Here is a 54638-nt window from a genome sequence, read left to right as displayed (position 1 = left end):
TGCCCAGATCGTCGCCACCAACCTCCTGTTGATGGCGTTCGACCATCGCAACTTCGTGGTCGGCACGGCCTATTCGAAGACCGAGGCGGTTCAGGGCGCGCTCCTCTCGATCGCGCTGCTCGGCGAGCGGCTCAACCTGCTCAGCTGGATCGGCATCGCGCTCGGCGTCGCCGGGGTGATGATCCTCTCGGCCGACAACAAGCGGATGAGCCCCGGTGAGCTCTTCCGCGCGCTCGGCCAGCCCGGCGCGCGCTACGGCATCGCCTCGGGTTTCTTCTTCGCGCTCACCGCCATCGCGATCCGCAGCGCCACGGTTCAGGTCGAGACCGGCGACCCGATCCGCGCCGCGCTGATCGTCCTCGCGGTCACCGTCGCGCTCCAGACGGTGATGCAGGGCGGGCTGCTCGTCCTGCGCGAGCGCGATCAGGTCGCCGCCGTGTTCCGCACCTGGCGCGTTTCGGGCCAGGTCGGATTGCTCTCCGCGCTGGGTTCGGCCTGCTGGTTCACCGGCTTCGCCACCGCGCCGGTCGCCCTCGTCCGCGTCGTCGGCCAGATCGAGGTCGCCTTCACCATGGCGTTCGGTCACTTCTACCTGGGCGAGCGGGTATCGCGCGGCGAGATCGCGGGCCTCCTCCTCGTGACTGCGGGCGTCGTCGCCGCGCTCGCCGGCAATCTCTGACCTTGAGTTAGGCCCCGGCAATCCGCATTTAGGATCGCGATGTCATTCGTCCGCCCGGTCCTGCGCTGGACCTCGATCCTCCTGCTCTGGACCGTTGTCGCCGCCTGTCTCGCGGTGACGATCGTCCCGCGCTACCTCGACCGCATCTACCATCATGGCCCGCAGAGCGGCCATTATGACGGCGAGCATTTCTTCAACCCCGATGGCGAGGACACGGTGCGCGTGCCCGGCAACCGCCGTGGCGGCCGCGCGGGATTCCTGTGGCGTCAGGCGACCGGCGCCGATGGCCGCCCCGCCTGGCCCGATCGCATCGCAGTGAACAAGGACGCCCCGCCCGCGCGTGTCGTTGGCGGTGCGATGCGCGCCACATGGGTCGGCCACGCCACCGTCCTGGTGCAGGCGAACGGCCTCAACATCCTGACCGATCCGATGTGGAGCGAGGTCGCCGGTCCCTTCGGTCTCGCCGGCCCGCGCCGCACCGCGCCGCCGGGGATCGACTTCGACAAGCTCCCGAAGATCGACCTCATCGTCGTCAGCCATAATCACTACGACCATCTCGACCTGCCCACGCTCGAGAAGCTGGCGGCGCGCGACAAGCCGCTGATCGTCACCAGCCTCGGCAATGACACCATCCTGCGCTCGGCGGGGATCGCGGCGCGCGGGCTCGACTGGGGCGAGCGCGTGACGCTGCGTCCCGGCGTCGACGTGATCGTCAACCGCAACCACCACTGGGGCAGCCGCTGGTTCACCGACCGCAACCGCGCGCTCTGGTCCAGCTTCGTGGTGACGCTGCCCGACGGCAATCTGTTCTTCGCGGGGGACACCGGCGCGGGCGATTACAAATGGGCCGATCAGGCCGCGTCCTACGGCCCGATCCGGCTCGCGATCATGCCGATCGGCGCCTTCCGCTTCCAGGAGGGTGAGATGCGTACCGGCAGCCATATCGGCCCGGGTGAAGCAATCAAATTATGGAACCGCATGGGCCGTCCGGTGACGCTCCCGATCCACTGGGGCACCTTCCGCCTGTCCTGGGAAGGTTACTGGACCCCGCCGCGCATGTTGCGCGCGATTCAGGCCTGCGCGAGCGAGAGCTCGGGCCGCTTCGCCCCGCAATCGATCGGTCGCCCCTGGGACATTCCCGCCCTCGCCGCCGCACCGCCACCGGTTGACGACAAGCGCGTCGACGCCTGCATGAAGGACCCCGCCGTCACCGCATTGCGCTGACGACAACCGGCCGCCCCAGAACCAAAGCAACCGTCATCCCCGCGCAGGCGGGGATCCATTCTGGCTGACCTGTCGGATTGAACCTCGCCGACAGCCGCAATGGATTCCCGCCTTCGCGGGAATGACGATGAAAGTTATCGGACTTCGACCCTCAATTCACGAAGCTGGTCGTGGTCACACGGCTCAGCACCGCGACCTTGCCGGCCGGAAGCGTGAAGTCACCCTCGTCCTTGATCGAGGCTTTCAGGATGTAGCGCCCCTTCTCCAGCAACGTCGGCAGCGCGACCTCGCCCTTGTCGTCCGTCTTGAGCGCCAGCTGCCAGCGACCCGGCGACACCAGCGACACGTCCTCCTTCGCCACCGGCTTGCCGTCGCGGGTCAGCACGAAGCGATTGCCGTTCGCGCTCACCGGCGCCAGCTCCAGCGGCATCACCACCTTCGCCTCGCTGCGGCCCGAACGCGCGTAATAGATCACGCCGGCCTTCTTGCCGTCCTCGTCCCACGGCTTGAACACGTCGTCATCCCAAGCGCGCACGTCGCCCGCGGGCAGAGCGACCTCGATATAGCCCGGCCCGCGCGTCTGGGTGCCGGTGGCGCCGATCAGCTTGGGTGCTTTCAGCGACGGAAAGGCCGGATCGCCCCCCGCCGGAAGCGGCAGTTCGGGCTCGCCCAGCCAGATCTGCGCCGCGCCGTTGGCACCGCGCTCGATCCACACCTCATGCGCCTGCGCGAGGCTCGCGGTTCCAAGCGCCAGCGCGGCGATCAGCAGCTTCTTCATCGTATAGTCTCCCGGTTCTATTTGCGGCCCGCGGGCGCGGGGATCAGGTTGAGCGCGAGGAACACGAGGCCAGCGCCCAGCATCAGCAGGGCGACCCACAGGATCGGCCCGAACACCCATCCCTGCGCGCCGATCGCAAAGGGGAAGGCGGCGGCGACGGCAGCCCAGGCGCCGCCGCGCATCCGCAGCACCGTCACCGCATCGAGGCGATTGCCCAGCCGCTTGCGGTGATGCTCGTCGGTCGAAAGCCCGAACAGCGCGAAGGCAAGCGTGGCGAGGATGAAGGCGAGCGCGGTCATTCTGCGGGCTCCATCTGCGCGTCGGCCGGCACCGCTGCCGGTGCGGCAACCGTCTTGCGGCGAACCCGCGGTGCCGCCGGCTTGTGCCGCGCCACCCGCCGCGCAAGCGCGAGGAAGGTTGCGCCGAACACCAGCAGCGCGATGTCGATCCCGGCCAGCATCATGTCGCCGCTGGACAGGCTGGCGATCAGCCCGCGCTGCGTCCCGAAGAGGTTATAGACGGGCAGCGCCGCCAGCAGTGCGCCGGTCAGCCCCAGCAGCGCGACCCAGTTATGCTGCGGCTTGCGCACGATCGACAGGATCAACGCCGCGCCCCAGGCGAGGAACAGGCAATGCACCTCCCACGCCGCGCGCCCGGCCATGTCGACCGGCAGCAGCCGGTTGGCCCAGAACATCACCGCGACCCCCAGCGGAAAGCCGCCGATCGCCGCGACATTGAGCCGTTCGACCAGTTTGAAGCCGAAATGCGGCCGCGTCGGATCGGGCAGCTTCTCGCGCCGCTTCACGGTCCACAACACCATCCCGCTAGCCACCATCACCGATCCGGCGACGCCGCACAGGAAATAGAGGAAACGCAGCCAGTCGCTCGAATAACGGCCGGCATGCAGCCCGATCATGCTGCCCGCGGTCACCACCGCCGCGCCGGTCTCGGGCGAGCGGCGCAGCGCCTTCCCGGTCACGCCGTCATAGGTGATCTGCGGCGTGCGCGACGACAGCATCGACGACCCCGAACGGATCACGGTCACCCGCGCCGCGGCGTCGCCCGGCTCGACCACCTCGACATAGCCCGCCTTGCCGCCCAACCGCGCCTCCGCATCGCGGACGATCGCCGTCAGTTCGACCAACGGCGCCGGCCGCCCGGTACGCTCGACGGCGGGCCCCTCGGGATAGAGCGCCTCGAAGAATGCCCCCTCCTTGGGGAAGGTCACCGCCGTCGCCCAGGGCAACAGCATCACCGCCAGCGTGACGAGGCCGGTATAGGTGATCATCAGATGGAAGGGCAGCGCCAGCACCGCGGTGGCATTGTGCCCGTCGAGCCATGAGCGCTGGCCCTTGGCCCGCCGCAGCGTGAAGAAGTCGCGGAAGATCTTCTTGTGCGTGACGATGCCCGACAGGATCGCCACCAGCATGAACAGCGCGGCGATGCTGACCAGCCAGCGCGCGTAGATCACCGGCATGTAATAGAGGTCGAAATGGAAGCGGTAGAAAAACTCGCCGCCGCGCGTCTCGCGCGCCGTGACGGGTTGGCCGTCTGCCCCGATCGTCGCCTGATTGTCGCTACGGCGGCGGCGACGCGTCTCGCCTTCCTTGGGCTGCGGCACCCAGAAGGCGGTCGCGCCATGCGCCGTCGCGCCGGGCATGGTAATGAACCAGCTCTTGGCGTCGGGCGCCTTGTCGCTCAGGAAGCGCTGCGCCCCGGCAAGCACCTTCTCCGGCTGCTCCACACGGGCGAGCTCGGGCCGCATCCAGCGGTTCAGCCCTTCGCGATAATAGGCGATCGTCCCCGCGGCGAAGACCGCGAACAGCACCCAGCCGAGCAGCAGCCCCGACCAGGTGTGCAGGAACGCCTGCGACTGCCGAAAGCCCTTGTCGCCCAAATCACTCATGCCACGCCTCCCCCGCGCGTCATTATCCAGGTGAGCGCCGCGGCCACGCCGCCCGCCACCGCCAGGACCCACAGGGCCTTCCAGCCACTCTTGGCCGCGAACGACCACATCGCCGCCACCGCGCAGATCGCGAACGCGACCAGCATTCCCACCGTCGTCGCCTGTTCCGGGCGCATCGGCAGGATCACCGACAGCGCGATCGCCCACAACGTCGCCACCGCATAGCCGACCGGCAAGGCGGCGAGGATGCGCAGGATCATGTCCCCCCGCTTCCGCCACGGCGAAGCCGCCGCCGCATTGCCGCGCCCGCTCACGGGTAGCTTACCCGCAGCGTCGCGAACACGGTGCGCGGGCTGCCATAATAGTTCCCACGGCCGGTGGACGAGATGCGCGCATAGTAAGTGCGATCCAGCAGGTTGTTGACGTTGACCGACAGCGAAATCCGGTCGTTGACCTTATACCCCGCGCGCAGATCGACCACGGCATAGCTGCCTTGGCGCACGATCGTCGACAGCGTCGTCACCGTGCCGGCCGCGTTGCGTACCGCCGGATTACCGCCATAGGTCTCGCTGAACCAGGTCACCCCGCCACCGATGCTCGCGCCCTCCAGCAGGCCGCCTTGCGCCTCATAATTGGTGAACAGCTTGACCATGTGCTCGGGGATGATCGGCACCAGCGGCAGCCCCTCGAACGAGGCGTTCTGGTCCTCGAGATATTTGGTCTTGGTGTAGCTGTAGCCGCCATTGACGCGCCAGCCGGGCAGCACCTCGCCCGCAGCCTCGACCTCGACGCCACGCGCGCGGACCTTGCCGATCTGGAGCACTACCGTCTGGTCGTCGGGATCGTTGAACAGCCGCCCGCTCTGCTCAATCTGATATCCGGCAAGCGAGAGCAGCAGCTTGTCCCCGGCGAGCGACAGCTTTGTCCCCGCTTCGAACTGCTTGCCCATCATCGGGCTGACCGCCTGCCCGTCCGGCCGGCGGCGGCCCGCCGGCGCGGTCTGCGGGGTGAAGCTGTCGGCATAACTCACATAGAAATTGAGGTTGTCGGTCGCGTCCCACACGATCCCGGCATAGGGGGTGAAGCGCCCCTCGACGCTCGATCCTGTGACCGTTCCCAGCGTTGGCAGCAGCACCAGATTATTGGTATCCCACCACGTCAGGCGCCCGCCGCCGACCAGCGTCAGTCCTTCGAGCGGGGAAAGGCGCATCTGGCCGTAGATGCCGTACTGCTCGGTCTTGGTGTTGGTCGCGCCATAGGTCTGCCGCAGGCAGTTCGTCGTCGGAACGGTGACGCCCGCACAATTGGCGTTCGATCCTTGCAGCGGATAGAGCGGCGACGGACCATAGGGATTGAGCGGCGGCTCGAGCGGCGAGCGTGGGTTGAATACGTCGATCTTCGCGTAGTTCGACAGGCGGGTGTAATAGCTGTCATAGTCCAGCGCCTGATAATCGGCGCCGACGATCAGTGTCTGGTCGCGCCCGAACAGCGGGAAGGTGCCGACCGCGTTGAAGTCGAATGCCTTGGTCGTCGCGAAATTGTCCCCGCGATAGGCGATGTGGTTGGTCACCCCGTTATTGGGCGCCCCCGTCAGCGGTGGATTGGCGGCGGTCGTCACCGCCTGGTTGCCGATGTACGAGTAGATGTCGATGCGCTCGACATCGGTGTAGAGGCCGCTCGCGCGCAGCGTCCAGCGGTCGCTGATCTTGTGCGACAGCTCGGCCCAGGCGGTCCAGGTCTCCGACCTGAAGCGGTTCCAGTCGGCGCCGAGGTAGGTCGAGCGATCGACGGTCATCAGCCGCCCCTCGCTCCCGTCCTTGCCGCCCAGATAGCCGGGCAGACCCGACTGGATCGCGGGCTTGAACCGGTCGTAGCTGCCGCCGAAGGTCAGGGTGGTGTTGGCGCCGATCTCGACCTTGGCGGTCGCGAACCCGGCGACGCGGTTGCGGTGCCCGACGTCGAAGAACTGGTCCTGGTCCTGCACCATCGCGCCCACGCGTACCGCCACGCCATTGGCGAGCGGCGCCGTCAGGTCGAACTCGCCGCGGACATTCTGGTAGCTGCCATAACCGATCGACGCCTTGGCCTTGAACGCGTCCATCGGGCGCTTGCGCACCAGGTTGATGCTGCCCGCCGGATTGCCCGACCCGCTGAACAGCCCGGCCGGGCCGCGTAGCACCTCGAGCCGGTCGTAGAAGAACAGGTCGGGGACCACCGACGGATAGCCGAACGCCATTGTCGCGACGCCGTCGATCAGATAATTGTTGATCGCGAAGCCGCGCGACATGAACGACGGGTCTTCGCTGCCCACGCCTGTCACGGTGATGCCCGCCGTCGCGGTGACCGCATCCTCCAGCGTGAACAGGTTCTGCGCCTCGATCTGGCCGGCATCGATCACGGTGATGGTGTTGGGAACGTCCTTGAGCGGGGTGACGGTCTTGCCGACTTCCTGGCCAACGCTCTTGCCCAGGATCACGACCTCGTCGTTGCTCGCGGCGGGATCGCCTTCGGCGGTGCCGACGGTGTCATTCGCGCGCGCCGCTGCGGGAATCCACAGACCGGCCGCCGCCGCACTCACCAGCAGCACTCCGAACTTACGCATGTTTCACAACCCCTTCGATGATTCGGGGGCGCGATAGCGTCTGCCTTGTTGCGAGTCACTAGCATTAGCGATATTTTTATTGAGAATGACACGCATTGCATAGCCAATCTCCCGCTGTTGCGATAGCCGCAACGACGTCGATATCGGGACGCGACCGACCTTAAGCCCCTCCCCCGAAAGGGAGCGGCCCGGTCAGCCACCCGCCCGTGTCAGTAAGTGATCCGCACCTTCGCGGCGGCGTCCGCCGCCAGCGCGCGCGCGGCATCGGTGTCGCCCGCCAGCGCCAGCGCCACGCCCATCCGGCGATAGGGCCGCGTCGTCGGCTTGCCGAAGATACGCAGGTCGACCTCGCCGCCCGGCACCGCCAGCGCCTCGGGAACGCCCTCATAGCCCGGCGCTTCGCCGTCGCGATCGGCCAGGATCACCGCCGACGCCGACGGGCCGTACAGCCGCACCTCGGGCACCGGCAACCCCAGCACCGCGCGCGCGTGCAGGTCGAATTCGCTCAAATTCTGCGAGATCAGCGTCACCATGCCGGTGTCGTGCGGCCGCGGCGACAGCTCGGAGAAGATCACCTCCTCGCCCTTCACGAAGAACTCGACCCCGAAGATGCCGTATCCGCCAAGGTCGTCGACCACCTTGCGCGCCATGTCCTGCGCGTCGGCGATCGCCTGGGCCGACATCGCCGCAGGCTGCCAGCTTTCCTGATAGTCGCCGCGCTCCTGCCGGTGCCCGATCGGCGGGCAGAAGCTCACGCCCTCGCGCGAGCGCACCGTCAGCAGCGTGATCTCGTAATCGAAGTCGACGAATTCCTCGACGATCACCCGCGCCCGGTCGCCGCGCATATTGGCGACGGCATAATCCCATGCCGCCTCCAGCGCTCCGGCCTCGCGCACCGTGCTCTGCCCCTTGCCGGACGAGGACATGACCGGCTTGATCACGCACGGAAGCCCGGTGTGCTCCGCGCCGGCCAGCACCTCTTCCAGGCTCTCGGCATAGCGGTAGCGCGAGGTGCGCAACCCCAGTTCGACCGCCGCGACCTCGCGGATGCCGTCGCGGTTCATCGTCATCTGCGCCGCGCGGGCGGACGGCACCACCGTCACCCCCTCGGCCTCGACTGCGGCAAGCACCTCGGTGCGGATCGCCTCGACCTCTGGCACGACATAGTCGGGCGCGTGCCTGGCGATCGCCGCGCGCAGCGCCTCGCCGTCGAGCATCGAGAACACCTCATACCCGTCCGCGACCTGCATCGCCGGGGCGTTCGCGTAGGAATCGCACGCGATCACCTGCGCGCCCAGCCGCTTGGCGGAGATCACGAACTCACGCCCCAGCTCGCCCGATCCGAGCAACAGGATCTTCGCGGTGAATGCCATGGTCGTCGGTTCCTTCTCGCCAGCGGTCAGATCACGCCACTGGCCCGAACCGGCTGCCTTGTCACCCCTTCGCGTTCGCCTTCACCGCCGCCCGCACCAGCGCCTTCAGCGCCTCGGCATCGACCGCATCGTCCTCGCGGAAATCGATCGCGCGCCGCGTGCCGCCGTCGAGGCTGGCGTTGAACAGCCCCTTGGTGTCATCCAGCTGCGCGCCCTTGGCAAAGGTCAGCTTGACCTTGTCCTTGTACGTCTCGCCGGTGATGAGGATGCCGCCTTTCGACCAGGTCGGCACGCCCGAGGGGTTGGACGGCTTGCGCCACTTCACCTCTTCGATGATGTCCGCATCCGCCGCCTTCACCAGCGCGCGCAACCTGGCCAGCATCGGTCCGCGCCACCCGCCCATCGCTTCGATCTTCGCGTCGATCTCCTCCGACGCGCTCACTTCGTCCGCCATTCCACTCTCCTAGGGTTTCCAGCCCGGCAGCGCCGCCGCTTGCCGGACCCAGTCCATGATCTGCGCCTCGTCCCACGCATCCGTCTCATGGATGTGGAAGTAGCGCGTATCCTTGTCCTTCGATTCCACCGGCGGCTTCGGCTCCAGGCCCGCGCCCTTGAAGAACGCCACCTTGATGTACTTGTTGAAGCAGTGGACACCGAGGAAGAAGGTCCCATCCCCGGCACCATAGAGCGGCGAGTTCCACTTCATCGCCTTGGCTAGACCCGGCACCGCCGCCTCGATCAACCGATCGAGCCGCTCGCCCGCCGCGCGCTTCCAGCCGGGCATCGCGGCGATATAGGCCTGTACCGGCGCATCGCCGTCGCCCTTGGCGATCTGCGGATTGCCGCCCGAAAGGAGCTTCGGCTCGGTCATGCCGCGTTTCGCCGGAAATAGGGGCGGAAGAACATATACAGCCCCGTCACCAGCAGAAAGGCGAGTGGCGGCAGCGGCAGATAATAGACCCACTCGACCGGCTGATGCCCCAGCCCCAGCATCGCGAAGATCGCCACGACGATCAGTGCGAACAGCAGCGACACCCAGCGATGAACCACGCGGATCGGCTTGCTCAACCTCATTGCACCCATCTCCCTATTGTCTCAGTCCAGCCCCGCCAGCACCGTCTCCAGCCGGTCGAGGAAGCGCGGCCAACCGGCTCTCGCGCCATGATAGGCCAGCTTCTGCTCGGGCAGGAAACCTGTCTGCACCATCGTCAGCCGCGTGCCCCCGGCGATCGGCGTCAGCGTCCAGGTCACCACGCTGTCCAGCCCCAGCGCAGCCCAACGATAGGCCAGGGTTCGCCCGGCCTCGATCTCCAGCACCTCGCAATCGATCTCGCCCCATTCGGCCTTCAGTCCGAAGCGACGCCCCACCTGCGGCACGAAATCATTGGCCATCAGCCATTCGGTGATCAGATGCGGCTGGGTCAGCGCGCGCCAGATGCGCTCGGCCGGATGCGCGATCTCGCGCTCGACCGTCACCGTCCGCGTCTCAGCCATTTCATTCATTGGTCCATCCTGTTCAGCAAATCCTCCAGCCCGTCGATGCGGCGTTCCCAGAACCCCTTCATCTCGCGCGCCCACGCGTCGAGCGGGTCGAGCGCGCGCAGCTCGGCGCGGTAATGCGTCTGCCGCCCCGCCTGCCGGTCGCGCACCAGTCCCGCGCGCTTGAGCACGCCCAGATGCTTCGACACCGCCGGCTGCGACACCCCCGCGCCCGCGGTCAGCGTCCCCACCGTCTGCTCGCCCTCGCGGCACAGCCGCTCGAACAACCCGCGCCGCGTGGGGTCGGCGAGCGTGCGGAACAGCAGGTCGGGGGTCAGGGCGGTCACGAATTCATAACTCACTGGCTATCGATCAGCTCCGATAACCAGCGGGTTATGGGTAAGTCAAGCCGTGCACTATTGACACTATTGTCAATATCATCCTTGATCGCGCCATCAAACGGGGGTGCCGATGTCGATTTTCCTTCCCTTGCTCGCCGGCGGCGCGGGGCTCATCGCGGGCACTGCCGCCATCGCCGCCGCCTATTCGCGGCGCATCGCTCGCCAGGTCGATCGCAACATCCCGCCCGACGGCGGCTTCCACACGATCCGCGGGCGGCGCATCCATGTCCGCGATATCGGCCAGGGTCCGGCGATCGTCATGATCCACGGCCTCGCCGGCCAGATGCGCAACTTCGCCGCCGTGGTTGAGCGGCTTCAGGCCAGCCACCGCATCGTCCTGATCGATCGCCCCGGCAGCGGCCACAGCCCGGGGCGCGGCGACGACAGCCTCACCGATCAGGCCGCGATCGTCGCCGACCTGATCGACCAGCTCGGCCTCGATCGCCCGCTGATCGTCGGCCATTCGCTTGGCGGCGCGGTGTCGATGGCACTCGCGCTCAATCACCCCGGCAAGATCGCCGGCCTCGCCCTGATCGCCCCGCTGACCCAGGTCCAGGAAGAGGTCCCCGCCGCCTTTCGCGGGCTGGTGATCGAAAAGCCGGCGGTGCGCGCGATCATCGCCAACACGCTCGCCATCCCGATGATGCGCCTCAACTCGGCCAAGTCCCGCATAACCCTGTTCGCGCCCGAGCCGGTGCACCCCGCCTTCGACATCGACTATGGCGGCGCGATGCTCGCCCGGCCGCGCGCCTTCTACGCCTCCTCGTCGGAGCTGGTCGCGGTCAACGACGCGCTCGCTCCGCTCGTCACCCGCTATGACGAGATCGGCTTGCCCGTCCGCATCCTGTTCGGCGAGGGCGACCGCGTCCTCCCCGCCTCCGTCCACGGCACCCGTACCGCGGGCGAGATCCGCGGCGCGCAATGCACGATCGTCGCGGATGCCGGCCATATGCTCCCCGTCACCGATCCCGCCCGCGTCGCCGCCTTCATCGCGGAGGCACGCGCCGCCGTCTGATCGCGCGCAACGGCTTCCGCGGCGCAAGGGATGGAGCTATGGCATTTTCATGCTCCACGACCTGCCTCTCGGAAGAGCGCTGCGCCGCTTTCGCCGGTTGAACGGCATCAAGCAGGGGCATGTCGCCGAACTTCTCGCCGTCTCCCAGGCTGCGGTCTCGCGCTGGGAAAGCGGGGTGAATGAACCAGAGGCGCATCAGCGCGAACGCATTCTCGACATGATCGCCGCCAACGCCAGCAACGATGCCGACGCCGCGCTGAAGCGCTTGATCGAGACATCGACGCTGCCGGTTCACCTGGTGTGTGACGCGACCCATAACCTGCTCGCCGCCTCGCCGGAGCGGGCCAAGTCCTGGGGCGGCAGGACCGACATGTTCATCGGCCAGTCGCTATGGCGCTTCGCCAGTCCCGAAATCGCCGACGCGCAGGCGGGTCTCCAGGATCGCGGCTGGTTCGAACGCCCCTTCCAGCGGTTGCAGTTCGACACCGGGCATAATGACAGCGACGTCGTCGCGGTGCTGCCCGGCACCTTGCTGTGGGAGACCGTCCCCCTCGCCGACGGACGGACCGGACGCATCTCCACCACACTCATTTAGCCGCGTATATCTTTTACGTGGCCGCACCGTCCGCACCCGGTTAGCGGCAAGCCATGCATCGCTCTTGGCCTCCCATTCTCGTCCTCTGGTTCCTCGGCATCCTCGCGGCGGCCCAGTTCGCCAAGATGTCGGTCATCGCACCGATCCTGCGCACCGGCTTCGGTCTGTCACTTCCCCAGCTCGGCTGGCTGATCTCGCTGATGGAGGTTGGCGGCGCCGTGTTCGGGCTGGTTTCGGGCCTTGCCCTCGCCCGCTTCGGGATGCGCGGCTTCCTGCTCTGGGGCCTCGCGATCCTCTCCGCCGCCAGCCTGATGCAGGCGTTTGCGGCCACCGCACCACTCCTCTTCGCGGCACGCGCGATCGAAGGCATCGGCTATGTCCTCGTCGTCATCGCCGCCCCCACCGCGATCGCGGCCACCGCGGACAACCAGCTGCGTCCGCGCGCGCTGGCGCTGTGGAGCACCTTCGTCCCGGTCGGCATCGCGGCGGGCGGCGCGATCACCGGACTGGCGGCGGGCACGCTGGGGATGAGCGGCGTGATGCTGCTGTGGGCGGTGATGATCGCCGCCGCGATCCCCCTCGCCCTGCGCCTTCCGCTCGCCGCCATCCCCCCGGCTCGGATCCGTTTCCCCGCCGCCGCCGCCTGGATCTCGACCTTCGGCTTCGGCCTCTACACGGTATTCATCAGCGCCGTGACGATGCTGCTGCCCAGTTTCCTCATCGAACGCTGCGGCGCGACCATGGGACAGGCCGCCATCGTCGCGGGCATCGCCTCCCTCGCGGTCCTGCCGGCCGCGGCCACGGCCATGTGGCTGATGCGCAAGGGCGATATCGGCATGCGCCGCACCCTCGCATTCTCGGCTCTCGCGCTTGTCCCGACCGTGCCGCTCGTCCTGCTGCTCTACGGCGACGCCAGCACCGAATTGCCGCGGATCGGCACGATCGCGGTGCTTGCCGTCGCGGTCAGCGGCCTCGTCCCGCCGCTCGTCTTCGCGCGCCTGCCGCTGCTCGCCGGCGCGTCCAGCCCCGAAGACCCCCGCATCGCCACCGCCAACGGTCTTGTCACCCAGTTCGGCGCCGGCGGCGCGCTGATCGGCCCGCCGCTTGGCGGCATCATCGTCAGTCTGTGGGGCTGGCAGGGCCTGGGCGCGGCATCCGGCGCACTGTTGGCCGCCCTCCTGGCGGCGGTGATCGCGTCCGAATATGCCGGGCGAGGATCGAGGGCCACAGCTGGCGAAGCCGCCATCGGCTAAGGCCGGGCGGGCCGCTTGACCCCACCGACGGGAATCCGACCGTACAGAACGGCGCGTGCAGGAAAGAACATTCCAGGCGCGCACGATCCCACCTGAATTCAAGAGGTTGCTTGCACCTTGTGAGCTGAAGCACTTGCGCTATTCTGTCGAAATGGCGCGCGATCAAAACGGAATGTCGGATCGGGAGCGCCTGGTAGCGGCATTGTCGCGAGTCGCCGCGCAAGACCGCACGGCACTTCGCGAAGTCTATGATCGCACCGCTCCGAAACTTTTCGGCGTGTGCCTCCGTATCTCTCAGGACAGAGAAGCCGCCGAGGATATCTTGCAGGACGTGTATCTCAAGGTCTGGAACCGGGCGGGCCGCTTCGATGCGACGCGGGCCAGCCCGATCACCTGGCTCTGTGCGATCGCGCGCAACGCCGCGATCGACTGGCGCCGGGCGAATGGCGGGCCGGTATTGGTGAGCGAGGACCATGCGGCCGAAATCCCCGATACGCGCGAAACCGCCCCGGAACGGATCGAAGCCGCGCAGGATCGCGCCCGCATCTTCAACTGCCTCGAAGCGCTCGAGGCCAGACAAAGCAGCGCGATCCGCTCGGCCTTTTTCGACGGCTTCACCTACGCGCAGCTCGCCGATCGCATGAAAGTGCCGCTCGGCACGATGAAAGGCTGGATTCGGCGCGGCCTGCTGCAACTGCGCGAGTGCCTTGGCGATGGCTGAACCGCTCTCCCCCGAACAGGATCTGCTCGCGGCCGAGCTGGCGCTTGGCGTTCTGGAGGGCGAAGAGCGGGCGCAGGCAATGCGCCTGTCGCTCGCCGACGCCGCCTTCGCCGCGGCGGTCGATGCGTGGCGCACCCGGCTCGAACCGCTCGGTGAGGACTTTGCGGAGATCACGCCACCCGCATTGTGGCCCGCGATCGAAGCGCGCCTCGGCAATCACGCAACCGGCCCCAACCTGCACCAACTCCGCTTCTGGCGGTTGAGCGCGCTCGGCTCGGGCGCGCTCGCCGCCTCGCTCGCCGCGGTTCTGGTCTTCGCGCCCACGCCACAGCCGGTCACGGTGGTGCGCGAAGTCGTCCGCGCGCCCGATACGATGGCGGTGGCGCAACTCGGCGGCGAAACCGGTGCATCGCTCGCCGCCAATTACGATCCGGGCCAGGGTGCGTTGCGCATCCGCGCCATCGCCATGCCCGCCAGCGAGCTGGCGCCCGAGCTCTGGGTGATCCCGGCCGACGGCGTGCCCCGCTCGCTCGGCCTCGTCAGCGCCAGCGGCACCACGAATGTCGCGGTTCCCGCCCGGCTGCGCGCGCTGATCGTCGACGGCGCGACGCTCGCGATCACGATGGAGCCGGTCGACGGCGCGCCACATACCGCCCCCAGCAGCGCGCCGGTCGCCGCCGGAAAAATCTCGAAAATCTGATCCCTGCCGCATCCGCGACGCGATCCGCTCCGTAGCTTGGCCAGCACCTCCCCCCGGGGTGCCATCCAAGAGGAGCAGATCGATGACGCGCACTCTTTCCAAACTGGCCTTCGGCCTTGCCGGCATGGCGCTGGTCGCGACCGGCGCACTCGCCGCGCAGAAGAACCCGATGGTCGGCGGCGCCGCGATGTACCCGACCAGGAACATCGTCCAGAACGCGGTCAATTCAAAGGATCACACCACGCTCGTCGCCGCGGTCAAGGCCGCCGGGCTGGTCGACACCCTGTCCGGCCCCGGCCCGTTCACCGTCTTCGCGCCGACCAACGCCGCCTTCGCCAAGCTGCCCGCCGGCACCGTCGACACGCTGGTGAAGCCCGAGAACAAGGCGATGCTCACCGGCATCCTCACCTATCATGTCGTCCCCGGCCGCATCACTGCCCAGGATATCGCGGCCAAGGCGATGAAGACTGGCGGCAAGGCGATGTACAAGACCGTCGCCGGCGGCACGCTGACCTTCGCCAGGAAGGGCAAGGGCTGGCAGGTGTGGGACGCCAAGGGCGGCCACGCCAACATCACCATTGCCAATGTCATGCAGTCGAACGGCGTGATCCACGTCATCGACACCGTCCTCATGCCCTGAGCTTCCCGGGGGCGGCCCGCGCATCGCGCGGGCCGCTTCGGAAGGCTCAACACCGACCCGGCCGCACCCAGCCGTCGCCATCGCCGCCGCCCGCTTCGCGCTGCATCCGCTCCCACGCCTCGGCCTGGGCGATCTGCTTCACCCGCGCCTCTGCCCGCACCCGCCGCGCGAGCGCGTCGAGCTGCCTGTTGAGCGCCGTGTCGGTTTCTTCCATCGTCGCCCGGCGGGGTTCGCGTGCCACCGCCGCCTTGGCTTCCGCCGCCGCCGCCACCCGCCGTGCCTTCTGCGCCTCGCCCAGCAGCATGCGGAGCAGCGATTCCGAATAGCGCCGCCGCGTGCCCACCACCTCGCCGCGCACCACCACCGACTCTTCCCAGCCCTCGACCGCGCGCTCCCACGCGACCTGCTCGATCATCGGCAGCGACCGTTCCAGCGCTGCGGCGAAATCGCGCGCAAACACAACCGATTGCGCGCGCAACCGATAGACCGACGTATCCGAAATCCCCACCCGCTCGCACGCATCCTTGACCCGCCCGGTCTCGGACAGCGCGCGCAAAAAGGCCCGCCGCCGCAGCCGCGTCCACCCGTCGAAGCGCCCGCGCGGTTCCCCCGGCTCGGCGCGCTCGGCCTCGCCGCCCCGGGCGCCGATCCGTGCCGCCTCCCGCGCCGCCACCTCCGCATCCCATCGCGCCCGGAATTCGGGCCGGCGCTGGCGCCGCCGATAGGCGGTCCCCAACGGTCGCCCGATCGCCTCCGCCGCCCCGCGCACCGTCCCCGTGGCGCGCAGCGCCATCAGGAACGCAGTCTCGGTATCCGCCGTCCATCGTGAATAGGGTTTGTGCATGCTCCCCTCGCCCGCCTGCCCGCATCGAGGGGAATCCAATTATACGGAATTCGACGTGTAGGAAAGAACATTTTGAGAACACGCGTCCCCGCAGCGATCAGCGCGATCGTGCTGGACCCAACGCTTCGACGATCCGGCAATCCGCGATGATCCCGCCCTGACAGGAATCGATCACAGCCTTGAGTTCGCGCCGTAGCGCCGTGAGATCGGCAAGCTTGCGGTCGACCTCCAGCAGATGCGCGTGTGCGATCCGGTCGATTCCAGCGCAGTCGTGGCCCTCGTCGTCCGACAGCTTCAGCAGCGCCCGCACCTGGTCCAGCGAGAAGCCGAGATCGCGCGCGCGCCGGATGAAAGACAGCCGCCCAAGCTCCACCTCACCATAGTCGCGATAGTTTCCGCCGGTGCGCGGAGGCTTGGGCAGCAGGCCGATCTTCTCGTAATAGCGGACTGTCTCGACCTTGGTACCGGTCGCCTTGCCCAGATCGCCGATCGTCAACGCCATGACATGAACCTCACTCTCCGCCGAAGCGGAACCGTATCCCGCCATTGATGACACGCCCGTCGCTCGGCGCCCAGGCATCGACGGTCCAGGACCCGACCGGCGCGCGCTGCGGCAGCAGCAGCGGATCCCAGCGCGTCTGGCGCACGTCCAACAGATTCTCGGCGTTGACGAACAGGCTGACCTTCCCAAGCACCAGCTCACCCATCAGCCCCAGTTCGACATAGGGTCGGCTGCGCGTGCGATAGGGGTTGTCGTCGATCGACTGGATGCCGGTGTAATAGGCTTCGAGGCCAACCCGTCCCTTGCCGTGCTTCTCCCACATCGCCACCAGCCCGGCGGTGTTACGCGGGGTCAACGGCACGCGACGACGCCCCGCGGCATCGGGATCGGACTCGGTGGCATCGATATGGACATAGCTGCCGGTCAGCGTGAACGCCTCCCAGCGATAGCGCAGCAGCAGTTCGACGCCGCGCGTCTTGGTCAGCCCGTCGGCATTGGCCAGCGTGACGCGGGTAGCGGTCAGTTCGCGCAGCTGCACGCTGTTGTCGATGTTGGACGCGAACAGGCTGACATTCACCTCGACCGGTCCCTTGGCATAGCCGAAGTCGATCGAAGCGGTGTCGGCGGTCTCGGCCCTCAGCTTGGCATAGGGTACCACACGGGACAGGCCATTTGCCTCGATCTCTTCCACGAAGGGCGTCGGTGCATAGAAGCCGCGACCCACCGAAGCGCGGATCGTCAACGGCCCCGGCCGGTACAACGCCGACAGCCGTGGACTCACGCGCGATCCATACTCGCTGTGTGCATCCCAGCGCGCGCTCGCGGCCAACGTCAGCCGATCCGCTACCTCGCTCTCGCCCTGAAGGAACAGCGCGGGCGCGGTGTAGCTATAGTCGAACGTCGGAAAGGCGCGCGATCGATAGCCGTCGGCCTGGAACGCTGCACCCACGAGCCAGTTCGCGCTTCCCGCCACGCCGCCCAGCGAGACTTCGGCAAATCCCGTCCGGTGCTGATCGCGCTCGATCGCCGCGCCGAACTGGTGGCGGTGCGTCTGGGTGACACCCGACGCGCGCAGATAGAGCGTGCCGACACCCTCAAGCGGCGTCTGTGCGGTCAGCCCCATGTCGAAGCGCTCGCTATGCTGCCCCTGCACGAACAGCGCCCCATCGGGCGCGGTGCGGCCGGGCAGGGTACCACCGTCGCGCTGCTCGGTCATCGCGCCGAAGGTCAGCAGTGCCTTGGCACCCGCCGTGCCCTCCCAGAACAGGCGCGGACGTGCGGTCCAACGTTCATAGCTGGGCATGTCCGCCCAGCCGTCGTCGTTCAGGTCCTGCTGCGACTGGCGGTTATAGCCGGCAGTCAGCGACGCGCTCACGCCACCGCCCAGCGGGGTTGCGCCGTAAGCTGTGACGTCCTGCCCGTCGCGTGTGGTGGCGTTGAACAGCAACTCGCCCTGCGGCTCCGCCCCCGGCCGGCGCGAGACGAGGTTGATCACGCCACCCAGCGCCGAAGGACCATAGAGCGCCGATGCCGCCCCCTTGATCACCTCGACCTGCCCCAGGTCGGTCGGCGGGATCTGCAACAGTCCGATCGACGGCGTCTGCCCGCCATAGAGCGGCAGGCCGTCGGCCAGGATCTGGGTATAACGCCCCTTCAGCCCCTGCATCCGCACGTTCGACGCGCCCAGCGCGGGCGAGGTCACCTGAACGCGCACGCCCGGCGTCTCGCTTACCAGCATCGCGATGTTGCCGGGGGTCATGAGGAGCTTCTCCTCGATCTCCTCGCGATTGATCACATCGACCCGGATCGGCTCGTCCTGCACCCGGCGGCCCGTGCGCGTCGCCTGAACGACGATTTCCTCGCCCTCTTCGCTGGCTTCCTCGCCGTGATGTTCCTGCGCCAATGCCGCGCCTGCTTGGAGCGGGACCATCGCAAGCACCGTCAGCGGCGCGGCACGAAGCGAAAGAGACTGAAGCGGCAAGATCGCCCCCCCGACTGGTTGTTGCCGTGATCGGTCTGAGCCACGGTGTCGGCGCCGCCATAAAGGCTGGAGTAACTACAGGGTCAAGGCGGATGTGCGCGCACCCCTTCTCTTCCTCGTACGCCCTTCGCTTGCTATCGGCATAAGCGAACCTTCAGGAGTCCCACCTTCCCCCACCCCGTCATCCTCTCGCTCAACACCGCCCCGGTCCGCCCGCTCGGCCCGAAGTCCATCCCCAGCGCGATCGCCAAGCAACCGGCCGATCGCCCGCTCCGCCTCACCACGCTCGGCCTGGCCGGTGACGAACAGGGCGATACCCGCGTCCATGGCGGGGTCGACAAGGCGGTGCATCACTATCCCCGCGACCATTATCCCGCCTGGCGCGCCGATCTCGGCGATCATCCGCTGCTCGATAGCCATGGCGCCTTCGGGGAGAATATCTCCACCCTCGGCCTGACCGAAAGCGACGTCGCGATCGGCGATCGCTTCCGCATCGGCAAGGCGCTGGTCGAGGTGTCGCAGGGCCGCCAGCCCTGTTTCCGCCTCAACCTGCGCTTCGAGACCCCCGGCGTCGCGCTGCGCATGCAGGACAGCGGCCGCACCGGCTGGTATTATCGCGTGCTGGAGGAAGGCATCGTCGCCCCCGGCGACAGCGTCGCGCTGACCGACCGGCTCGCCCCCGACTGGACCGTCGAGCGCATCCGCCGCGTCTTCTATGTCGACATGCTCGACCGCGACGCCCTGCGCGCCATCGCTGAGCTCACCTTGCTTCCCGAACGCTGGCGCCAGCTCGCGGAGAAACGGCTGGCATCGGGAACCGTCGAGGATTGGAACCCGCGTCTCAAGGGCGGATAGCGCTTGTGGTTCAGCAAGGCTGAACCAGTTGCGGCACCAGCCCAACGTCGCCTTCCGCGCAACCAATCACCGCTCCCCTTCCCCCCGCCCCCCTGCCCTGCTATCGGCCCTCGCGAATCTTCGCATTCGCTTCTCACCGGCGCGCCCGTGCGGCTCTTCATTGCAGCCGCCTCCCCCACGCCGCTCCGGTGGCACATAGATAGGGAAAGGGACCCGCACCAATGACAGCCATCGGCCAGGACAGCCTCGGAACGCGTGAAACGCTCACCGTCGGCGGCAAGAGCTACAGCTATTACAGCCTCGCAAAGGCCGCCGCGAAGCTCGGCGACGTCAGCCGCCTGCCCTTCTCGATGAAGGTGCTGCTGGAGAACATGCTCCGCTTCGAGGACGGCGTCACCGTGACCCCCGAGGATGCCCAGGCGATCGTCGACTGGCAGCAGAACCCCAACGCGCCCGAGCGTGAGATCCAGTACCGCCCGGCGCGCGTGCTGATGCAGGACTTCACCGGCGTGCCCTGCGTGGTCGATCTGGCGGCGATGCGCGACGCGATCACCAAGCTCGGCGGCGACCCGGCCAAGATCAACCCGCAGGTTCCCGTCCATCTCGTCATCGACCACTCGGTCATGGTCGACGAGTTCGGCACGCCCAAGGCGTTCGAAGAGAATGTCGAGCTCGAGTATCAGCGCAACATGGAGCGCTACGACTTCCTGAAATGGGGATCGAAGTCGCTCGACAATTTCAAGGTCGTTCCCCCGGGCACCGGCATCTGCCACCAGGTCAACCTCGAATATATCGCCGACGCGATCTGGAGCTCGACGGCCGCTGACGGCACCACCATCGCCTATCCCGACACGCTGGTCGGCACCGACAGCCACACCACGATGGTCAACGGCCTTGGCGTGCTCGGCTGGGGCGTGGGCGGCATCGAGGCCGAGGCCGCGATGCTCGGCCAGCCGGTGTCGATGCTCATCCCCGAAGTCGTCGGCTTCAAGCTGACCGGCAAGCTCCAGGAAGGCATCACCGCCACCGATCTGGTGCTCACCGTCACCCAGATGCTGCGCGCGCGCGGCGTGGTCGGCCGCTTCGTCGAGTTCTTCGGCCCCGGCCTCGCGACGATGACGCTCGCCGATCGCGCGACCATCGCCAACATGGCGCCCGAATATGGCGCGACCTGCGGCTTCTTCGGCATCGACGACAAGACGCTCGATTACATGCGCCTCACCGGCCGCGACGACGACACCGTCGCGCTGGTCGAGGCCTATTGCAAGGCGCAGGGCATGTGGCGCCATGACGACATGGCCGACCCCGTGTTCACCGACACGCTCGAGCTCGACATGGCGACCGTCACCGCGTCGCTCGCCGGCCCCAAGCGCCCGCAGGACCGCGTCAGCCTCAACAAGGTCGACGAAGTGTTCAACGGCGACCTGTTCAAGGTCTATGGCAAGGAGAACGGCCACCGCGTCGCGGTCGAGGGCAAGGACCACGACATCGGCGACGGCGATGTGGTGATCGCCGCCATCACCTCGTGCACCAACACCTCCAACCCCTCGGTGCTGATCGCCGCGGGCCTGGTTGCGCGCAAGGCGCGCGCCAAGGGCCTGACGCGCAAGCCGTGGGTCAAGACCTCGCTCGCGCCCGGGTCGCAGGTCGTGACCGACTATCTCAACAAGGCCGGCCTCAGCGAGGATCTCGACGCGATCGGCTTCAACCTGGTCGGCTATGGCTGCACCACTTGCATCGGCAATTCGGGTCCGCTCGCCCAGCCGATCTCGGACGCGATCAACAACAACGACATCGTCGCCGCCTCGGTCCTGTCGGGCAACCGCAACTTCGAGGGCCGTGTGTCGCCCGACGTCCGTGCCAACTTCCTCGCTTCGCCGCCGCTGGTCGTCGCCTATGCGCTCAAGGGCACGGTGACGCAGGACATGATCGAGACCCCGATCGGCGAAGGCACCGACGGGCCGGTTTACCTGAAGGACATCTGGCCCACGAACGATGAAATCGCGTCGGTGATGGCATCCAACATCGACTCGGGCATGTTCAAGTCGCGCTACGGCAACGTCTATCTGGGCGACACCCACTGGCAGAAGATCGCCGTCGAAGGCTCGGACACCTACGCTTGGCCCGCCGCGTCGACCTACATCGCCAACCCGCCCTATTTCGAGGGCATGACGATGACCCCGGCGCCCGTCGCCGACATCATCGAGGCGAAGCCGCTGGCGATCCTCGCGGACTCGATCACCACCGACCACATCTCGCCCGCCGGCTCGATCAAGGCCGACAGCCCCGCTGGCAAGTGGCTGATGGAGCGCCAGGTTTCCAAGGCGGACTTCAACAGCTATGGCGCGCGCCGCGGCAACGACAACGTCATGGTCCGTGGCACCTTCGCCAATATCCGCATCCGTAACGAGATGGTTCCGGGCGTCGAAGGCGGCATGACTTCGTACAATGGCGAAACGATGCCGATCTACGACGCGGCGATGCGTCACAAGGCCGACGGCACCCCGCTCGTCATCGTCGCGGGCAAGGAATATGGCACCGGATCGTCGCGCGACTGGGCGGCCAAGGGCACCAACCTGCTCGGCGTCCGCGCGGTCATCACCGAAAGCTTCGAGCGTATCCACCGCTCGAACCTGGTCGGCATGGGCGTGCTCCCGCTGCAGTTCGCGGAAGGCGTCGATCGCAAGACGCTGAAGCTCGACGGCAGCGAGACCTTCACCATCACCGGCGTGGCGGGCCTGCGTCCGCGTCAGGATGTCGAGGTCACGCTGACCCGCGCCGACGGCTCGAGCGAGACTTTCCTCACCCGCTGCCGCATCGATACCGTCAACGAGCTTGAGTATTTCCTCAACGGCGGCATCCTGCAGTACGTGCTGCGGAACCTGGCCAAGTAAGGTCAGGCCGAATGAACATTGGGCGCAGGTGCGCGATCGCCGGGGGACTGGCCATCGCGTTGCTTGCGCCCCATGTGCACGCGACGGAGAGGAACGGCATGTACGGACTGCTCGGCAAGATGCGTGCGCAACCCGGCAAGCGTGCCGAACTCATCGCGATCCTGCTCGAGGGCACCGACGCGATGCCCGGCTGCAAGGCCTATATCGTCGCCGAGGACGTGAAGGAGTCCGACGCGATCTGGATCACCGAAGTGTGGGACCGCGCCGAGAGCCACAAGGCCTCGCTCCAGCTCCCCGCCGTCCAGGCCGCGATCGCCAAGGGCCGCCCGCTGATCGCCGGCTTCGACAGTCAGGTCGAACTCAACGTCGCCGGCGGCATGGGACTCTAACGCGGATCGTCATTCGGCGCCGAACAAGACACCGTCGTGCCGGCCGACAGCCCGATCAGCGCTGCTTCTTCGTGATGGTCGCGGTGAAGTCAGGATCCTTGTTCGCCACCCAATCCACGAATTTACGAACGTTCGGATTGTCCAGCAGCCCCGTCACGTCCATCCCATGACGCTGCAGTTCGGAATTGGTGAAATTGGCGACCAGCGTCTGCTGGCAGATCGAGTGCATCGGCACGACATCGCGCCCGCCCCGGCTCTTCGGCACGGGATGGTGCCAGACGATGGTCGTGCCGGTCGGGCGCCCACACAGCCAGCAGAGCACGGGCGCGGCTGGCGCCTCGTCTTCCCGAGGCAGATGGTCATAGGGATCATATTTCGAATTTTTGCGGGCCATGGATCGATCCGGCTGTCTGAATTGTCGCCAGCCTATAACGATGTGAACGGATCCATCACATCGGCAATTGTCACCTCGGAAGATTGGAAGAACGATGACGAATCCGTCGAAACCATGGGATGCAGAGCAGGTCCGCAAATGGCTTGAGCGGCGGTTCGAGGTATCGCGGCTGGATCAGGCGGCGGCGGACAGGCGCGGCTATGAGGCTCGGGACGATTACGACAAGGCCGCGGCCGAGGAATGGGCTTGCCGCGCGCTGAAGGGAGCGGAGAATGTGAACGATCAGGCGGCATTCGCCGGGCAGCTGAAGGAGCTCATCGGTCAGGACGACTATCCCGCGACGAGCATCCATGACGATGTCCGGTTCGAGCGGCATGTTCGCACTTATCTTCGCAAGCTGGCCAAGATGACCAAGGCGAATGAGGGGTTCGAAAAGATGCTGCGCCATCAGTGAGATGGATGAAATGCCGTCATCGGCGTGCTAGAGCCGCGGCATGCGTGATCTTGGTGGAACCGTCGAAGTCGACGGATTCAAATATGATTGGGAATTCCTGAGCGAACCCCAGCTGTCCGATGGCGATGGCTGGAAGGGCATGACGGTCTCGCTTCGGCAGCACGACATGCCGCGCGAGGCTGTGCTGGAGTTTCCAACACCCAAGCGGCTTCTCAAGGGATTGCCCAAGGGGCGTTCCCACATCAACGACACGATTGCCGCAAGGGGCGTGCGCGCGGCGTTGCTGGCGGGATGGGATCCGGCGTCGCGCGGCAAGACCATGGTTTTCATGGTCGATGCCAACGGCGACTAAAGGCATTGCGGCTGGACTGCTTTCATCGCGGTATGATCAGCGCGGAACGGCCGGATGTGGGTGGTTGGCAGACATTCGCAGGGAAGCGGATATGCTAGCGATGTCGTCACTCACCGATGGAGGCGATCCATGACAGAGAGCGAGGAGCGCCTACTAGCTGCGCTTGCCTGGATGTGCGCGCAATACATGGGAGGAGACAAAGTAGTTGATCACATGTGGATGAGCGCCGGTGAGATGGCGACTGAGATTCTGGCAGAGCACGGCTTTCTAGAAATGAACGGGCGAGAGGGTGCCTGGACCGCTGCTGGCAGAGCATTTCTTGACAGCCACTGAGCGTCCACAACAGGGTCGTTTTCCGACTGTCTGCTCTTGGCGTGGTCTACGAACTGGCGAACATCTCGAACTGGGTGGAAAGCCATCACAGCCAGAGCTACCGTGACTTCATGCCCTTATCGCTGCTCACCGTTGGAGATCACCTCTCGTTGGAGTTTGAGGTTACCGACCTCGACGCGGTGCGATCATACGTTCAAGAGCGCTATGCAGGCGTGACCAGCAAGATGGCGGGCATTGCTACGATCGTGATCATTGAAGGCGAACCGTTCACATTTCAGAACGAGTGGGACGATCCATGCCTCATTTCGGCGTCAGCAAAAGGCGACGAACTACTACGGACAATCCACGCGCATTTTGCCGATGGCTAGCGGCGGCAATGGGATCGCTTCCCGACAATCCACTCTTTCAGCGCCGATCCGGTATCGGATAGCTTGAAGACCCTAACGCTGCGCGATCGGCGCGATCCGGTCGGCCAATTCGTTGCCCCGCAGCACCACGGTATCGCGCGACCAGTTGCCGACAAACGTCGTCCGCTCCTTGAACGCCGGTGAGAGCCACGCCTTATTGTTCTCGATCAACAGCCCGTTCGAGCTGTGCTTGGCCCCTTCCGGCGCCACCGCGATCATTGTCGAGTAATTGTCCTTGTTCGGCCCCTGCTCGAACGAATTGCCCGCGATCCGCCCGGTCGCACCGTTGGAAATGTCGATCGAGTAATTGGTGTTGCGGCCCTGGCTGTCGTCGAAGCTCGAATCGAGTATCTCGATCCGCGGCGCGCGCACCTTCACATAATGCCCGCCCGTCCCGCGCTCGAACCGCGACTGGACGATACGCAGCGAGCCATAGTCGCCGATGTAGAGCGCGTGTGCACCATTGCCGGTCGGGTCCTTGCCCAACCCAGCAAAGGTCGAGCGCTCGATGATGATCTTTCCTTGCGGGAAGCTCGCACTCAGGATGCCGCATTGGCCGTCGATGAACATCGCGTTGGTGACGTGGAGGTCGCCTGTCTCGAGCCGGATGCCCGCGCCGTTGCCGTCCTCGACCAGGGTGCGCATGAACACGATCCCGTCGACCTTCGCCCCGCGTCCGCGCAGCACCAAAGTCGCCTTGCCCTCACAGATCGCACGGTCGAAGATCGCCTTGCCTGGCACTTCGGAGACGAAGTTGATCTCGCCCGCTTCCTGCACCGCGCAGTCGCTGTAGCGCCCCGGCGCGATGCGGATCGTCCCGCGCCCCTCACCGACAGCCGAGACCGCTTCCTGCAACGAGGCATAGGATCGTCCGCTCTCCTGCACGGTAAACGGCCCGCCCCGATCCTGCGGCAATGCGGGCGCGGTGGTGGCGAGCAGGGCGGCAAGGGCGATGGCGATGCGCATGGAGCGACTCCAGTGGTTTCGCGGCGTTATGCCCGAACAGAGGTGACCGCGCCCCTAATTGCGGCATCGCGTCCTGTCCCGCTTCGGAACGATGCGCGAAGACACGCATTTTCAATCACATGAAGCGCGGCCTGCGATATTGCGACGACAGCCGGCCGGGCATCACGCGGCGCAAGCTGCGGCATGGCTGGAGCTATTGGGACGCCGACGGCAACCGCATTACCGACCGCGACGAGATCGATCGGTTGAACGCCGTCGGCCTGCCCCCGGCTTACACCGATGCCTGGTATTGTCCGCATCCCAACGGCCATCTCCAGGCCACCGGGACCGACGATCGTGGCCGCAAGCAATATCGCTACCACCCCGAATTCCGCGCCGCGCAGGAGGCTGCGAAGTACGACCGCTGCGCCGCCTTCGGTCACCTCCTCCCCAAGCTCCGTGCCCGGATCGAGGCGGATTTGCGCAAGCGCTCGCTATCGAAGGAACGCGCCGTCGCCGCGGTCGTCCGTCTGCTCGACCGCGGCCATGTCCGCGTCGGCAATGAGGGGTACGCCAAGGCCAACAAGAGCTTCGGCGCCACCACGCTGCGCAAGCGCCACGCCAAGCTCGCGGGTGGCGCGCTCAGGCTCCAGTATCGCGCAAAGTCGGGCAAGCTGCGTGCCCTGACCCTCACCGACGCGAGCCTGCGCAACTTCGTCAAATGCTGCCAGGACCTGCCCGGCCAGCATCTGTTCGGCTGGCTCGACGAAACGGGCGAGGCGCGTCCGGTGACCTCGACCGACGTCAATGACTATATCCGCGAGGCGATGGGAGACGATTTCACCGCCAAGCACTTCCGCACCTGGGGGGCGAGCGTGATCGCGTTCGAAGCGCTGGCGGATGCCGACACCCCAATCGGTCTCAACGCAATGCTCGAGCCGGTTACGGAAGCGCTCGGCAACACCCCCGCCATCGCTCGCAAATCCTATGTGCACCCAAAGCTGATCGATCTCGCCAAGGATCGAGACGCGCAGGCGACGTTCCGCGATACGCTGGCCTTGCCTCGCGCCACCCGCAATCTCAGCCGCAGCGAACGCGGACTGATCGCCTTTCTCGAGAGCAATGCTATGGCGGCGAAAGCCGCCTGAAGGACCAGAATGACCAACAATACCACCGCCGCAGCCGAAAAAGCCGCCGGACTCGACTCCAACGCGATCGAGACACAGACCCGCGCTTTCTTCGCCGACGGGGTCGCCTGGCTGCAGAGCCACTGGTTGCAGATCCTGATCGCCGCCGGAATCGCCGCGCTGATCGTCGGCGCGCTCCATCTGCTGCGTCGCTGGGGGATGAAGCTGTGCGAGAAGTCGGACGGCCCCGCCGGCTGGGGCACGATCCTCGGCCGTACCGTCGCCAAGACCGGCCATTTCTTCATCATCATGGTCGCGGCCAAGCTGGTCAGCGGCTACGCGAACCCGCCCGAGATGATCTGGAAGACGATCAACTTCCTCTTCACCCTCGCCGCCGTGTTCCAGGCCGCGATCTGGGCGCGGGAGGTGATTTTGGGGGCGATCGAGAAGCGGACAGAGAGCCAAAACTATCATGGCGAGGCCTTGCTCTCGGCGCTGGGCCTGATCCGGCTGCTCGTCACCTTCGCACTGTTCGCGATCGCGCTGGTGGTGGTGCTCGACAATCTGGGGGTCAACGTCACCGGTCTGGTCGCGGGCCTCGGCGTCGGCGGTATCGCTATCGGTCTGGCGGCGCAGGGTATCTTCGCCGATCTGTTCGCGGCGCTCGCGATCATCTTCGACCGCCCGTTCCGCCGCGGCGACAGCATCGCCTATGACCAGACCAAGGGAACGATCGCCGAAATCGGTCTCAAATCGACCCGCATCCGCGCCTTCACCGGCGAAGAGCGGATCATCGCCAACCGGCGCCTGCTGGACAAGGAAATCCAGAACAACAGCGGGCGCGACCATATCCGCATCAACCTGCCGATCGGCATCGCCTACGAAACCCCGCCCGAAACGCTCGAGCGCATCCCGGCGATGCTCCGCGAGATCGTCGAGGCCGCGGGCGCAAGGACCGCCCGGGCGAGCTACAACGCGTTCGGTGCCAGCTCGGTCGACCTCGTGCTCGAGTTCGACGTCCCCGGCCAGGATTGGGAGAAGGCGCATGCGGCACGCGACCGGGTGATGATCGAAATCCTGCGCAAGTTCACGGCGGAGGATATCGTCATCCCCTACCCCACCCAAACCGCGCTCACCGCCGGCCCAGACGGGAAGTTGATCTATCCCTGGCCCGAAGATGAGCGGCCCGCACGCGACCGCTGATTCGCGGCTTCTATTTTTTCGAATATTCGGTTTGGCACAAATCGTACGGATTTACGTTACGTAAGCTCCTGTTTTCGCGTTTTCAGTAGGCTTCCCCTTGCGGAAGGTGGCGGGTTGCGCCTACATGCCCGGCGAGGACGCCAACAGGAGCCGACATGGCCGATCCGGAGACCGTGACGATCCAGCAGCTCGCCGCCCGCACGGGCGAGGAGCGCGTGTCCGATTGGGTCGAGGTGACCCAGGCGATGATCGACAAGTTCGCCGAGGCGACCGGCGACCACCAGTTCATCCATGTCGACCCCGCCAAGGCCGCGATGACGCCGTTCGGCGGCACCATCGCGCACGGATTCCTGACGCTGTCGCTGATGCCCCTGCTCAATTCGCTCACGCCGCAGCCGCGGATCGAGGGGGTGAAGATGGGCGTCAATTATGGCGGCAACAAAGTCCGCTTCCTGACCCCCGTCCGCTCCGGCAAGCGCGTGCGCGGCCATTTCAAGACATTGGAGCTGGTCGAGAAACGCCCAGGCCAATGGCAACAGACCGTCGAGTTCACCGTCGAGATCGAGGGCGAGAGCAAGCCAGCGATGATCGCCGAATGGATCAGCCAGATTTTCGTCTAACGATCATAACAAAAGGATAGCCACCCCATGCGTTCCGCCGTCATCGTCTCCACCGCCCGCACCCCGATCGGCCGCGCCTATCGCGGCGCGTTCAACGCGCTGCCGGCCCAGACGCTCGCCGCCAAGTCGATCGAGGCCGCCGTCCAGCGCGCCGGGATCGAGGGTGGCGAAGTGCAGGACGTCGTGTTCGGTGCCGCGCTCCAGCAGGGACATCAGGCCGGCAACATCGCCCGCCAGGCGCTGCTCCGTGCGGGCCTGCCGGTCAGCGTGTCCGGCATGTCGGTCGACCGCCAGTGCGCCAGCGGCCTGATGGCGATCGCCACCGCCGCCAAGCAGATCATCGTCGACAATATGGACATCACCATCGGCGGCGGCGTCGAGAGCGTCAGCCTGGTCCAGACCCCGCAGATGCGCATCGCCGCCGATCCCGAGCTGCTGGCGATGCACAATGACGTGTACATGCCGATGCTCCAGACTGCCGAGGTGGTCGCCGCGCGCTACAATATCAGCCGCGAGGTCCAGGACGAATACGGCCTCCAGTCGCAGCAGCGCACCGCCGCCGCCCAGGCCGCGGGCAAGTTCGACGACGAGATCATCGCGGTCACCGCGACGATGAACGTGGTGAACAAGGAGACCAAGGAGGTCACCCAGAAGGAAGTGACCCTCACCAAGGACGAAGGCAACCGCGCCGACACCACGATCGAGGGCCTGCGCGCGCTCCAGCCAGTCGTTCCCAACGGCGTCATCACCGCCGGCAATGCCAGCCAGCTCTCCGACGGCTCGTCCTCGTCGGTGCTGATGGAAGAGAAGGTCGCCGAGAAGCGCGGCCTCACCCCGCTCGGCCGCTATGTCGGCATGGCGGTCGCGGGCACCAAGCCCGACGAGATGGGCATCGGCCCGGTCTTCGCGATCCCGGCTTTGCTCGAGCGCTTCAACCTCAAGATGGACGATATCGGCCTGTGGGAGCTCAATGAAGCGTTCGCGGTGCAGGTCCTGTACTGCCGCGACAAGCTCGGCATCCCCAACGAACTGCTCAACGTCAATGGCGGTTCGATCTCGATCGGCCACCCCTATGGCATGACCGGCGCGCGCTGCACCGGCCATGCGCTGATCGAGGGCAAGCGCCGTGGTGCCAAATACGTCGTCGTGACGATGTGCGTCGGCGGCGGCATGGGCGCGGCGGGGCTGTTCGAAGTCCTCTGAACCGGGGGACTCCGATCCTCGAATTCGTCATTCCCGCGCAGGCGGTAAGCCATTCCGGTTCACCGATCGGATCGAGCCGCGACGTCAGCCTCAATGGATCCCCGCCTTCGCGGGGATGACGGGGTCTTCCTGAAAGAGCCGGCGGAGCGATCCGCCGGCTCTTTTCATTGAAGTCTAGAAACACGCCGTCCGTGGTGATTCCGGAAAACGAGGGGAACCGGCATGGCCGTGGAGTGGGGACTTCTCACCACCACGCCGGTCGGATCAGGGGCGGCACCCCCTCCACCACCGAGTCGCGGTGGCCCCCTCTCTCCTCCGGGGAGGATCCCGAACAGCTAGGGCGCCCGCCCCTTCACGCCCGCCTCGCGCCGCGCGAGGAAATAGGCGCGCCGCACCTGCGGCCGCATCTCGCCGACGATCCACGACCGCGTCATGTCGGAGCAGTAGAGGGGGTCGGCGCGCGAGGCATAGGGCGTCATCTCCGCGCCATGGAGCGCGCAGTAACGCTGCGCCGCCTCGGTCACTCGTTGGCGCAGCACCGCCCGCCCCTCGCGACTGTCGAGCTCAAGGTCGACGAACACCACCCGTGCCTGCATCGCCTCCGCCGCGGCCACAAGGCTGGCGCACGCCAGCAGCAGCGCGGGCAACATGGTTGCGCGCATTTCATTCTCCCGGTCAGAAGTCGACCGACATGCATCTCCCGTGGCGCGAAACGCGCGGGTTCACGGCGATGTCGGCGGGTTGGCGGTTAGTTGACGCGCTTGAAATAGCCCGTCCGCAGCACCGGCTTGCCTTCCTTGGTGAAATAGGCGGTGGTCTCGGTCATCGTCCCGCCATCGGCCGAGACGCTGTAGACCCGCGTCGAGACCGGCTCGGTCCCCTTGGCGAGCTGAAGCACCATCACATTGGGCTCGGGGCGCTTCACCACCGCGATGTCGGCATAGATTTCACCGGTCACCGGGATTGGCGTGCCGTCGAAAATGTACGTGCCGGTCGAACTGCGCTTCGACCCGTCCAGGCCCACGATCTCGACATGGGCATCCCATTTGCCGCCGCCCGCATCCTTGTACGTGACCGTGACGCCCTTGGGCTTGCGATCAGCGGGTATCTCCAACCGCGTGACGTCGAGCGACCAGCTGCCCAGCAGCGGCGAGGGCGCCGCGGTCTGCGCCGAAACCGGAGTCGCCATCGCGGCGCCCGCCAGCAGAAGACTTGTCACAAACGCGTTCATATGCTTTCTCCTAGGTGACTCGACTCGATGATACATTATATCATCACCCAGATCAATGGATCGAAATGCATTTGCGCACGATTCCCTGATCGGCCACTGGATCGGCAGCGTCAGTTCCACGCATCCTTGCCGACGCCGTGCTTGACCCGCGTGGCATCGGCGACGAAGCACGGGCCATGGGTCAATCGCTCGTCCACCGCATCCGCGTCGAATCGCACACCGTCTGGCTCGCCGCGCGCGATCCGCGCACGCCGCTCTTCGCCAAGCTGGTGGGACTGCTGGTCGCCGCCTATGCGCTCTCGCCGATCGACCTGATCCCGGACTTCATTCCCGTGCTCGGCCTGCTCGACGACGCGGTGCTGATTCCGGCGGGCGTGTGGCTGTTCTCGCGGCTCGTGCCGCCCGCGTTGATGGCCGAGCATCGCGCCACCGCCGAAGCCGCCGCCGCGCGCCCAGTCAGCAAATGGGGCGTGATCATCGTCATCGCGATCTGGGCGTTGATCGCCCTGATCGCCTATGAATTCGTGATGCTCGGCTACGACTGAACCCGCGGCCCCGGCCATTGCGGGCGGGGATCGGCACATTCGAGCGTCATGGTCTCGCCCTCGGTCGCCCGGACGGGCAACAGCGACGGGTCGAAACCATCGAGGCAGAAGATGTTCACGCCGAAATGGTCGGGCGCCGCACGCTTGCGGTGGAAGACATAGATGCCGCACCGGCCGCAGAAATAGTGTTTCGCGCGGCGGGTATTCCATTCGTACAGCGTCAGATGCTCGACACCCGCGTCGATCCGCAGATCGGCCTCGGACACCTTCGTCATCACCGCGTTACGCTTGATGCACAGCGAGCAGTCGCAGGTGGTCAGCTCGAGCGGATCGCTCAGCAGGCTGAAACGGACCGCCCCGCAATGGCAGGAACCGGGATGCGCGGTCTCGCTCATCCCCGCCCCCTCATTCGCCGTGCTTGGCGATCCATTCTTCCAGCACCGGTGCGATCTTCGTCCGCCACTTGCTGCCGTTGAAGATGCCGTAATGGCCCACGGCCGGCGCCATGTGATATTTCTTCATCTTCTCGGGCAGGCCGGTGGCGATGGTCAGCGCCGCCTTGGTCTGGCCCAGGCCCGAAATATCGTCGCGCTCGCCCTCGACCGCGAGCAATGCGGTGTCGGTGATCGCACCCGGATCGACGCGGCGGCCGCGATGCATCATCTCGCCCTTGGGCAGCGAATGCGCCTGGAACACCACGTCGATGGTCTGAAGGTAGAATTCGGCGGTCATGTCGCAGACGGCGCGATATTCGTCATAGAAGCGCATCGTCGAATCCGCGCTCTCGCCGTCGCCCTTCACCAGATGTTTGAACATCTCCCAGTGCGAAATCATGTGGCTGCCCAGGTTCATCGTCATGAAGCCGGCAAGCTGAAGGAAGCCCGGATAGACCCGACGCCCGGCGCCCGGATAGGTCGTCGGCACGGTCGCGATAACGTTCTGCGCGAACCATGCATGCGGGCGCTCGGTCGCCAGCGTGTTGACCGCGGTCGGCGCCTCACGCGTGTCGATCGGCCCGCCCATCATCGTCAGCGTGCGCGGGCGGTTGGGGTGCTTGTCAGCGTTCATCAGCGCGACCGCGGCATAGACCGGGACCGAAGGCTGGCAGACCGCAAGGACATGCGGGCGCTGGTCGCCTTGCGCGCCGATCGTCTCCATGAACTCGATCACGTAATCGACATAGTCGTCGAGGTCGAAGCGCCCGTCGGCGAGCGGCACCTGCCGCGCATCGCGCCAATCGGTGATATAGACATCGGCGGTCGGGAGCATCCGCTCGACCGTGCCGCGCAGCAGCGTCGCGAAGTGGCCGCTCATCGGCGCGACGATCAGCAGCTTGGGGCCGCCCTCGACGCCTTCCCGCACGAAACGCTTGAGCTGGCCGAACGGCTTGCGCAGCACGATCTCTTCATGGACGGCGATTCGCTTGCCATCGATCGTGGTGAAATCCAGCCCGAAATCGGGTTTGCCGCGCGGAGCGGCGGCGTGCGCGAACACTTCCAGCGCCGAGGCGAGGATCGGTCCACCCCCGAAATAAGCAAAGGGATTTGCGGGATTGTTCAGCAAACCGGCGCTAAAATTGGCCAGCGCGCTCGCGCCCGCCAGCATGGAGCGCTGCATTTCGTAAGCATCATACAACATCGGTGTTACTGTCCACGCCCCACGCATTCCGTCTGACAACGGTGGCAGGGGGTTATAGCGGCCGGGTGCTGCGGTGCAATGTGCATAACATACCGAACTTTCGATCACTCTATTCGGTTCCCATCGCCGCGGCTTGGCGCTAGTCGCCACCCATGGCCGAGCCTGACCAGAAGCCCGCGACTCCCCCGGCACCCCGCAAGCTGACCAGCCTGCGGATCGTCTGGCACTATGCGACCCGCTACCCGCTCCAGCTCGGCCTCGCGATCGTCGCGCTGGTCCTTGCGGCGGGCGCCACCTTGTGGATCCCGCGCACGTTCAAGGAAGTGGTCGACAAGGGGTTCGGCCCCAACGCCGACCCGTCGCAGATCGGCGCCTATTTCCAGGGGCTGCTGCTGGTCGTCGTCGTGCTCGCCTTCGCGACCGCGATGCGCTTCTACTTCGTCTCCTGGCTGGGCGAGCGCACCGTCGCCGACATGCGCGCGGCGGTTCACCGCAACCTGCTGCGGCTTCCGCCCAAATGGTTCGAGGAGAACCGCCCGTCGGAGATCGCCAGCCGCCTCACCGCCGATACCGCAGTGGTCGAGCAGATCGTCGGCACCACCGTCTCGGTCGCGTTGCGCAACCTGCTGATCGCGATCGGCGGCACCGCCTATCTCTTCGTGCTGGCGCCCAAGATCGCCGCCTATCTGATCATCGGCATTCCGGTGATCGTCCTCCCGATCATGTGGCTCGGCGGCAAGGTGCGCCGCTTCTCGCGCACCAGCCAGGATCGCGTCGCGGATATCGGCGCGATCGCCTCGGAAACGCTCGGCGCGATGCGTATCGTCCAGGCCTTCGGGCAGGAGCGCCGCGAAGGCGAGCGCTTCCAGGCCGCGGTCGATGCCGGCTTCGCCACCGCGCGCAAGCGCTTCGCCACCCGCGCGGTGATGACCGCGCTGGTCATCTTCGCCCTGTTCACCGCGATCACCCTCATCATGTGGGACGCGGTCTATGGCGTGGCCGAGGGGCGCATCTCGGGCGGTTCGATCACCGCCTTCGTCATCACCGCGGGCCTCGTCACCGGCGCGTTCGGCGCGCTGACCGAAGTCTATGGCGACCTGCTCCGCGCCTCGGGCGCCGCCGGCCGTCTCGCCGAGCTGCTCGCGCAGGAACCGGACATCGCCGCGCCCGCGAACCCGACCCCGCTGCCGGTCCCGCCGCTGGGCGCGATCGAGTTCGAGAACGTCACCTTCCGCTATCCGACCCGTCCCGAGGTCTCGGCGCTCCACCAGTTCACCCTCTCGGTTGCACCGGGCGAAACCGTCGCGGTCGTCGGCCCCTCGGGCGCCGGCAAGTCCACCCTCTTCCAGCTCGTCCAGCGTTTCTACGATCCCGAAGGCGGCGAAGTCCGCGTCGATGGCATCCCCGTCCGCTCCGCCGATCCGGGCGCGGTTCGCGCGCGCATGGCGATGGTGCCGCAGGAGACGGTGATCTTCGCCGCCTCCGCGCGCGACAATCTGCGCTACGGCCGCTGGGACGCCACGGAGGAGCAGATCTGGCAGGCGGCCGAGGCCGCCAACGCCGCCGAATTCCTGCGCGAGCTACCCCAGGGCCTCGAAACCTTCCTCGGCGAAGATGGCGCGCGGCTGTCAGGCGGCCAGCGCCAGCGCCTCGCCATCGCCCGCGCGCTGCTGCGCGACGCCCCGATCCTGCTGCTCGACGAAGCGACCAGCGCGCTCGATGCCGAAAGCGAGCGCCTCGTCCAAGATGCGCTCGAACACCTGATGCAGGGCCGCACCACCCTCGTCATCGCCCACCGCCTCGCCACCGTCCGCGCGGCCAAGCGCATCATCGTGATGGACGACGGCCGCATCGTCGAAACCGGCACCCATGCCGAGCTGGTCGCGCAGGGCGGCCTCTACGCCAAGCTCGCCTCGCTCCAGTTCAACGACGCGCCGTAGCCTCCCCATACCGCCACCCGGGGCACAAGGCCGGGGTGGCGCGTAGGAATCAAGGCACCCCAACCCCAGGCTATACCCTCAAAACCGCTCGCGCGTTGCCGGAGAGCCTTCCTCCCGCATAGTCTCCGCTCGGTCTTGCGAGGGGGATATCCATGAACCAGCATCTGTCGCGCCGGCAGCTCATCGGCGGCGCGCTCGCCAGCGGCCTCACCCTCCGCACCGCGTCCGCCGCGACCGCCTCCGCAACACTGTTCCGCGAAGTCACACTCGTCGACGGCACCGGCGCCCCGCCGCGCCTCGCCGACGTCCTCGTCACCGGCGATCGCATCGCCGGCATCTCCGCGCCCGCCGCCCGCACCCGCGTCACCGCCGCCCGCATCGTCGCGGGCGAGGGCCGCATCCTCGCTCCCGGCTTCATCGATACCCATACCCATGGCGATCCGCTGACCGACTCCTTCGACGGCTTCCTCGCCATGGGCGTCACCACCATCACGCTCGGCGTCGATGGCGGCGGTCCGCGGATCAAGGGCAATCTCGATCTGCGCGGCTGGATGCGCGCCGCCGACCACGCACCGCTCGACCTCAATGTCGTCGCCCTCGCCAGCCACGGCACGCTGCGCCGCGTCACGAACATCCCCGACTCCGTCCGCCGCCCCGATGCAGCCGCGCTCGCCCGCCTCGAAGCCCAGCTCGACGCCGAACTGCGCGCGGGCGCCTTCGGCCTCACCTATGGCCTCGAATATGTCCCCGGCATCTATTCGGAGACCCCCGAGCTGACCGCGCTCGGCCGGGTCGTCGCACGCCATGACGGCGTCGTGATGAGCCATATGCGATCGGAGAATGACGACGAGATCGAGGCATCGATCGACGAGCTGATCGCCTCGGCCGGCCCCGCCCGCCCCCACATCTCGCACCTCAAAATCGTGTTCGGCAAAGGCGAAGCCCGCGCCCGCCAGCTGCTCGACTATCTCGCCGCCAAGCGCCGTGCCGGGATCGACCTTACCGCGGACGCCTACCCCTATAACGCGGGCTTCACCGGCATCGCGATCCTGTTCCCGCAATGGGCGCTCCCGCCGACCGACTACGCCAATGTCCTCGCCACCCGCCGTGCGGAGCTGCGCGACTATCTCGAAAAGCGCATGATCCGCCGCGGCGGGCCAGACATGCTGCTGCTCGGCACCGGCAAATATGCCGGCAAGACGGTGGCGCAGGCCTCACGGGAAGCCGGCCTCGCCTTCCCCGATTTTCTCATTCAGCTCGGTCCCAATGGCGGCTCCGGCGCGCATTTCACGATGGATCAGGCGCTGCAGGACGTGCTGCTGCTCGATCCGATGGTGGCGATCTCTACCGATGGCGGTCCGGGGATGCGCCATCCGCGCGCTACCGGCACCTATGCCAAACTGATCGAAGACTATGTCGTGAAGGGCAAGCGCGTCGCCGTCGAGGAAGCCGTGCGCAAGGCCACAAGCTTCCCCGCCCGCATCCTGCGCCTGGCCGATCGCGGCACGATCCGTCCCGGCGCCAAGGCCGACCTGATCCTGTTCGATCCGGCCAAGGTCCATGCCCGCTCGACCTATCTCGATCCCTTCGCCCTCGCGCAGGGGTTCGACATGGTGATGGTCAACGGCCAGCCCGCCTTCGAGAAGGGCGAACGCATCGCCCGCTCCGGCCGCCTGCTGCGCGCAACCCGAAGCTAGAGCCGCCGCCGCCAGATCCGGTCATCGTCGATTCGGTCGCCCAGCTGGAAGGTGCAGTTGCCGATCGCCTCGAACCCGTGACGCGAATAGAAGCGCTTGGCGCGCTCATTATGGTCGAACACGGTGAGGTAGAGTTCGCTCGCCCCCAACGCGCGGGCTTCGTCCAGCCCCCATTGCATCAGCCGCTCGGCGACGCCGGTCCCGTGCCAGTCCGCCAGCACATAGATTTGCTGCAGCTCCAGCGCATCCGGCGCGGCATCCTCGGCCGGCGCGCGCAGCGGCGTCAGCTTGGCATAGCCAATCGGCTCGCCGCTCGCGGCCGCCACCTGCCAGCGCACGTCCGGCGCGCCAAAATCCCGGGCCATGGTCCCGCCCGGCCGATAGACCGCGTCGCAGAAGCGCTCGAACGCCTCGGCCTCATAGTGTTTCGCGAAGGTCGCCGTGAAGATCCGCCGCGCCACCGGCAGCAGCCGCTGCAGCATCGCCGCATCCGGCACGTGGAATTCCACCCCTGTCGTCACATCGATCTCCATCGGCAATCGAGATAAATATAAAGACATAAAGATATCTTTATATCAATAGTGGAGATCGTCACCGTGGTGTCAGCCCTCCAGGCTAAACCTCCGCTCGATCCCGATCGCGTCCAGAAACGCCTCGTCATGGCTGACCACGATCAACGCGCCGTCATAGGCCCGCAACGCGGCCTCCAGCAGCGCGATCGAATCGATGTCGAGGTGATTGGTCGGCTCATCCAGGATCAGCAGCCAGGGCGGCGTCTCCCCGGCGAGCGCGCAGGCCAGTCCCACGCGAAGCCGCTCCCCGCCCGACAATGTGCCCACCAGCTTCAGCGCGTCGCGGTTGCGGAACGCGAAGCGCGCGCAGGCGGCATAGGCCTCCTGTTCGGCAAGCCCCGGATTGAGCCGCCGGAAATTGGCGAGGATGCTGGCATCCGGATCAAGCATCGCGACATGCTGGTCGAGCATCACGACCCGCCCATCGATCCGGCGAACGTCGCCGCCGTCCGGCTCGACGATGCCCGCCGCGATGTTCAGCAGCGTCGTCTTGCCCGCGCCATTCGGGCCGGTCACCGCGACTCGTTCCGGGCCGCGCAGGCTGAACGACCACGGTCCGAGCGTGCGGCCGTCGCGCTCGACCCGCACCGCCTCCAGCGCCAGCAATTGCGCGCCGCTCGGCAAACCGCTGGGCGGAATCGATATCGCCAGCGGCGTCAGCACTTCGACCCGCGCCCGCGCCGCATCGGCCTTGTCGGCGGCCTCGCCGACCAGCCGCTCGCCCAGCAGGTTCGCGCGCGCGCCACTATTCTCCGCGCGCTCGGCCTGCCTGCCCAGCAGGATCTTCGGCGCCGATCCGCTTGCGGCATAGGCGCGCCCGGCCTTGTCGCGCCGTGCCTTGCCCTCACGCTGTTGCTGGAGGTTGCGTTCGGCGCCGCGCAGCGCGGCCTGCGACCGCTCAAGCTCGGCAGCGGCCCGGTCCCGTTCGCCCTCGCGCTGCTCGGCAAAAGCCGACCAGCCCCCGCCGACGATATGCACGCCCACCGGAGTCAGTTCGACGATCCGCTCCATCGTCTCCAGCAGGTCGCGGTCATGGCTCGCGATCAGCACGCCGCCGCGCCAGCCGCGGATCAGCGCGTGGATCGCCGCACGCCCGGCCGTGTCGAGATTGTTGGTTGGCTCGTCGAGCAGCAACAGATCCGGCTTCTCGATCAGGAGGCGCGCGATCCCGACGCGCATCCGCTCCCCGCCCGAAAGCGATCCGACCCGTCGGTCCAGCGGCATCTCCACAAGCCCCGCCTCGGCGAACGCCGCTTCGACCCGGCTGTCCAGCGTCCAATCCGCGAGTTCCAGATCCTCGGCGTCGCTCTGCCCCGCCAGCACCCGCGCCAACCGGGCCAGCTCCGCGTCGATGCCCAGCGCCTGCGCCAGCGTCAGGTCAGGCGGCCAGTCCTGCGCCAGCATCGCGACGGTGCCGCTCCGGTGCACGCTGCCCGACGCGGCTGGTGCCTCGCCCGCGGCGATGCGCAGCAATGTGGATTTTCCGGAGCCGTTACGCCCGACCAGCCCGACCCGTTCATGGCCGAGCGCGAGGGTCAGCCCCTCGAACAGAAACCTGTGGTCAGGGGTGCGTGCGGAAACGGAATCGAAGGTCAGAAGTGCGGACATGGAACCTCTCGGATGCTGCAAAACGGGTCGTCTTGTTCATCCGGTCGTTCACGCCACGCACTCCTGCATTTGATGGGCTGGATTTAAGGGCTAGCTCCGACTCCCGCAAGGCGGCTGTGGCCGCCGCTGCGATGCGCTAGCCGCGATAGAGGGCGTAGGTCAGGCAGGCCAGGATGATCCCCAGCACGATCGCGACGATCTTCTTCGGGTTCCGTTTGCGCCGGCGATCCTGGCCCATGCGGTCCAGATCGAACCAGTAATAGGCAGGCGCGGCCTGGCGGATCACGCCCGAGGCGAGCAGGCGGTCAAAGGCCCGGCGCTCGACCGGTCCCGACGGGACATACTCGATCGCGTCACCCGGCGCGATCGCGCGATGATCGGCGAAATGCCGCTGGACGCGAAACTGCGCCAGATCCGACGATCCGCCCAACGTCACGCTCTTGCTCCCGATATCCATGCCGCCAATAGTCGGGGACCAATCGAACCGTTTCAAGAGCGCGATCAACGGGTAAGACTATTCGCCAGCTTCACCCGCACAAAGAATCCCCTGCTCCCCGACAATCCTCCTCCGTAGCAAAAGCATTTCGCCATGCCGTTCCGCTTCTTTCGCCCGATCCTTGCCGGCGCACGGCCGCGTGACCGCATTATCGCCTGTATCGGCGCGGCGATCTGCCTTGCGCTCACCGTGCTGATCTGTGCGCAGTTTCCCCTCGCGGCGTCGGATTTGCCGCTGATCGTCGCGCCGATGGGCGCGTCGGCGGTCCTGATCTTCGCCGTCCCCGCCAGCCCACTGGCCCAGCCCTGGCCGGTGATCGGCGGCAACACCCTTTCGGCGCTCGTCGGGGTCGCGGTGTTCCAGCACGTTCCCGATCCGATGCTGGCGGCCGGCCTGTCGGTCGGACTCGCGATCCTCGCCATGTCCGCCTTTCGCTGCCTCCACCCGCCGGGGGGCGCCGCCGCGCTCACCGCCGTGATCGGCAGCCAGGGCATCCACGCCGCCGGCTATGCCTTCGCCTTCGCCCCGGTCGCGATCAACTCGATCGCGCTGGTCGCGCTCGCGATGCTCTTCCACCGCATTTCCGGCCACAGCTATCCGCACGTCCCGGTACCGGTCGATACCAGCACCCAAGCGGCCGGCCTGCATCTCGACGATATCGACAAGGCGCTCGCCGAACTGCCCGACAGCTTCGACATTAGCCGCGAGGATCTCGACGTGCTGCTCTCAAGGGCCGAAGCCCACGCCATCGCCCGCCGCAAGCGGCGTTGAACCGCCCTTGCAATGTTGGAAGTCGTCTGCTCCGCTGACGAAAACCGGGTTTCCGGCATGGTCCCCAAACAGTCTCGCGCGCGTAGGGGCGTGACCTTTGGGACCTTTGGAAGCCACGGTATGGCGGCAATGGGAGAGTAGAATGGCACGCGAGCTCGATCTGATCGTCTATGGCGCCACCGGCTTCACCGGCCGTCTCGTCGCCGAATATCTCGCGCAGCGCTATGGCGACGGCAGCGTCAACTGGGCGATGGCGGGCCGATCGCTCACCAAGCTGGAACAGATCCGCGATGAGATCGGCGCGCCGGCCTCGACCCCGCTCATCGCCGCCAATGCCGACGATCCCTCCGCGCTCAAGGCGATGGTCGAGCGGGCGAAGGTCGTGATCTCCACCGTCGGCCCCTATCAGCTCTACGGCAACGATCTCGTCGCCGCCTGTGTCGAGACCGGCACCGGCTATGTCGACCTGTGCGGTGAGCCCAACTGGATGCACGACATCATCGCGCGGCACGACGCCGCGGCGAAGGCAAGCGGCGCGCGCATCGTCCTGTCATGCGGCTTCGACTCGATCCCCTTCGACCTCGGTGTCTGGACCGTGCAACAGGCGGCCAAGGCCAAGTTCGGCCAGCCCGCCCCGCGCGTGAAGGGCCGTGTGCGCAAAATCCAGGGCGGCCCCTCGGGCGGCACCTTCGCCAGCGGCAAGGCGACCGCCGCCGCCGCCGCGAAGGACCCGGCGGTGTTCAAGGTTCTGCTCGATCCCTTCGCGCTCACCCCCGGGTTTGAGGGGCCGAGCCAGCCCAAGGGCATCATGCCCGAATATGACGAGGCGGTCGGCGGCTGGGTCGCGCCGTTCATGATGGCGGTGATCAACACCAAGAACATCCACCGCACCAACTTCCTCGCCCACCATCCCTATGGCCGCGATTTCCGCTATGACGAGATGATGGTCGCCCCGGGCCTCGGTGAACTCGGCAAGGCCGCGGCCGAGGCGATCGCCAAGATGAACCCGATGAACTCGGACAAGGGGCCGGCTCCCGGCGAAGGCCCGTCGAAGGAACAGCGCGACAACGGCTTCTACGAGATCGACTTCATCGCCGAAATGCCCACGGGCGAGCGCCTCACCGCCACCGTTACCGGCGACCGCGACCCGGGCTATGGTTCGACCAGCAAGATGATCGCCGAAGCGGCGCTCTGCCTGCTGCGCGACGTCGATGGCGGGGGCGGCGTCTGGACCCCCGGCGCGCTGATGCCGGAACCGCTCAAGGCCCGGCTCGAGGCCAATGCCGGGCTGACCTTCCGGGTCGCCTGAGGGAGACCCGTCACCCCGGCAGCGACGGGGATCCATTCTGGTAGAACAGCATCGCCACCACCGCGAGCAGAACCGAGACGGCGATCACCACCGGCACCAGCTTGCGCCGCCGCCGTTCGACCGCCAGCTCATAGGCGCGCAGGTCCAGCCAGTAATAGGCATGCCCCTCCTTGCGGATCAGCCGCTCGGCGAGCAGCCCGTCGAACGCCGCCTTGAGCTCAGCAGGCGGCTTGTAGAGAATGGTGTCGTACGGCGTGATGGCATGCTGGGCGCAAAAATGGTCGACCAGCTTGCGCCGCGCCCGCCCCGCCTTGGTGATCGCAACCGACTCAACCGCCATACCCCACCCCGTCTACCGCTTCTTGCCCTGATGCTTGATGTTCGCCGGCCGCCCGCGATGCTTGATCACCCGCTTGGGCGGCCCGCCGCGCCGCCGCTCCGGCCCGGATCCACTACCCTTGCCGTCGGGCAGCTCGAAGCGCAGCGCCCCCGACACCGGGTTGGCCTCGACCAGCCGCAGCGGCAGCCGCTGGCCCAGCGCGAACTCCTCGCCGGTCTCTTCGCCCACCAGCTTCTGCGCCGCCTCGTCATAGCGGAAATATTCGCGGCCCAGATCGCGTGCCGGCACCAGCCCGTCGCCGCCGACGCCATCGACCGTCGCGAAGAAACCGAAATTCTGCACCCCGGTAATCCGCGCTTCCATCACCTCGCCGACATGCGCCGACAGATAGGCGGCGACATAGCGGTCGACCGTCTCGCGCTCAGCCTCCATCGCCCGCCGCTCGAGCTGGCTGATGACCTCGCCGGTCTTCGCCATCTCGGCATCGGTAGGCAGCTCGCCGCCCGGTCCCAGCTTGTTCGATTCCACCAGCGCGCGATGCACGACCAGATCGGCATAGCGCCGTATCGGCGAGGTGAAATGCGCGTAGCTGCCCAGCGCCAGCCCGAAATGCCCGGCATTCTGCGGCCCGTAATAGGCCTGGGTCTGCGTCCGCAGCACCTGGATCATCACCTCTTCGCGGAACTCGGCATCGGCCACCCGCGCGATGACATGGTTGAAGGTGCCCGGCCGGATCACCTGACCCAGCGTGAACTCCACCTCCAGCGTCTTCAAATACTCTTTGAGCGCGGCCAGCTTCTCGCGGCTCGGCGGCTCGTGGACGCGGTACATCACCGGCGCCTTGCGCGCTTCCAGCGCCTTGGCCGCCGCCACGTTGGCCGCGATCATGTAATCCTCGATCAGCTTGTGCGCGTCGAGCCGCTCGCGCGGCGCGACCGACAGGATGCGTCCCTTCTCGTCGAGCATGATCCGCCGCTCGGGCAGGTCGAGGTCGAGTGGCTCGCGCTTCTCGCGCGCCTTGTTGAGCGCGCGCCAGCACGCCCAGAGTGGCCGCAACGTCGAATCGACCAGCTTGGGATCGACCCCAGCCAGTTCTTCCGCGGGCATCGCGCACGGCGAGGACGTCACATCGACCTGCTCGCCCGCCGCATCGATCGCCGCCTGCGCATCCTCGTACGCAATGTTCGCCGCAAGCCGCACCACGGCGCGCGTGAAGCGCCAGCCCTTGATCTCGCCCCGGGCCGAGATCTGCAAATGGCACGCCATCGCCGCGCGATCGACATTCTGCTTCAGCGAACACACGTCCGCTGAGAGCACCTCGGGCAACATCGGCACGGCGCGATCCGGGAAGTATACCGAATTGCCCCGCTTGCGCGCCTCGCGGTCGAGAAGCGACCCGGGCCGGACATAGAAGCTGACGTCCGCGATCGCGACGATCGCCTTCCACCCGCCCTCATTCTTGGGATCGTCGTCGGGCGCGGCCCATACCGCATCGTCATGGTCGCGGGCGTCGGACGGGTCGATCGCCACGATCGGGATGTGCCGCAAATCCTCACGACCCTTGCCCAGATCCTGCTTCGCGACGCGCTCGGCCTCTTGCAGCAGCTCTTCCGAAAACACGTTCGGGATGCTGTGCTTGTGGATCGCGATCAGGCTGAAGCTGCGCGGTGCGAACGGATCGCCCAGCACTTCGGTCACCTTGGCGAAGATGCGCGGGCCGCGCCCGCTCTTCTCCGCCATCACCAGATCACCCGGCTCGGCGCCGTTGCGTTCGGAGATGACGAAGCTGTTGCGCTCCTTCTTCTCCAGGCCGTGCAAATAGAGCCGACCGCCCTCTTCCTTGACCACGCCCAGCACCGCTTCCTCGCCACGAGCGAGCTTCTTCATCGGATGCGCGATCAGCCCGTTTCCGGCCTCTTCGGTGCGCGCTAGGATGCGGTCGCCCACGGCCAGCGCGCTGTGCTTGCCGCGCTCGCGCACGCGCAGCCGCGGCACCGGGACGCCCTCGGCCTCCCAGCGCTCGGGCACTGCCCAGACGGTGTCGCCATCGGAGTCGGTGATGCGCAGCACGGTCACCTTCGGCACGCCGCCCATTTTGTGAAAGGCGCGGCCGGGGGCGCTGTCGATCAGGCCTTCGTCGGCCATGTCGCGCAGCAGCGCCTTGAGCGTGATCTTCTCTTGCCCCGCCAGGCCGAATGCGCGCGCGATCTCGCGCTTGCCCGCAGGCTGGTCGGAAGAGCTGATGAAATCGAGAATCTGTTGCCGCGTCGGCATGCCGGGCGCGGGCTTCTTTGCTTTGTTCTGTTTTGCCATTGGCCCTGAATATAGGGGCTGTCCGCCCAATTCCCAACCGAATAGGCTGATGCGGTGACGTACGACCTCCTCATCGCCGGCGGCGGCATCAACGGCTGCGCGATCGCGCGCGAGGCGGCGTTGCTCGGCCTGTCCGTCCTGCTGGTCGAGAAGGACGATCTCGCCGCCCATACCTCCTCCGCCTCCAGCAAGCTGATCCATGGCGGGCTGCGCTATCTCGAAACCTATGAGTTCCGGCTGGTGCGTGAGGCGCTGCACGAGCGTGAGCGGATGCTCGCCGCCGCGCCCCACCTCATCCACCCCATGCCGTTCGTCCTGCCCCATGCGCACAGCGTCCGCCCGTGGTGGATGGTCCGCGCGGGCCTCTATCTCTACGACCTGCTCGGCCTCGGCTCTTCGCTACCCCGCTCGCGCGCGCTGCGCCGCGACGATCCTCGCCTCGCTCCGATCGCCCAGAATGTCGGCGGCTTCCTCTATTGGGACGCTCAGGTCGATGACGCCGCCTTGGTCCGCGCCAACGCCGCCGACGCCGTCTCAAATGGCGCAAAGGTAGACACCGGCGTCGCCGTCACCGGCGTACAGCGCGACGGCACCGGCTGGAGCGTCTCACTGAGCGATGGCAACACGGTCGAGGCCCGCGCCATCGTCAACGCCACCGGCCCATGGGTGAAAGCCTTTCTCGACACGATCCGAATCCGCACCAACAGCGGCCTGCGGCTGATCAAGGGCAGCCACATCGTCGTGCCCGCTCTGTGGGAAGGCGACCAGGCTTATATCCTGCAGCAGCCCGACCGCCGCGTGGTGTTTGCAACCCCCTGGCGCGGCGGCACGATGATCGGCACCACCGATGTGCCGGTGGAACGGCCGGAGGACGCCGGCATCGCCCCGGCCGAGATCGACTATCTCTGCGCCGCCGCCAATCGCTACTTCAAGCGCCAGATCGTGCCCACCGACATCACCGCCACCTGGTCGGGCATCCGCGCGCTCTACGACGACGGCCGTGACGAGGTGCGCACGATCACGCGCGACTATGTGCTCGAACTCGACACGAGCGGCGCGCCGGTGCTGTCGGTGTTCGGCGGCAAGATCACCACCGCCCGCGCCCTTGCCGAGCACGCGCTGGCAAAGCTCGCCCCCGTACTGAACTTCACGGCCCGGCCAGTCACGCGCGACCGGCCGTTGCCCTGATCAATAGGCGCGCGCGACCAGGATCCGCTCGACGGCCGGGCGGCCGGTGAACATACAAATCCCATCCGCCGGCGCCGCGTCGAGCGGCACGTTGCGGAAGGTGAGTTTGAGCGCCTTGATCCGCTCGACCGCCTTGTCCAGCTCCTCGCCGGTCGGCCTGGCCCACTGCACCTCGACCCAGCCGGGATATTTGCCCGATCCTTCGAAATGCGCCTTGAGCGCGTCGAACGTCTCGACCCCGCGCACGATATTGGCGTCGAGCTTGGCCCGCGCCTGCGTGTGCAGCGTTGTCTGGATCTCTTCCAGCAGCCCAGCCGCCTGCGCGACGAAGTCGCCCTTGGCCAGGATCGCGCTGTCGAGCTTGCCGTCCTCGCGATACAGCCGGTCGCGACGGATCATTGAGACGTTGCCACCCGCCATGTCGCGGCCGCCGACCTCGATCACCACCGGCGCACCCTTCTTGACCCAGCCCCAGCGCTTGTTGGCCGCCTTGGCGGCGCGGGTGTCGAGCAGCACACGCACCGGTTCGCCGAACGCGCTCTGCTTCACCAGCTCGGCCTTCAGCCCCTCGCAATAGTCGAGCAGCGCGGCGTCCTCGTCGCTGTCGCGCAGCATCGGCACGATCACCACCTGCCACGGCGCGAGCCGCGGCGGCACGCGCAGACCATCATCGTCGCCATGCACCATGATGATGCCGCCGATCATGCGCGTCGACATGCCCCAGCTGATCGTGTTGGCCAGCTCGAATTCGCCATTCGCATTCTGGAAGCGGATGTTCTGCGCCGATGCGAAATTGGTGCCCAGGAAATGGCTGGTGCCGGCCTGCAGCGCCTTGCCGTCCTGCATCATCGCCTCGATCGAGAAGGTCGAGACCGCGCCCGGGAAGCGCTCATTCTCCGGCTTCTCGCCCGCGATCACTGGCATCGCCGCAGCGTCCTCGGCAAAGCTACGATAGACTTCCAGCCCCACCATCGTCTGCTCACGCGCCTGCTCTGCGCTGGCATAGGCGGCATGCGCTTCCTGCCACAGGAACTCGGCGGTGCGTAGGAACATCCGCGTGCGCATCTCCCAGCGCACGACGTTCGCCCACTGGTTCACCTGCACCGGCAGGTCGCGCCACGACTGCACCCAGCGCGAGAAGGCCGTTCCGATCACCGTCTCCGACGTCGGGCGCACGACCAGCGGCTCCTCCAGCTTCGCCTCGGGATCGGGCACCAGCCCGCCCTTGCCGTCGCCGACCAGCCGGTGGTGCGTGACCACCGCCATCTCCTTGGCGAAGCCGTCGACATGCTCGGCTTCCTTCTCGAAATAGGACAGCGGGATGAACAGCGGGAAATAGGCATTGTCATAGCCGACGCCCTTGATGCGGTCGTCGAGCAGGCGCTGGATGCGCTCCCAGATGCCGTACCCCCATGGCCGCATGATCATGCAGCCGCGCACCCCCGATTCCTCGGCCAGATCGGCTTCCGAGATGACGGCCTGGTACCAGGCGGCGAAGTCCGCTTCGCGGGTGACGTTGAGTGCGTGCTTGATCATGCGCGGCGGATAGCGCGTCGCGAACCGCGCGTCACCCCGCTTCGCGGCTTGCCCCCCGCCCTCCGCCCTCCTAGGCGAGGATCATGTCGTCGGATCGCATCATGCTCGGCCTCGGCCTGCGCCTGCTTGCGATCCTGATGCTCTCGACGATGGGGGCGCTGATCAAGCTGGTCGAGACGCGCGGCGCGCATCTGGTTGAGATCATGCTGTTCCGCCAGTTCTTCGCGATCCCTTTCGTCCTCGCCTGGGTGATGATGGGTCCGGGCCTCGCCTCGCTGAAGACGCGGCATTTCAGGCTGCATGTCAGCCGCTCGGCGGTCGGCCTTACCGGCATGGTGTTCAATTTCGGCGCGGTGCTGCTGCTTCCGCTCGCCGAGGCGACCACCTTCGGCTTCACCGTGCCGATCTTCGCCACGATCCTGGGGGCGCTGGTGCTCAAGGAACCGACCGGCTGGCACCGCTGGGGCGCCGTCCTTGCCGGGTTCGTTGGCGTGCTGATCGTCACCCAGCCGGGGAGCAGCCACATTCCGCTCGGTGGTGCACTGGTCGGCCTCACCGCCGCGCTGTTCGTGGCGATCGTCGCGATCCAGCTGCGCCAGCTGGGCCGCACCGAAAGCCCCGCCACCACCGTCTTCTGGTTCTCGACCCTGTCGGTGCCGCCGCTGCTGATCGGCTATGCCTTCGTCGCGGCGCCGCACGATTGGCAGACCTTCGCGCTGCTGATCCTGATCGGCTTCGTCGGCGGCGGCGCGCAGCTCGCGCTCACCGCATCGTTGCGCTTCGCCCCGGTCTCGGCCGTGGTACCGATGGACTATTCCAGCCTGATCTGGGCGACGCTCTATGGCTATCTGCTGTTCGGCGTGCTTCCCGGCCACTGGACCTGGATCGGCGCGCCGATCATCATCGCAAGCGGCCTCTACATCGTCTGGCGCGAGCGCCGGCGTGGCCTTCCGATCGCCGATGCCGAACCCACGGCCTAGGCCCGATAGACCAGCATGATGTTGTTCGCCGGCATCTCGACCAACCGCTCGAACGCCAGCCCGCGCGCCGCAGCCGCCGCGCTCACATCGGCCACATCACGCAACCCCCAGCGTGGATCCCGCGCCTTGAGCGACGCGTCGAACGCCGCGTTCGACAGCGCCGTCTCCATCTCCGCCCGGCGATAGGGGCCATAAAGGATCAGCGGCCCGCCTGTCGGCAGCACCCGCGCCGCGCCGTCGAGCAGCCCCAGCGTCGCTTCCCATGGGCTGATATGCACCATGTTGATGCACAGCAGCGCATCGGCGCGCTCCACCGGCCAGTTCTGTACTGCAGCATCGATCGCCACCGGTGGCGCGACATTGCCCAGCCCCGCACACCACGACGCGATCGAGGTCAGCGCCGACGGCTCGGGATCGCTCGGCTGCCAATGCAGTTCCGAGAAGCGCTCCGCGAAGAACGCGCAATGCTCCCCGCTCCCGCTCGCCACCTCCAGCACCACCCCCGTTTCCGGCAGCACCTCCGCCAGCACCGCCGCGATCGCCTCGCGGTTGCGCACGGTCGCGGGCGCATGTTTGCGCGCCGCGCCGCTGTCCTCGGCGGCGATCCACGGCGTCGGATCGGCCATCACTTCGCCGCGAACAGCTCAAGGAATTTGAGCGCCAGCGGGCTCTTCTCGATCTCGGCCACCTGCGTGCGGTTGCCCCAGTGCAGCCCGTCGGTATTGCCCAGCGCCACCAGGGTCAGCCCCTTGTCCGGCACCTTGAGCAGGAAGCCGGCATAGGCTTCGGGCCACCAGCCGCCGTGCCACACCAGCTTCTGCCCGTGCCAGCTCTGCGTCCACCAGCCATAGGCATAGCCGGCGGACTTGCCGTCGGGGTCGGTCGGCGGCGTCCACATCTTGGTGCGCAACACCGGGGACAGGATCCGTCCCTGATCGAGCGCCAGCGAATATTCCGCCAGGCTGCGCGCGCTGGCGATGATCCCGCTCGACGCGTTCATCTCGGGATTGGGCAGCGGCGTCGGCGCCAGGCTGTTCCACCCATTCTTGCCGCTGGTGAAGGGCGGGGCAAGGTTGCGCAAAGCTGCCCCACCCTTGGGATCGCGCCAGCCCGCGGCGATATCCTTGAGGCCCGCCTTGTCGAGCACATAGAGCCGCACCCAATGTTCCAGCGGCTTGCCGGTCTTCTCCTCGACCCAGTTGGCCAGCCGCCCGAACACCACCGGATTGTACATGAAGTTGGTGCCCGGCGTGCCCAGCACGCGCATCTGCAGCACCTGCCGTACGCTGATCTTCGCGGCACAGTCGAGCTTGGGCGGGACATAGCCGTCCTCTAGCTTGACGCCGCCGCCGAACATGTTGCCGCTCTTGGTCAGCCGTTCGCAGCGTTCCTTCCAGTCGGACAGCGTCGTGAACTCATCGTCCAGGCGGATCACCTTGTCCGCGTCCATCTGCAACAGCGTCGCGCCGACAAAGGTCTTGGTCATCGATGCAACGAGGTAGCTGGTATCCGCCGTCGTCTTTTCCTCGACGTCATGGTCCTGCCAGCCGATCCCCTCGGCCGCGACGATCTTGCCGTCCTTGACGATGGCGTAAGACAGGCTGAGCACCGCACGTTCCTTGCGGAACGCGGTCGCGAACGCCTTGAACTCCGCAAGTTTCGCGGTGTCGTCGGCAGATTGTGCTTGGGACGGCGCGGCAAACAGCAGCGCGGCAAGGGTCAGGACTCGGCGAATCATCGGCATTCCCCCGGCTTGGTTGGTCCAAGCTAGGCGAAACCGGATGGTTGTCACGCGCCGCCGGTGGTCTCGACTTCCGCGACGGATGTGAGCGGGCCAGCGAGGAGCAAATAGCACCCGGCGGCAACCGCCATCATCGCGCCGGCCCATAGCAGCGCCGATCCCGCACCGGCGCTGCGGGCGCGACCCGGTATCAGGATCGCGGCGACGATCCCCCCACCGATCGCCATCACCGAGCCAAGCGCGAAGAGCAGCGCCATGCCGCCCAGCCCATCGCCACCGTGATTGATCAGCCCCGATCGGTCGAGCAGATTGATCAGGACGACCGCAAGGCCCAGCCCGCACGCGCTGCCCGAGATAAACCCGGCCAGCGCGAAGGCGAGGCTGCGCAGCGCGTTCACCCTATTCCGCGGCTTCCGCCTGCGACGGTTCCTTCCACACCAGCACCGGCTTGCGCGCGGCCTGGGTCTCGTCGAGGCGGCGGCGCGGAGCGAAGTGCGGCGCCGACTTGAGCGCGACGTCGCCCGCCTTAGCCCGCTCCGCCACCGAACGGAACGCGCCGATGAACTGGTCCAGCGCCGCCTTGCTCTCGGTTTCGGTCGGCTCGACCAGCATCGCGCCGTGCACCACCAGCGGGAAATAGACCGTCATCGGGTGGAAGCCCTCGTCGATCAGCCCCTTGGCGATGTCGAGCGTCGAGAAGCCCTCGGGCAGACCCTTGTCGCTGAAGATCGCCTCATGCATGCACGGCCCGCTCTTGGCGAAGGGCGCGTCGAGCACATCCTCCAGCGCGCGCAGCACATAGTTGGCATTGAGCACCGAATCCTCGGAAACCTGCTTCAGCCCATCCGCACCATGCGACAGGATGTACGTCAGCGCGCGCGTGAACATGCCCATCTGGCCATGGAACGACACCATCCGGCCGAAGCTCTCGGCATGATGTTCGCCCGCAGTCTCTTCCTCGATCAGCTCGAAGCGGTCGCCCTGCTTCTCGACGAACGGCAGCGGCGCATAGGGCGCCAGCGCCGCCGACAGCACCACCGGCCCCGAACCCGGCCCGCCGCCGCCATGCGGGGTCGAAAAGGTCTTGTGCAGGTTGATGTGCATCGCATCGATGCCAAGGTCGCCCGGGCGAACCCGGCCGACGATCGCGTTGAAGTTGGCGCCGTCGCAATAGACATAGCCACCCGCGGCGTGGACCGCGTCGCTGATCGCCTTCATATCCGGCTCGAACAGGCCGCAGGTATTGGGATTGGTGATCATCACCCCCGCAACGTCCGGCCCCAGCCGCGCCTTGAGCGCTGCCAGGTCGACGCGCCCGGCTTCTGTCGCCGGAATATCCTCGACGGTGAAGCCCGCGAACGCGGCGGTCGCCGGGTTGGTGCCATGCGCGCTCTCGGGCACCAGCAGCACCTTGCGCGCCTGCTCGCCCTTGGCGTCGAGCGCCGCGCGAATCGCGAGGACGCCGCACAGCTCGCCATGTGCGCCCGCCTTGGGCGACATCGCGACCGAATGCATGCCGGTCAGCGTCGTCAGCCAGTGGGCGAGCTGGTGGATCACCTCGAACGCGCCCTGCACGGTATCGACCGGCTGGAGCGGGTGGACGTCGGCGAAGCCGGGCAGCCGCGCCATCCGCTCGTTGAGCCGCGGATTATGCTTCATCGTGCAGCTGCCGAGCGGAAACAGGCCCAAATCGATCGCGTAATTCTGGCGGGACAGGCGCGTGTAATGGCGCACCGCCTCCGGCTCGGACAGGCCGGGCAGGCCGATATCCTTGTTGCGGGCAAGCCCGCCAATCCGCGACGTCGCCTTGGGCGTTTCGGCGAAGTCGACCCCGGTGGTGTCGAGCGAGCCAATCTCGAAGATCAGCGCCTCGTCGAGCATCAGCGCGCGGTTGCCGGTAAAGGTCGCGCTGTCGCTGCGCTCGCCGGCGTTCATCTCGGGGCGCCAGCCGGACTGGTTGATGCTCATGCCAGCACCTCCTGAAGCGCGGCGGCAAGCGTCTCGACGTCCTCCGCGGTAGTGGTTTCGGTGACCGCGACGACCAGCCCGTTGGCCAGCGCGTCCTCACCCGGATAGAGGCGACCGAGCGACACGCCCGCGAGGATGCCCTTGTCAGCCAGCTCGCGAACGATCGGCCGCGCTTCCTTCGACAGCTTCAGTGTGAACTCGTTGAAGAAGGTCGGCGTCACCAGTTCGACCCCCGGCACCTTGGCCAGACGCTCCGCCGCGGCGCTCGCGCCCGCATGGTTGAGCGCGGCAAGCTGCCGCAGCCCCTTCTCACCCAACAGGGTCATGTGGATCGACCAGGCGAGCGCACACAGCACCGAGCTGGTGCAGATGTTCGACGTCGCCTTCTCGCGGCGGATATGCTGCTCGCGCGTGGACAGCGTCAGCACGAAGCCGCGCTTGCCCTCGGCATCGACCGTCTCGCCGGTGAGGCGGCCCGGCATCTGACGAACGTATTTTTCCTTGCAGCCGAACAGGCCGACATAGGGCCCGCCGAACTGCAGGCCGACGCCGATCGACTGGCCTTCGCCGACGACGATGTCCGCGCCCATCTCGCCCGGCGACTTGATCGCGCCCAGCGCTACCGGCTCGGTGACCACCGCGACCAGCAGCGCCTTCTTAGCCTGGCACGCGGCGGCGAGGTCGGACAGGTCCGAAATGCGGCCGAGGATGTCGGGATACTGCACCACGACGCACGAGGTCTCGTCGTCGATCATGCCGATTAGCGCGTCGGTATCCGGCTCGGCGGTCAGCTCCGGCAGCGCCGTCACCAGCTGGTCGCCGGTATATTTCGCCATCGTGTTGGCGACCGAGACATAATGCGGGTGCAGCCCGCCCGACAGGATCGCCTTGGCGCGCTTGGTGATGCGCCGTGCCATGCCGATCGCTTCCCAGCATGCGGTCGAGCCATCATACATCGACGCGTTGGCGACATCGGTCCCCAGCAGGCGCGCGACCTGCGTCTGGAACTCGAACATCACCTGCAGCGTGCCCTGCGCGATCTCGGGCTGGTAGGGCGTGTAGGCGGTCAGGAACTCGCCGCGCTGGATGATGTGATCGACGCTCGCCGGAACATGGTGGCGATACGCGCCACAGCCCAGAAAGAACGGCGCTTCCCCCGCCGACAGGTTCTTGCGGGCCAATGCGGTCATGTGCCGCTCGACCGCCAGTTCGCTGGCGTGCGGCGGCAGCCCCGCGATCGGGCCGCTCAGACGGGCGCTCTCGGGCACATCGACGAACAGATCGTCGATCGCCGCCGCGCCGACCGCGGCGAGCATCGCCTGCCGGTCGTTGGGAGTCAGGGGAAGATAGCGCAATTGAGTTCTCCGGCCGCTGGCCACTAATCAAAACCGTCACCCCGGCTTCATGCCGGGGTCCACCGTGCCGCGCGGAACGCCCTTGAGCCTCTTGCCCATCGCCCGCCGCGCCGTGGATGCCGGAACGGGGCCGGCATGACGGCGAAAATCAAAGCTTCGAGACGAAGTCCTGATACTTGCCCTCGTCCATCAGGCCGTCGAGCTCGCTGGTGTCGGACAGAGTCATCTTGAAGAACCAGCCCTCGCCCTCGGGATCCTCGTTCACCAGCGCCGGCTCATCGGCCAGTGCCGGGTTACCCTCGACGATCGTGCCCGAAACGGGGGCATAGACATCGCTCGCCGCCTTGACGCTCTCGACCACCGCGGCGTCGTCGCCCTTGCTCACCTGCTTGCCCTCATCGGGCACTTCGACGAACACGATGTCGCCGAGCTGGCTCTGCGCGTAATCGGTGATGCCGACGGTCGCGATCTCGCCGTCGAGTTCGATCCACTCATGATCTTCAGTGAAATAACGGCTCATTTGGGTCCTCCCTCACGGACGTAATTGTGTGGGACGAAGGGCATCGCGACCACTTCGCCATGATGAATCTTGCCGCGCTGGCTCAGCGTCACGCGGGTGCCGATTTCGGCCATCGCGATCGGCACATAGGCCATCGCGATCGGCTTCTGCACGGTCGGCGCAAAGCCGCCGCTGGTGACGCGTCCTACCTCGTTGCCTTCACCATCCAGCACCAGCGCCCCCTCCCGCACCGGCTGGCGTCCCTCGACGATCAGGCCGACGCGGCGCTGGATCGCGCCATTCTCGCGCTCGAGCAGGATGCGCTCGGCGCCTGGGAAATTGGCTTCCTCGCGCCGGCGCTTGCTCGCAACCGCGAAGTTCAGCGCCGCCATGATCGGCGTGGTGTCGGTATCCAGGTCGTGCCCATAGAGCGGCAGGTCAGCCTCGAGCCGCAGCGAATCGCGCGCGCCCAGGCCAATCGGCTTCACTTCGGGCTGCGCGGTCAGCGCATCGGCCAGCGCCGCAGCCTTGTCCGCCTCGACCGAAATCTCGAACCCGTCCTCGCCGGTATAGCCCGAACGGCTGATCCACAGGCTGGTGCCGTTCCAGTCGAACCGCCCACCGCGCATGAAGATCAGCGCGTCGACACCCGGCACCACGCGGCTCAGCGCATCGATCGCCTTCGGCCCCTGCAGCGCGAGCAGCGCGTGCTCGTCCATGTGGTTGATCTCGATCTCGTCGGCGAGATGCTCGCGCAGATGCGCGATATCGTCCCATTTGCACGCGCCGTTGACGACCATGTAGAGGCCGTCCTGCCAGCGGGTGAACATCAGGTCGTCCAGGATCCCGCCATTCTCGGCGAGCAGCAGCGAATATTTCTGCCCGTTGACCTTCACACCCGTGACGTCGGCGGGGATCAGCGCCTCGAGCGCCGCGTCGAGCCCGTCGCCCGACAGGAACAACTGGCCCATATGGGAGACATCGAACAGGCCCGCGCTCTCGCGCACCCACAGATGCTCGGCCATGATGCCTTCATACTGGA

At 66.9% G+C, this 54638-nt stretch carries 59 protein-coding genes (2 of these 59 only partly in view); 26 read left to right on the top strand and 33 right to left on the bottom strand.

What is annotated here, in order from left to right:
- Together AC07M1_RS04935 and AC07M1_RS04930 are read left to right on the top strand one after the other, a co-directional pair.
- Positions 1–679 carry the 3' portion of a DMT family transporter gene (locus tag AC07M1_RS04935; protein WP_495161449.1) on the top strand. Its footprint begins 242 nt before the window's first position, so only the last 679 of its 921 coding nucleotides appear in the window; its start codon lies beyond the left edge, outside the window; the stop codon is at positions 677–679.
- Positions 680–718: 39 nt separating this feature from the next.
- A complete protein-coding gene (locus tag AC07M1_RS04930) occupies positions 719–1903 on the top strand; it encodes an MBL fold metallo-hydrolase (RefSeq protein ID WP_495161448.1) in 1185 nt (394 codons plus the stop codon).
- A 151-nt stretch (positions 1904–2054) separates the two neighbouring features.
- Here the strand turns inward: AC07M1_RS04930 and AC07M1_RS04925 are convergent, their stop codons facing one another.
- The 11 genes from AC07M1_RS04925 to AC07M1_RS04875 form a co-directional block, all read right to left on the bottom strand.
- On the bottom strand, positions 2055–2681 hold the full coding sequence (locus tag AC07M1_RS04925) for a DUF4198 domain-containing protein (RefSeq protein ID WP_495161447.1): 627 nt from the start codon (positions 2679–2681) through the stop codon (positions 2055–2057).
- A gap of 17 nt (positions 2682–2698) precedes the next feature.
- Positions 2699–2980 carry a DUF3325 family protein gene (locus AC07M1_RS04920; protein ID WP_495161446.1) on the bottom strand — a complete coding sequence of 94 codons (282 nt, stop codon included), beginning with the start codon at positions 2978–2980 and terminating at the stop codon, positions 2699–2701.
- A complete protein-coding gene (locus AC07M1_RS04915) occupies positions 2977–4587 on the bottom strand; it encodes a PepSY-associated TM helix domain-containing protein (protein WP_495161445.1) in 1611 nt (536 codons plus the stop codon). The genes AC07M1_RS04920 and AC07M1_RS04915 overlap by 4 nt, the downstream gene beginning before the upstream one ends.
- Positions 4584–4847, bottom strand: a complete 264-nt coding sequence (locus tag AC07M1_RS04910) for a hypothetical protein (RefSeq protein ID WP_495161444.1) — start codon at positions 4845–4847, stop codon at positions 4584–4586. The genes AC07M1_RS04915 and AC07M1_RS04910 overlap by 4 nt, the downstream gene beginning before the upstream one ends.
- 50 nt (positions 4848–4897) lie before the next feature.
- A complete protein-coding gene (locus AC07M1_RS04905; protein WP_495161443.1) occupies positions 4898–7189 on the bottom strand; it encodes a TonB-dependent siderophore receptor in 2292 nt (763 codons plus the stop codon).
- A gap of 209 nt (positions 7190–7398) precedes the next feature.
- On the bottom strand, positions 7399–8562 hold the full coding sequence (gene purT / locus AC07M1_RS04900; RefSeq protein ID WP_495161442.1) for a formate-dependent phosphoribosylglycinamide formyltransferase: 1164 nt from the start codon (positions 8560–8562) through the stop codon (positions 7399–7401).
- Between the two features lie 61 nt (positions 8563–8623).
- Positions 8624–9016 carry a DUF1801 domain-containing protein gene (locus AC07M1_RS04895; protein WP_495161441.1) on the bottom strand — a complete coding sequence of 131 codons (393 nt, stop codon included), beginning with the start codon at positions 9014–9016 and terminating at the stop codon, positions 8624–8626.
- A 9-nt stretch (positions 9017–9025) separates the two neighbouring features.
- Positions 9026–9433: a DUF1801 domain-containing protein gene (locus AC07M1_RS04890; RefSeq protein WP_495161440.1), complete on the bottom strand. Its 408-nt coding sequence runs from the start codon at positions 9431–9433 to the stop codon at positions 9026–9028.
- Complete coding sequence (locus AC07M1_RS04885; RefSeq protein WP_495161439.1) at positions 9430–9636, bottom strand: hypothetical protein; 207 nt, start codon at positions 9634–9636, stop codon at positions 9430–9432. Before AC07M1_RS04885 ends, AC07M1_RS04890 begins: the two co-directional genes overlap by 4 nt.
- 21 nt (positions 9637–9657) lie before the next feature.
- The gene (locus AC07M1_RS04880) at positions 9658–10065 is read right to left on the bottom strand and encodes an SRPBCC family protein (protein ID WP_495161438.1); all 408 of its coding nucleotides are present in this window, start codon (positions 10063–10065) and stop codon (positions 9658–9660) included.
- Entirely contained in the window at positions 10062–10403 is a 342-nt protein-coding gene (locus AC07M1_RS04875) for an ArsR/SmtB family transcription factor (protein ID WP_495161437.1), read from the bottom strand. The genes AC07M1_RS04880 and AC07M1_RS04875 overlap by 4 nt, the downstream gene beginning before the upstream one ends.
- A gap of 109 nt (positions 10404–10512) precedes the next feature.
- Here AC07M1_RS04875 and AC07M1_RS04870 point away from each other — a divergent pair, with 109 nt between their 5' ends.
- The 6 genes from AC07M1_RS04870 (at position 10513) to AC07M1_RS04845 (ending at position 15366) form a co-directional block, all read left to right on the top strand.
- Positions 10513–11457, top strand: a complete 945-nt coding sequence (locus AC07M1_RS04870; RefSeq protein ID WP_495161436.1) for an alpha/beta fold hydrolase — start codon at positions 10513–10515, stop codon at positions 11455–11457.
- A 49-nt stretch (positions 11458–11506) separates the two neighbouring features.
- Entirely contained in the window at positions 11507–12052 is a 546-nt protein-coding gene (locus tag AC07M1_RS04865; protein ID WP_495161435.1) for a helix-turn-helix domain-containing protein, read from the top strand.
- A gap of 53 nt (positions 12053–12105) precedes the next feature.
- A complete protein-coding gene (locus AC07M1_RS04860; RefSeq protein WP_495161434.1) occupies positions 12106–13305 on the top strand; it encodes an MFS transporter in 1200 nt (399 codons plus the stop codon).
- A gap of 151 nt (positions 13306–13456) precedes the next feature.
- Positions 13457–14026, top strand: coding sequence for a sigma-70 family RNA polymerase sigma factor (locus tag AC07M1_RS04855; protein ID WP_495161433.1), 570 nt, complete (start codon positions 13457–13459; stop codon positions 14024–14026).
- Positions 14019–14726: an anti-sigma factor gene (locus AC07M1_RS04850; RefSeq protein WP_495161432.1), complete on the top strand. Its 708-nt coding sequence runs from the start codon at positions 14019–14021 to the stop codon at positions 14724–14726. Before AC07M1_RS04855 ends, AC07M1_RS04850 begins: the two co-directional genes overlap by 8 nt.
- Positions 14727–14850: 124 nt before the next feature.
- Complete coding sequence (locus AC07M1_RS04845) at positions 14851–15366, top strand: fasciclin domain-containing protein (RefSeq protein ID WP_495162814.1); 516 nt, start codon at positions 14851–14853, stop codon at positions 15364–15366.
- 46 nt (positions 15367–15412) lie between these two features.
- On the opposite strand, the gene AC07M1_RS04840 is transcribed toward AC07M1_RS04845, so the two are convergent.
- The 3 genes from AC07M1_RS04840 to AC07M1_RS04830 all read right to left on the bottom strand — a co-directional run bounded on the left by AC07M1_RS04840 (position 15413) and on the right by AC07M1_RS04830 (position 18693).
- Positions 15413–16210, bottom strand: a complete 798-nt coding sequence (locus AC07M1_RS04840; protein WP_495161431.1) for a hypothetical protein — start codon at positions 16208–16210, stop codon at positions 15413–15415.
- Between the two features lie 97 nt (positions 16211–16307).
- A complete protein-coding gene (locus AC07M1_RS04835; protein WP_495161430.1) occupies positions 16308–16712 on the bottom strand; it encodes a MerR family transcriptional regulator in 405 nt (134 codons plus the stop codon).
- A gap of 10 nt (positions 16713–16722) precedes the next feature.
- Entirely contained in the window at positions 16723–18693 is a 1971-nt protein-coding gene (locus AC07M1_RS04830; protein WP_495161429.1) for a TonB-dependent receptor plug domain-containing protein, read from the bottom strand.
- A gap of 183 nt (positions 18694–18876) precedes the next feature.
- Here AC07M1_RS04830 and AC07M1_RS04825 point away from each other — a divergent pair, with 183 nt between their 5' ends.
- From AC07M1_RS04825 to AC07M1_RS04815, 3 genes are all read left to right on the top strand, one after another.
- Entirely contained in the window at positions 18877–19548 is a 672-nt protein-coding gene (locus AC07M1_RS04825) for an MOSC domain-containing protein (RefSeq protein ID WP_495162813.1), read from the top strand.
- A gap of 221 nt (positions 19549–19769) precedes the next feature.
- Positions 19770–22442, top strand: coding sequence for an aconitate hydratase AcnA (gene acnA, locus AC07M1_RS04820; protein WP_495161428.1), 2673 nt, complete (start codon positions 19770–19772; stop codon positions 22440–22442).
- A 98-nt stretch (positions 22443–22540) separates the two neighbouring features.
- Positions 22541–22831 (top strand): putative quinol monooxygenase, encoded by a 291-nt coding sequence (locus AC07M1_RS04815; protein WP_495161427.1) that lies wholly within the window; start codon positions 22541–22543, stop codon positions 22829–22831.
- Positions 22832–22886: 55 nt separating this feature from the next.
- Here AC07M1_RS04815 and AC07M1_RS04810 read toward each other — a convergent pair whose 3' ends face one another.
- Positions 22887–23225 carry a hypothetical protein gene (locus AC07M1_RS04810; RefSeq protein ID WP_066573827.1) on the bottom strand — a complete coding sequence of 113 codons (339 nt, stop codon included), beginning with the start codon at positions 23223–23225 and terminating at the stop codon, positions 22887–22889.
- Positions 23226–23319: 94 nt separating this feature from the next.
- Here AC07M1_RS04810 and AC07M1_RS04805 point away from each other — a divergent pair, with 94 nt between their 5' ends.
- The 4 genes from AC07M1_RS04805 (at position 23320) to AC07M1_RS04790 (ending at position 24732) form a co-directional block, all read left to right on the top strand.
- Positions 23320–23679: a hypothetical protein gene (locus tag AC07M1_RS04805; RefSeq protein WP_495161426.1), complete on the top strand. Its 360-nt coding sequence runs from the start codon at positions 23320–23322 to the stop codon at positions 23677–23679.
- A gap of 40 nt (positions 23680–23719) precedes the next feature.
- A complete protein-coding gene (locus tag AC07M1_RS04800; protein WP_495161425.1) occupies positions 23720–24031 on the top strand; it encodes a hypothetical protein in 312 nt (103 codons plus the stop codon).
- A 129-nt stretch (positions 24032–24160) separates the two neighbouring features.
- Positions 24161–24364 carry a hypothetical protein gene (locus AC07M1_RS04795; RefSeq protein ID WP_495161424.1) on the top strand — a complete coding sequence of 68 codons (204 nt, stop codon included), beginning with the start codon at positions 24161–24163 and terminating at the stop codon, positions 24362–24364.
- A 41-nt stretch (positions 24365–24405) separates the two neighbouring features.
- Positions 24406–24732, top strand: a complete 327-nt coding sequence (locus AC07M1_RS04790) for a hypothetical protein (protein WP_495161423.1) — start codon at positions 24406–24408, stop codon at positions 24730–24732.
- Between the two features lie 72 nt (positions 24733–24804).
- Here the strand turns inward: AC07M1_RS04790 and AC07M1_RS04785 are convergent, their stop codons facing one another.
- Entirely contained in the window at positions 24805–25737 is a 933-nt protein-coding gene (locus tag AC07M1_RS04785) for a right-handed parallel beta-helix repeat-containing protein (RefSeq protein WP_495161422.1), read from the bottom strand.
- 119 nt (positions 25738–25856) lie between these two features.
- On the opposite strand from AC07M1_RS04785, the gene AC07M1_RS04780 reads away from it, so the two are divergent.
- The 4 genes from AC07M1_RS04780 to AC07M1_RS04765 all read left to right on the top strand — a co-directional run bounded on the left by AC07M1_RS04780 (position 25857) and on the right by AC07M1_RS04765 (position 29869).
- Positions 25857–26864, top strand: a complete 1008-nt coding sequence (locus AC07M1_RS04780) for a DNA topoisomerase IB (RefSeq protein ID WP_495161421.1) — start codon at positions 25857–25859, stop codon at positions 26862–26864.
- Positions 26865–26873: 9 nt separating this feature from the next.
- Positions 26874–28046, top strand: a complete 1173-nt coding sequence (locus AC07M1_RS04775; protein ID WP_495161420.1) for a mechanosensitive ion channel family protein — start codon at positions 26874–26876, stop codon at positions 28044–28046.
- A 155-nt stretch (positions 28047–28201) separates the two neighbouring features.
- Entirely contained in the window at positions 28202–28666 is a 465-nt protein-coding gene (locus tag AC07M1_RS04770) for a MaoC family dehydratase (protein ID WP_495161419.1), read from the top strand.
- Between the two features lie 27 nt (positions 28667–28693).
- A complete protein-coding gene (locus AC07M1_RS04765) occupies positions 28694–29869 on the top strand; it encodes an acetyl-CoA C-acyltransferase (RefSeq protein WP_495161418.1) in 1176 nt (391 codons plus the stop codon).
- A gap of 335 nt (positions 29870–30204) precedes the next feature.
- Here the strand turns inward: AC07M1_RS04765 and AC07M1_RS04760 are convergent, their stop codons facing one another.
- Both AC07M1_RS04760 and AC07M1_RS04755 read right to left on the bottom strand, forming a co-directional pair.
- Complete coding sequence (locus tag AC07M1_RS04760) at positions 30205–30531, bottom strand: UrcA family protein (protein WP_495161417.1); 327 nt, start codon at positions 30529–30531, stop codon at positions 30205–30207.
- Between the two features lie 86 nt (positions 30532–30617).
- A complete protein-coding gene (locus AC07M1_RS04755) occupies positions 30618–31100 on the bottom strand; it encodes a hypothetical protein (protein WP_495161416.1) in 483 nt (160 codons plus the stop codon).
- Positions 31101–31237: 137 nt separating this feature from the next.
- On the opposite strand from AC07M1_RS04755, the gene AC07M1_RS04750 reads away from it, so the two are divergent.
- The gene (locus AC07M1_RS04750) at positions 31238–31645 is read left to right on the top strand and encodes a YkvA family protein (protein WP_495161415.1); all 408 of its coding nucleotides are present in this window, start codon (positions 31238–31240) and stop codon (positions 31643–31645) included.
- On the opposite strand, the gene AC07M1_RS04745 is transcribed toward AC07M1_RS04750, so the two are convergent.
- Both AC07M1_RS04745 and AC07M1_RS04740 read right to left on the bottom strand, forming a co-directional pair.
- Positions 31636–32040: a GFA family protein gene (locus AC07M1_RS04745; protein ID WP_495161414.1), complete on the bottom strand. Its 405-nt coding sequence runs from the start codon at positions 32038–32040 to the stop codon at positions 31636–31638. The genes AC07M1_RS04750 and AC07M1_RS04745 overlap by 10 nt on opposite strands.
- Positions 32041–32050: 10 nt before the next feature.
- On the bottom strand, positions 32051–33283 hold the full coding sequence (locus tag AC07M1_RS04740) for a polyhydroxyalkanoate depolymerase (protein ID WP_495161413.1): 1233 nt from the start codon (positions 33281–33283) through the stop codon (positions 32051–32053).
- A 152-nt stretch (positions 33284–33435) separates the two neighbouring features.
- On the opposite strand from AC07M1_RS04740, the gene AC07M1_RS04735 reads away from it, so the two are divergent.
- Positions 33436–35223, top strand: coding sequence for an ABC transporter transmembrane domain-containing protein (locus tag AC07M1_RS04735; protein ID WP_495161412.1), 1788 nt, complete (start codon positions 33436–33438; stop codon positions 35221–35223).
- 152 nt (positions 35224–35375) lie between these two features.
- Positions 35376–36920, top strand: coding sequence for an N-acyl-D-amino-acid deacylase family protein (locus AC07M1_RS04730; RefSeq protein ID WP_495161411.1), 1545 nt, complete (start codon positions 35376–35378; stop codon positions 36918–36920).
- On the opposite strand, the gene AC07M1_RS04725 is transcribed toward AC07M1_RS04730, so the two are convergent.
- The 3 genes from AC07M1_RS04725 to AC07M1_RS04715 form a co-directional block, all read right to left on the bottom strand.
- Entirely contained in the window at positions 36917–37453 is a 537-nt protein-coding gene (locus AC07M1_RS04725) for a GNAT family N-acetyltransferase (RefSeq protein ID WP_495161410.1), read from the bottom strand. The two genes, AC07M1_RS04730 and AC07M1_RS04725, sit on opposite strands and share 4 nt — an antisense overlap.
- A gap of 69 nt (positions 37454–37522) precedes the next feature.
- Positions 37523–39100, bottom strand: coding sequence for an ABC-F family ATP-binding cassette domain-containing protein (locus AC07M1_RS04720; protein WP_495161409.1), 1578 nt, complete (start codon positions 39098–39100; stop codon positions 37523–37525).
- 136 nt (positions 39101–39236) lie between these two features.
- Positions 39237–39557 (bottom strand): hypothetical protein, encoded by a 321-nt coding sequence (locus AC07M1_RS04715; RefSeq protein ID WP_495161408.1) that lies wholly within the window; start codon positions 39555–39557, stop codon positions 39237–39239.
- Positions 39558–39689: 132 nt separating this feature from the next.
- Between AC07M1_RS04715 and AC07M1_RS04710 the strand changes: the two genes are divergently transcribed.
- Both AC07M1_RS04710 and AC07M1_RS04705 read left to right on the top strand, forming a co-directional pair.
- Positions 39690–40367 (top strand): HPP family protein, encoded by a 678-nt coding sequence (locus tag AC07M1_RS04710; protein WP_495161407.1) that lies wholly within the window; start codon positions 39690–39692, stop codon positions 40365–40367.
- Positions 40368–40509: 142 nt separating this feature from the next.
- Positions 40510–41676 carry a saccharopine dehydrogenase family protein gene (locus AC07M1_RS04705; protein WP_495161406.1) on the top strand — a complete coding sequence of 389 codons (1167 nt, stop codon included), beginning with the start codon at positions 40510–40512 and terminating at the stop codon, positions 41674–41676.
- Positions 41677–41686: 10 nt separating this feature from the next.
- On the opposite strand, the gene AC07M1_RS04700 is transcribed toward AC07M1_RS04705, so the two are convergent.
- The gene (locus tag AC07M1_RS04700) at positions 41687–42016 is read right to left on the bottom strand and encodes a hypothetical protein (RefSeq protein ID WP_495161405.1); all 330 of its coding nucleotides are present in this window, start codon (positions 42014–42016) and stop codon (positions 41687–41689) included.
- A 12-nt stretch (positions 42017–42028) separates the two neighbouring features.
- Positions 42029–44329: a ribonuclease R gene (gene rnr / locus AC07M1_RS04695; protein ID WP_495161404.1), complete on the bottom strand. Its 2301-nt coding sequence runs from the start codon at positions 44327–44329 to the stop codon at positions 42029–42031.
- A gap of 54 nt (positions 44330–44383) precedes the next feature.
- Between rnr and glpD the strand changes: the two genes are divergently transcribed.
- The gene (gene glpD / locus AC07M1_RS04690; protein ID WP_495161403.1) at positions 44384–45517 is read left to right on the top strand and encodes a glycerol-3-phosphate dehydrogenase; all 1134 of its coding nucleotides are present in this window, start codon (positions 44384–44386) and stop codon (positions 45515–45517) included.
- On the opposite strand, the gene AC07M1_RS04685 is transcribed toward glpD, so the two are convergent.
- Positions 45518–47053 (bottom strand): aminoacyl--tRNA ligase-related protein, encoded by a 1536-nt coding sequence (locus AC07M1_RS04685; RefSeq protein ID WP_495161402.1) that lies wholly within the window; start codon positions 47051–47053, stop codon positions 45518–45520.
- Positions 47054–47136: 83 nt separating this feature from the next.
- Here AC07M1_RS04685 and AC07M1_RS04680 point away from each other — a divergent pair, with 83 nt between their 5' ends.
- The gene (locus tag AC07M1_RS04680; RefSeq protein ID WP_495161401.1) at positions 47137–48033 is read left to right on the top strand and encodes a DMT family transporter; all 897 of its coding nucleotides are present in this window, start codon (positions 47137–47139) and stop codon (positions 48031–48033) included.
- Here AC07M1_RS04680 and AC07M1_RS04675 read toward each other — a convergent pair.
- The 7 genes from AC07M1_RS04675 to gcvT form a co-directional block, all read right to left on the bottom strand.
- The gene (locus AC07M1_RS04675) at positions 48030–48659 is read right to left on the bottom strand and encodes a DUF938 domain-containing protein (RefSeq protein WP_495161400.1); all 630 of its coding nucleotides are present in this window, start codon (positions 48657–48659) and stop codon (positions 48030–48032) included. The genes AC07M1_RS04680 and AC07M1_RS04675 overlap by 4 nt on opposite strands.
- Positions 48659–49771, bottom strand: a complete 1113-nt coding sequence (locus tag AC07M1_RS04670) for a serine hydrolase domain-containing protein (RefSeq protein WP_495161399.1) — start codon at positions 49769–49771, stop codon at positions 48659–48661. The genes AC07M1_RS04675 and AC07M1_RS04670 overlap by 1 nt, the downstream gene beginning before the upstream one ends.
- 50 nt (positions 49772–49821) lie before the next feature.
- Complete coding sequence (locus AC07M1_RS04665; protein ID WP_495161398.1) at positions 49822–50172, bottom strand: hypothetical protein; 351 nt, start codon at positions 50170–50172, stop codon at positions 49822–49824.
- A 1-nt stretch (position 50173) separates the two neighbouring features.
- The gene (gene gcvPB / locus AC07M1_RS04660; protein WP_495161397.1) at positions 50174–51742 is read right to left on the bottom strand and encodes an aminomethyl-transferring glycine dehydrogenase subunit GcvPB; all 1569 of its coding nucleotides are present in this window, start codon (positions 51740–51742) and stop codon (positions 50174–50176) included.
- A complete protein-coding gene (gcvPA, locus tag AC07M1_RS04655) occupies positions 51739–53097 on the bottom strand; it encodes an aminomethyl-transferring glycine dehydrogenase subunit GcvPA (RefSeq protein WP_495161396.1) in 1359 nt (452 codons plus the stop codon). The genes gcvPB and gcvPA overlap by 4 nt, the downstream gene beginning before the upstream one ends.
- 148 nt (positions 53098–53245) lie before the next feature.
- The gene (gene gcvH, locus AC07M1_RS04650; protein ID WP_066573742.1) at positions 53246–53617 is read right to left on the bottom strand and encodes a glycine cleavage system protein GcvH; all 372 of its coding nucleotides are present in this window, start codon (positions 53615–53617) and stop codon (positions 53246–53248) included.
- Positions 53614–54638 carry the 3' portion of a glycine cleavage system aminomethyltransferase GcvT gene (gene gcvT / locus AC07M1_RS04645; protein WP_495161395.1) on the bottom strand. 118 nt of this gene lie beyond the right edge of the window, so the window shows 1025 of its 1143 coding nt (coding positions 119–1143); its start codon lies beyond the right edge, outside the window; the stop codon is at positions 53614–53616. Before gcvT ends, gcvH begins: the two co-directional genes overlap by 4 nt.

This window comes from Sphingomonas sp. GW821-FHT10C01, assembly GCF_059415525.1.
Note: the sequence above shows the minus strand (reverse complement) of the source record. Positions and strands in the feature narration are given on the sequence as shown.

Excerpts from the sequence above, each read along its gene's own strand:
- AC07M1_RS04845 (WP_495162814.1), top strand. The coding sequence starts at position 14,851 with ATGGCGCTGGTCGCGACCGGCGCACTCGCCGCGCAGAAGAACCCGATG.
- AC07M1_RS04720 (WP_495161409.1), bottom strand. The coding sequence starts at position 39,100 with ATGTCCGCACTTCTGACCTTCGATTCCGTTTCCGCACGCACCCCTGAC.
- AC07M1_RS04910 (WP_495161444.1), bottom strand. The coding sequence starts at position 4,847 with ATGATCCTGCGCATCCTCGCCGCCTTGCCGGTCGGCTATGCGGTGGCG.
- AC07M1_RS04740 (WP_495161413.1), bottom strand. The coding sequence starts at position 33,283 with ATGTTGTATGATGCTTACGAAATGCAGCGCTCCATGCTGGCGGGCGCG.
- AC07M1_RS04730 (WP_495161411.1), top strand. The coding sequence starts at position 35,376 with ATGAACCAGCATCTGTCGCGCCGGCAGCTCATCGGCGGCGCGCTCGCC.
- AC07M1_RS04880 (WP_495161438.1), bottom strand. The coding sequence starts at position 10,065 with ATGAATGAAATGGCTGAGACGCGGACGGTGACGGTCGAGCGCGAGATC.
- AC07M1_RS04810 (WP_066573827.1), bottom strand. The coding sequence starts at position 23,225 with ATGGCCCGCAAAAATTCGAAATATGATCCCTATGACCATCTGCCTCGG.
- AC07M1_RS04685 (WP_495161402.1), bottom strand. The coding sequence starts at position 47,053 with ATGATCAAGCACGCACTCAACGTCACCCGCGAAGCGGACTTCGCCGCC.
- AC07M1_RS04815 (WP_495161427.1), top strand. The coding sequence starts at position 22,541 with ATGTACGGACTGCTCGGCAAGATGCGTGCGCAACCCGGCAAGCGTGCC.
- AC07M1_RS04710 (WP_495161407.1), top strand. The coding sequence starts at position 39,690 with ATGCCGTTCCGCTTCTTTCGCCCGATCCTTGCCGGCGCACGGCCGCGT.
- AC07M1_RS04835 (WP_495161430.1), bottom strand. The coding sequence starts at position 16,712 with ATGGCGTTGACGATCGGCGATCTGGGCAAGGCGACCGGTACCAAGGTC.
- AC07M1_RS04770 (WP_495161419.1), top strand. The coding sequence starts at position 28,202 with ATGGCCGATCCGGAGACCGTGACGATCCAGCAGCTCGCCGCCCGCACG.
- AC07M1_RS04670 (WP_495161399.1), bottom strand. The coding sequence starts at position 49,771 with ATGATTCGCCGAGTCCTGACCCTTGCCGCGCTGCTGTTTGCCGCGCCG.
- AC07M1_RS04850 (WP_495161432.1), top strand. The coding sequence starts at position 14,019 with ATGGCTGAACCGCTCTCCCCCGAACAGGATCTGCTCGCGGCCGAGCTG.
- AC07M1_RS04870 (WP_495161436.1), top strand. The coding sequence starts at position 10,513 with ATGTCGATTTTCCTTCCCTTGCTCGCCGGCGGCGCGGGGCTCATCGCG.
- AC07M1_RS04755 (WP_495161416.1), bottom strand. The coding sequence starts at position 31,100 with ATGAACGCGTTTGTGACAAGTCTTCTGCTGGCGGGCGCCGCGATGGCG.
- AC07M1_RS04795 (WP_495161424.1), top strand. The coding sequence starts at position 24,161 with ATGACAGAGAGCGAGGAGCGCCTACTAGCTGCGCTTGCCTGGATGTGC.
- AC07M1_RS04805 (WP_495161426.1), top strand. The coding sequence starts at position 23,320 with ATGACGAATCCGTCGAAACCATGGGATGCAGAGCAGGTCCGCAAATGG.
- AC07M1_RS04705 (WP_495161406.1), top strand. The coding sequence starts at position 40,510 with ATGGCACGCGAGCTCGATCTGATCGTCTATGGCGCCACCGGCTTCACC.
- AC07M1_RS04925 (WP_495161447.1), bottom strand. The coding sequence starts at position 2,681 with ATGAAGAAGCTGCTGATCGCCGCGCTGGCGCTTGGAACCGCGAGCCTC.
- AC07M1_RS04905 (WP_495161443.1), bottom strand. The coding sequence starts at position 7,189 with ATGCGTAAGTTCGGAGTGCTGCTGGTGAGTGCGGCGGCGGCCGGTCTG.
- AC07M1_RS04890 (WP_495161440.1), bottom strand. The coding sequence starts at position 9,433 with ATGACCGAGCCGAAGCTCCTTTCGGGCGGCAATCCGCAGATCGCCAAG.
- AC07M1_RS04700 (WP_495161405.1), bottom strand. The coding sequence starts at position 42,016 with ATGGCGGTTGAGTCGGTTGCGATCACCAAGGCGGGGCGGGCGCGGCGC.
- AC07M1_RS04915 (WP_495161445.1), bottom strand. The coding sequence starts at position 4,587 with ATGAGTGATTTGGGCGACAAGGGCTTTCGGCAGTCGCAGGCGTTCCTG.
- AC07M1_RS04855 (WP_495161433.1), top strand. The coding sequence starts at position 13,457 with ATGGCGCGCGATCAAAACGGAATGTCGGATCGGGAGCGCCTGGTAGCG.
- AC07M1_RS04780 (WP_495161421.1), top strand. The coding sequence starts at position 25,857 with ATGAAGCGCGGCCTGCGATATTGCGACGACAGCCGGCCGGGCATCACG.
- AC07M1_RS04725 (WP_495161410.1), bottom strand. The coding sequence starts at position 37,453 with ATGGAGATCGATGTGACGACAGGGGTGGAATTCCACGTGCCGGATGCG.
- AC07M1_RS04895 (WP_495161441.1), bottom strand. The coding sequence starts at position 9,016 with ATGGCGGACGAAGTGAGCGCGTCGGAGGAGATCGACGCGAAGATCGAA.
- AC07M1_RS04675 (WP_495161400.1), bottom strand. The coding sequence starts at position 48,659 with ATGGCCGATCCGACGCCGTGGATCGCCGCCGAGGACAGCGGCGCGGCG.
- AC07M1_RS04785 (WP_495161422.1), bottom strand. The coding sequence starts at position 25,737 with ATGCGCATCGCCATCGCCCTTGCCGCCCTGCTCGCCACCACCGCGCCC.
- AC07M1_RS04920 (WP_495161446.1), bottom strand. The coding sequence starts at position 2,980 with ATGACCGCGCTCGCCTTCATCCTCGCCACGCTTGCCTTCGCGCTGTTC.
- AC07M1_RS04865 (WP_495161435.1), top strand. The coding sequence starts at position 11,507 with ATGCTCCACGACCTGCCTCTCGGAAGAGCGCTGCGCCGCTTTCGCCGG.
- AC07M1_RS04930 (WP_495161448.1), top strand. The coding sequence starts at position 719 with ATGTCATTCGTCCGCCCGGTCCTGCGCTGGACCTCGATCCTCCTGCTC.
- AC07M1_RS04745 (WP_495161414.1), bottom strand. The coding sequence starts at position 32,040 with ATGAGCGAGACCGCGCATCCCGGTTCCTGCCATTGCGGGGCGGTCCGT.
- rnr (WP_495161404.1), bottom strand. The coding sequence starts at position 44,329 with ATGGCAAAACAGAACAAAGCAAAGAAGCCCGCGCCCGGCATGCCGACG.
- AC07M1_RS04885 (WP_495161439.1), bottom strand. The coding sequence starts at position 9,636 with ATGAGGTTGAGCAAGCCGATCCGCGTGGTTCATCGCTGGGTGTCGCTG.
- AC07M1_RS04735 (WP_495161412.1), top strand. The coding sequence starts at position 33,436 with ATGGCCGAGCCTGACCAGAAGCCCGCGACTCCCCCGGCACCCCGCAAG.
- AC07M1_RS04860 (WP_495161434.1), top strand. The coding sequence starts at position 12,106 with ATGCATCGCTCTTGGCCTCCCATTCTCGTCCTCTGGTTCCTCGGCATC.
- AC07M1_RS04715 (WP_495161408.1), bottom strand. The coding sequence starts at position 39,557 with ATGGATATCGGGAGCAAGAGCGTGACGTTGGGCGGATCGTCGGATCTG.
- purT (WP_495161442.1), bottom strand. The coding sequence starts at position 8,562 with ATGGCATTCACCGCGAAGATCCTGTTGCTCGGATCGGGCGAGCTGGGG.
- gcvH (WP_066573742.1), bottom strand. The coding sequence starts at position 53,617 with ATGAGCCGTTATTTCACTGAAGATCATGAGTGGATCGAACTCGACGGC.
- AC07M1_RS04775 (WP_495161420.1), top strand. The coding sequence starts at position 26,874 with ATGACCAACAATACCACCGCCGCAGCCGAAAAAGCCGCCGGACTCGAC.
- AC07M1_RS04765 (WP_495161418.1), top strand. The coding sequence starts at position 28,694 with ATGCGTTCCGCCGTCATCGTCTCCACCGCCCGCACCCCGATCGGCCGC.
- acnA (WP_495161428.1), top strand. The coding sequence starts at position 19,770 with ATGACAGCCATCGGCCAGGACAGCCTCGGAACGCGTGAAACGCTCACC.
- AC07M1_RS04680 (WP_495161401.1), top strand. The coding sequence starts at position 47,137 with ATGTCGTCGGATCGCATCATGCTCGGCCTCGGCCTGCGCCTGCTTGCG.
- AC07M1_RS04800 (WP_495161425.1), top strand. The coding sequence starts at position 23,720 with ATGCGTGATCTTGGTGGAACCGTCGAAGTCGACGGATTCAAATATGAT.
- gcvPB (WP_495161397.1), bottom strand. The coding sequence starts at position 51,742 with ATGAGCATCAACCAGTCCGGCTGGCGCCCCGAGATGAACGCCGGCGAG.
- AC07M1_RS04840 (WP_495161431.1), bottom strand. The coding sequence starts at position 16,210 with ATGCACAAACCCTATTCACGATGGACGGCGGATACCGAGACTGCGTTC.
- AC07M1_RS04760 (WP_495161417.1), bottom strand. The coding sequence starts at position 30,531 with ATGCGCGCAACCATGTTGCCCGCGCTGCTGCTGGCGTGCGCCAGCCTT.